54 protein-coding genes are annotated in these 57,671 nt (G+C 54.9%); 36 read left to right on the forward strand and 18 right to left on the reverse strand.

Annotation, left to right across the window (positions count from 1 at the left end):
* Nucleotides 1-751: MFS transporter (locus JO226_RS11000; RefSeq protein ID WP_293568472.1), on the forward strand; the 751-nt coding region annotated here is incomplete at its 5' end.
* On the opposite strand, the gene rbsR is transcribed toward JO226_RS11000, so the two are convergent.
* From rbsR to kup, 7 genes are all read right to left on the reverse strand, one after another.
* On the reverse strand, nt 748-1,731 hold the full coding sequence (gene rbsR, locus JO226_RS11005; protein WP_293580935.1) for a ribose operon transcriptional repressor RbsR: 984 nt from the start codon (nt 1,729-1,731) through the stop codon (nt 748-750). The genes JO226_RS11000 and rbsR overlap by 4 nt on opposite strands.
* 12 nt (nt 1,732-1,743) lie before the next feature.
* Nucleotides 1,744-2,673: a ribokinase gene (gene rbsK, locus JO226_RS11010; protein WP_293568474.1), complete on the reverse strand. Its 930-nt coding sequence runs from the start codon at nt 2,671-2,673 to the stop codon at nt 1,744-1,746.
* Between the two features lie 106 nt (nt 2,674-2,779).
* On the reverse strand, nt 2,780-3,670 hold the full coding sequence (rbsB, locus tag JO226_RS11015; RefSeq protein ID WP_293568477.1) for a ribose ABC transporter substrate-binding protein RbsB: 891 nt from the start codon (nt 3,668-3,670) through the stop codon (nt 2,780-2,782).
* Nucleotides 3,671-3,697: 27 nt separating this feature from the next.
* Nucleotides 3,698-4,663: a ribose ABC transporter permease gene (rbsC, locus tag JO226_RS11020; protein WP_293568480.1), complete on the reverse strand. Its 966-nt coding sequence runs from the start codon at nt 4,661-4,663 to the stop codon at nt 3,698-3,700.
* A gap of 5 nt (nt 4,664-4,668) precedes the next feature.
* The gene (rbsA, locus tag JO226_RS11025) at nt 4,669-6,174 is read right to left on the reverse strand and encodes a ribose ABC transporter ATP-binding protein RbsA (RefSeq protein ID WP_293580937.1); all 1,506 of its coding nucleotides are present in this window, start codon (nt 6,172-6,174) and stop codon (nt 4,669-4,671) included.
* A 7-nt stretch (nt 6,175-6,181) separates the two neighbouring features.
* Nucleotides 6,182-6,601, reverse strand: a complete 420-nt coding sequence (gene rbsD / locus JO226_RS11030) for a D-ribose pyranase (protein WP_293568483.1) — start codon at nt 6,599-6,601, stop codon at nt 6,182-6,184.
* A gap of 183 nt (nt 6,602-6,784) precedes the next feature.
* A complete protein-coding gene (kup, locus tag JO226_RS11035) occupies nt 6,785-8,653 on the reverse strand; it encodes a low affinity potassium transporter Kup (protein ID WP_293568486.1) in 1,869 nt (622 codons plus the stop codon).
* A 228-nt stretch (nt 8,654-8,881) separates the two neighbouring features.
* Between kup and ravA the strand changes: the two genes are divergently transcribed.
* Both ravA and viaA read left to right on the forward strand, forming a co-directional pair.
* Entirely contained in the window at nt 8,882-10,378 is a 1,497-nt protein-coding gene (ravA, locus tag JO226_RS11040) for an ATPase RavA (protein ID WP_293568488.1), read from the forward strand.
* Entirely contained in the window at nt 10,378-11,829 is a 1,452-nt protein-coding gene (gene viaA / locus JO226_RS11045) for an ATPase RavA stimulator ViaA (RefSeq protein WP_293568490.1), read from the forward strand. Before ravA ends, viaA begins: the two co-directional genes overlap by 1 nt.
* Here viaA and asnA read toward each other — a convergent pair whose 3' ends face one another.
* On the reverse strand, nt 11,830-12,822 hold the full coding sequence (asnA, locus tag JO226_RS11050) for an aspartate--ammonia ligase (RefSeq protein WP_293568492.1): 993 nt from the start codon (nt 12,820-12,822) through the stop codon (nt 11,830-11,832).
* A gap of 149 nt (nt 12,823-12,971) precedes the next feature.
* Between asnA and asnC the strand changes: the two genes are divergently transcribed.
* From asnC to phoU, 22 genes are all read left to right on the forward strand, one after another.
* Complete coding sequence (asnC, locus tag JO226_RS11055; protein WP_013368348.1) at nt 12,972-13,430, forward strand: transcriptional regulator AsnC; 459 nt, start codon at nt 12,972-12,974, stop codon at nt 13,428-13,430.
* Nucleotides 13,431-13,521: 91 nt separating this feature from the next.
* Nucleotides 13,522-13,962: an FMN-binding protein MioC gene (gene mioC / locus JO226_RS11060; protein ID WP_293568507.1), complete on the forward strand. Its 441-nt coding sequence runs from the start codon at nt 13,522-13,524 to the stop codon at nt 13,960-13,962.
* A 382-nt stretch (nt 13,963-14,344) separates the two neighbouring features.
* Nucleotides 14,345-16,234: a tRNA uridine-5-carboxymethylaminomethyl(34) synthesis enzyme MnmG gene (gene mnmG / locus JO226_RS11065; protein WP_293568510.1), complete on the forward strand. Its 1,890-nt coding sequence runs from the start codon at nt 14,345-14,347 to the stop codon at nt 16,232-16,234.
* 76 nt (nt 16,235-16,310) lie between these two features.
* Entirely contained in the window at nt 16,311-16,934 is a 624-nt protein-coding gene (rsmG, locus tag JO226_RS11070; protein WP_293568512.1) for a 16S rRNA (guanine(527)-N(7))-methyltransferase RsmG, read from the forward strand.
* A 615-nt stretch (nt 16,935-17,549) separates the two neighbouring features.
* Nucleotides 17,550-17,930: a F0F1 ATP synthase subunit I gene (gene atpI / locus JO226_RS11075; protein WP_293580939.1), complete on the forward strand. Its 381-nt coding sequence runs from the start codon at nt 17,550-17,552 to the stop codon at nt 17,928-17,930.
* 8 nt (nt 17,931-17,938) lie between these two features.
* Nucleotides 17,939-18,754 carry a F0F1 ATP synthase subunit A gene (gene atpB / locus JO226_RS11080; RefSeq protein WP_293568514.1) on the forward strand — a complete coding sequence of 272 codons (816 nt, stop codon included), beginning with the start codon at nt 17,939-17,941 and terminating at the stop codon, nt 18,752-18,754.
* A 49-nt stretch (nt 18,755-18,803) separates the two neighbouring features.
* On the forward strand, nt 18,804-19,043 hold the full coding sequence (atpE, locus tag JO226_RS11085) for a F0F1 ATP synthase subunit C (RefSeq protein WP_000429386.1): 240 nt from the start codon (nt 18,804-18,806) through the stop codon (nt 19,041-19,043).
* Nucleotides 19,044-19,099: 56 nt separating this feature from the next.
* On the forward strand, nt 19,100-19,570 hold the full coding sequence (gene atpF / locus JO226_RS11090) for a F0F1 ATP synthase subunit B (protein ID WP_013368354.1): 471 nt from the start codon (nt 19,100-19,102) through the stop codon (nt 19,568-19,570).
* A 14-nt stretch (nt 19,571-19,584) separates the two neighbouring features.
* Nucleotides 19,585-20,118, forward strand: a complete 534-nt coding sequence (gene atpH, locus JO226_RS11095; protein WP_293579759.1) for a F0F1 ATP synthase subunit delta — start codon at nt 19,585-19,587, stop codon at nt 20,116-20,118.
* 12 nt (nt 20,119-20,130) lie between these two features.
* On the forward strand, nt 20,131-21,672 hold the full coding sequence (gene atpA, locus JO226_RS11100) for a F0F1 ATP synthase subunit alpha (protein ID WP_293579761.1): 1,542 nt from the start codon (nt 20,131-20,133) through the stop codon (nt 21,670-21,672).
* A gap of 50 nt (nt 21,673-21,722) precedes the next feature.
* Nucleotides 21,723-22,586, forward strand: a complete 864-nt coding sequence (gene atpG / locus JO226_RS11105) for a F0F1 ATP synthase subunit gamma (RefSeq protein ID WP_293579763.1) — start codon at nt 21,723-21,725, stop codon at nt 22,584-22,586.
* A gap of 26 nt (nt 22,587-22,612) precedes the next feature.
* Nucleotides 22,613-23,995, forward strand: coding sequence for a F0F1 ATP synthase subunit beta (atpD, locus tag JO226_RS11110; protein WP_293579765.1), 1,383 nt, complete (start codon nt 22,613-22,615; stop codon nt 23,993-23,995).
* Between the two features lie 20 nt (nt 23,996-24,015).
* Complete coding sequence (locus JO226_RS11115) at nt 24,016-24,435, forward strand: F0F1 ATP synthase subunit epsilon (protein WP_293579767.1); 420 nt, start codon at nt 24,016-24,018, stop codon at nt 24,433-24,435.
* Between the two features lie 300 nt (nt 24,436-24,735).
* Nucleotides 24,736-26,106: a bifunctional UDP-N-acetylglucosamine diphosphorylase/glucosamine-1-phosphate N-acetyltransferase GlmU gene (gene glmU / locus JO226_RS11120; protein WP_293579769.1), complete on the forward strand. Its 1,371-nt coding sequence runs from the start codon at nt 24,736-24,738 to the stop codon at nt 26,104-26,106.
* A 177-nt stretch (nt 26,107-26,283) separates the two neighbouring features.
* The gene (glmS, locus tag JO226_RS11125; protein WP_293579771.1) at nt 26,284-28,113 is read left to right on the forward strand and encodes a glutamine--fructose-6-phosphate transaminase (isomerizing); all 1,830 of its coding nucleotides are present in this window, start codon (nt 26,284-26,286) and stop codon (nt 28,111-28,113) included.
* Nucleotides 28,114-28,255: 142 nt separating this feature from the next.
* A complete protein-coding gene (locus tag JO226_RS11130) occupies nt 28,256-29,158 on the forward strand; it encodes a GyrI-like domain-containing protein (protein WP_293579773.1) in 903 nt (300 codons plus the stop codon).
* 48 nt (nt 29,159-29,206) lie between these two features.
* Nucleotides 29,207-30,964 (forward strand): amidohydrolase, encoded by a 1,758-nt coding sequence (locus JO226_RS11135; RefSeq protein WP_293579774.1) that lies wholly within the window; start codon nt 29,207-29,209, stop codon nt 30,962-30,964.
* A 332-nt stretch (nt 30,965-31,296) separates the two neighbouring features.
* On the forward strand, nt 31,297-32,337 hold the full coding sequence (pstS, locus tag JO226_RS11140; RefSeq protein ID WP_293579775.1) for a phosphate ABC transporter substrate-binding protein PstS: 1,041 nt from the start codon (nt 31,297-31,299) through the stop codon (nt 32,335-32,337).
* 82 nt (nt 32,338-32,419) lie between these two features.
* Nucleotides 32,420-33,379 (forward strand): phosphate ABC transporter permease PstC, encoded by a 960-nt coding sequence (gene pstC / locus JO226_RS11145; RefSeq protein WP_293579776.1) that lies wholly within the window; start codon nt 32,420-32,422, stop codon nt 33,377-33,379.
* The gene (gene pstA, locus JO226_RS11150; RefSeq protein ID WP_293579777.1) at nt 33,379-34,269 is read left to right on the forward strand and encodes a phosphate ABC transporter permease PstA; all 891 of its coding nucleotides are present in this window, start codon (nt 33,379-33,381) and stop codon (nt 34,267-34,269) included. Before pstC ends, pstA begins: the two co-directional genes overlap by 1 nt.
* 46 nt (nt 34,270-34,315) lie before the next feature.
* Complete coding sequence (gene pstB / locus JO226_RS11155) at nt 34,316-35,089, forward strand: phosphate ABC transporter ATP-binding protein PstB (RefSeq protein ID WP_293579778.1); 774 nt, start codon at nt 34,316-34,318, stop codon at nt 35,087-35,089.
* Nucleotides 35,090-35,115: 26 nt separating this feature from the next.
* Nucleotides 35,116-35,841: a phosphate signaling complex protein PhoU gene (gene phoU / locus JO226_RS11160; RefSeq protein WP_293579779.1), complete on the forward strand. Its 726-nt coding sequence runs from the start codon at nt 35,116-35,118 to the stop codon at nt 35,839-35,841.
* An 88-nt stretch (nt 35,842-35,929) separates the two neighbouring features.
* Here the strand turns inward: phoU and yieH are convergent, their stop codons facing one another.
* Nucleotides 35,930-36,595, reverse strand: coding sequence for a 6-phosphogluconate phosphatase (gene yieH, locus JO226_RS11165; RefSeq protein ID WP_293579780.1), 666 nt, complete (start codon nt 36,593-36,595; stop codon nt 35,930-35,932).
* Between the two features lie 169 nt (nt 36,596-36,764).
* Here yieH and JO226_RS11170 point away from each other — a divergent pair, with 169 nt between their 5' ends.
* Complete coding sequence (locus tag JO226_RS11170) at nt 36,765-38,102, forward strand: NCS2 family permease (protein ID WP_293580941.1); 1,338 nt, start codon at nt 36,765-36,767, stop codon at nt 38,100-38,102.
* Nucleotides 38,103-38,144: 42 nt separating this feature from the next.
* Here JO226_RS11170 and JO226_RS11175 read toward each other — a convergent pair whose 3' ends face one another.
* The 4 genes from JO226_RS11175 to JO226_RS11190 form a co-directional block, all read right to left on the reverse strand.
* The gene (locus JO226_RS11175; RefSeq protein WP_293579781.1) at nt 38,145-38,711 is read right to left on the reverse strand and encodes an NADPH-dependent FMN reductase; all 567 of its coding nucleotides are present in this window, start codon (nt 38,709-38,711) and stop codon (nt 38,145-38,147) included.
* Entirely contained in the window at nt 38,696-39,490 is a 795-nt protein-coding gene (locus tag JO226_RS11180; RefSeq protein ID WP_293579782.1) for a hypothetical protein, read from the reverse strand. The genes JO226_RS11175 and JO226_RS11180 overlap by 16 nt, the downstream gene beginning before the upstream one ends.
* A gap of 161 nt (nt 39,491-39,651) precedes the next feature.
* Nucleotides 39,652-40,632, reverse strand: a complete 981-nt coding sequence (gene yidZ, locus JO226_RS11185) for an HTH-type transcriptional regulator YidZ (RefSeq protein WP_293579783.1) — start codon at nt 40,630-40,632, stop codon at nt 39,652-39,654.
* Nucleotides 40,601-41,785 carry an MFS transporter gene (locus JO226_RS11190; RefSeq protein WP_293579784.1) on the reverse strand — a complete coding sequence of 395 codons (1,185 nt, stop codon included), beginning with the start codon at nt 41,783-41,785 and terminating at the stop codon, nt 40,601-40,603. Before JO226_RS11190 ends, yidZ begins: the two co-directional genes overlap by 32 nt.
* Before the next feature lie 208 nt (nt 41,786-41,993).
* Here JO226_RS11190 and JO226_RS11195 point away from each other — a divergent pair, with 208 nt between their 5' ends.
* The 5 genes from JO226_RS11195 to JO226_RS11215 are packed head-to-tail and all read left to right on the forward strand — an operon-like array spanning nt 41,994 to nt 46,003.
* Nucleotides 41,994-42,905 carry a metal ABC transporter substrate-binding protein gene (locus JO226_RS11195; protein WP_293579785.1) on the forward strand — a complete coding sequence of 304 codons (912 nt, stop codon included), beginning with the start codon at nt 41,994-41,996 and terminating at the stop codon, nt 42,903-42,905.
* A 3-nt stretch (nt 42,906-42,908) separates the two neighbouring features.
* Nucleotides 42,909-43,736, forward strand: coding sequence for an iron/manganese ABC transporter ATP-binding protein SitB (gene sitB, locus JO226_RS11200; protein WP_293579786.1), 828 nt, complete (start codon nt 42,909-42,911; stop codon nt 43,734-43,736).
* A complete protein-coding gene (sitC, locus tag JO226_RS11205) occupies nt 43,733-44,590 on the forward strand; it encodes an iron/manganese ABC transporter permease subunit SitC (protein ID WP_293579787.1) in 858 nt (285 codons plus the stop codon). The genes sitB and sitC overlap by 4 nt, the downstream gene beginning before the upstream one ends.
* Nucleotides 44,587-45,423 (forward strand): metal ABC transporter permease, encoded by an 837-nt coding sequence (locus tag JO226_RS11210; RefSeq protein ID WP_293579788.1) that lies wholly within the window; start codon nt 44,587-44,589, stop codon nt 45,421-45,423. Before sitC ends, JO226_RS11210 begins: the two co-directional genes overlap by 4 nt.
* A gap of 31 nt (nt 45,424-45,454) precedes the next feature.
* A complete protein-coding gene (locus JO226_RS11215; RefSeq protein ID WP_293579789.1) occupies nt 45,455-46,003 on the forward strand; it encodes a dihydrofolate reductase family protein in 549 nt (182 codons plus the stop codon).
* 42 nt (nt 46,004-46,045) lie between these two features.
* On the opposite strand, the gene mnmE is transcribed toward JO226_RS11215, so the two are convergent.
* The 5 genes from mnmE to rpmH form a co-directional block, all read right to left on the reverse strand.
* Nucleotides 46,046-47,410, reverse strand: coding sequence for a tRNA uridine-5-carboxymethylaminomethyl(34) synthesis GTPase MnmE (gene mnmE, locus JO226_RS11220; protein ID WP_293579790.1), 1,365 nt, complete (start codon nt 47,408-47,410; stop codon nt 46,046-46,048).
* Nucleotides 47,411-47,483: 73 nt separating this feature from the next.
* Nucleotides 47,484-49,127 carry a membrane protein insertase YidC gene (gene yidC, locus JO226_RS11225; protein WP_293579791.1) on the reverse strand — a complete coding sequence of 548 codons (1,644 nt, stop codon included), beginning with the start codon at nt 49,125-49,127 and terminating at the stop codon, nt 47,484-47,486.
* Nucleotides 49,128-49,129: 2 nt separating this feature from the next.
* Nucleotides 49,130-49,387, reverse strand: coding sequence for a membrane protein insertion efficiency factor YidD (gene yidD / locus JO226_RS11230; protein WP_013368384.1), 258 nt, complete (start codon nt 49,385-49,387; stop codon nt 49,130-49,132).
* Nucleotides 49,351-49,710, reverse strand: a complete 360-nt coding sequence (rnpA, locus tag JO226_RS11235) for a ribonuclease P protein component (RefSeq protein WP_071841443.1) — start codon at nt 49,708-49,710, stop codon at nt 49,351-49,353. Before rnpA ends, yidD begins: the two co-directional genes overlap by 37 nt.
* Nucleotides 49,711-49,727: 17 nt before the next feature.
* Nucleotides 49,728-49,868 carry a 50S ribosomal protein L34 gene (gene rpmH / locus JO226_RS11240; protein ID WP_000831330.1) on the reverse strand — a complete coding sequence of 47 codons (141 nt, stop codon included), beginning with the start codon at nt 49,866-49,868 and terminating at the stop codon, nt 49,728-49,730.
* Nucleotides 49,869-50,523: 655 nt separating this feature from the next.
* Between rpmH and dnaA the strand changes: the two genes are divergently transcribed.
* From dnaA to yidA, 5 genes are all read left to right on the forward strand, one after another.
* On the forward strand, nt 50,524-51,921 hold the full coding sequence (gene dnaA, locus JO226_RS11245) for a chromosomal replication initiator protein DnaA (protein WP_293580926.1): 1,398 nt from the start codon (nt 50,524-50,526) through the stop codon (nt 51,919-51,921).
* A 4-nt stretch (nt 51,922-51,925) separates the two neighbouring features.
* Nucleotides 51,926-53,026, forward strand: coding sequence for a DNA polymerase III subunit beta (gene dnaN, locus JO226_RS11250; RefSeq protein ID WP_293580928.1), 1,101 nt, complete (start codon nt 51,926-51,928; stop codon nt 53,024-53,026).
* The gene (gene recF / locus JO226_RS11255; protein ID WP_293580930.1) at nt 53,026-54,099 is read left to right on the forward strand and encodes a DNA replication/repair protein RecF; all 1,074 of its coding nucleotides are present in this window, start codon (nt 53,026-53,028) and stop codon (nt 54,097-54,099) included. Before dnaN ends, recF begins: the two co-directional genes overlap by 1 nt.
* Nucleotides 54,100-54,127: 28 nt before the next feature.
* A complete protein-coding gene (gyrB, locus tag JO226_RS11260) occupies nt 54,128-56,542 on the forward strand; it encodes a DNA topoisomerase (ATP-hydrolyzing) subunit B (RefSeq protein WP_293580932.1) in 2,415 nt (804 codons plus the stop codon).
* A gap of 206 nt (nt 56,543-56,748) precedes the next feature.
* Nucleotides 56,749-57,561: a sugar-phosphatase gene (gene yidA, locus JO226_RS11265; protein WP_293580933.1), complete on the forward strand. Its 813-nt coding sequence runs from the start codon at nt 56,749-56,751 to the stop codon at nt 57,559-57,561.
* Nucleotides 57,562-57,671 lie beyond the last annotated feature (110 nt).

Here is a 57,671-nt window from a genome sequence, read left to right on the forward strand (position 1 = left end):
GCTGTTCGGAGAAAAAATAGTATCGACCTGGCTTGCGCTGGCTATCGTCGCCCTCAGCCTGCTGCTGCTGACAGCCTACATTTTTCACGCTCGCTGTCATCCTACCCCGTTGATTGCGCTACCGATGTTCAGAACGCGCACCTTTTCAGTCGGCATTGCCGGTAACCTGGCCACCCGCCTGGGAACCGGCTGCGTTCCATTTCTGATGCCGCTGATGCTGCAGGTCGGTTTTGGTTATCCGGCGATTATCGCCGGCTGCATGATGGCGCCGACGGCAGTCGGTTCGATTATCGCCAAATCAACGGTGACGCAGGTCCTTAACTGGCTAGGCTACCGGAAAACACTGGTTGGGATCACCGTATTTATCGGGCTGATGATCGCGCAGTTCTCGTTGCAGACGCCGTCGATGCCGGTCTGGATGTTGATTTTGCCGCTGTTTGTGCTGGGAATGGCGATGTCGACGCAGTTCACCTCGATGAACACCATTACCCTTGCCGACTTAACGGACGAAAACGCCAGCAGCGGCAACAGCGTGCTGGCGGTAACGCAGCAGCTATCCATCAGCCTTGGGGTTGCGATCAGCGCGGCGGTGCTGCGCTTCTATGAAGGTATCGACGGTACAAATACCGTGGAGCAGTTCCACTACACCTTTATTACGATGGGGGTAATTACTATTGTGTCGGCGGTCATGTTTATACTGCTGAAGCAAAAAGATGGCCGCAACCTGATTAAGGAGCGGCACAAACGCTAGACTGAGCCTCTCACCACCAGCTCGGGCGTAAGCTGTACACGCTGCTGTTTCTGCCCGGGTTGCGCCATGCGATGGATAAGCACATCGATAGCCAGTTCCCCCAGCTCATCCTTCGGCTGATGAATAGTCGTTAGCGGCGGCGTCATATAGCGGGCGAGTTCAATATCATCATAACCAATCACCGCCATATCCTGCGGGATCCGCAAACCGGCCTGATACAGCGCCTGATAGACGCCCACGGCCATGGCGTCGTTGCCGACAAAGACCGCATGAGGCGGTTCATGAAGCGCAAGCAGCGTCTGCATGGCGGTAAACCCGCCGCCGAATTCAAAATCGCTGGTGATAATATAGCCTTGCGCGATCGGCAGGGCGCAGCGCTGCATCGCCACCTGGTAGCCTTCCAGTCGCAGACGGGCCGGGGTTTTATCCAGCGGACCGGCGATGCAGGCAATGCGGGTATAGCCTTTGTCGATTAAATACTGAGTCGCCATATCGCCGCCCAGCAGCGAATTGTCCTGAATCAGATCGCTGTCGCCGTCGAACGGCGCCCAGTCCATCATCACCGTCGGAATCGACGGGTAGCGCTGCATAATTTCCTGCGACGGCTGATGGGTTTCGGTGCACAGCAACAGTAAGCCATCGACGCGTTTTTGCATCAACGTCTCAAGGTTACGGTTCATTCGCTGTTCATCGCCTTCGGTATTGCATAACACCAGGCTGTAGCCGCGTTCAAAGCAGCTGCGTTCAACGCCGCGCACCAGTTCGGAATAAAACGGGTTGGTACTGGCGGTAATCAGCATACCGATAGTGCGAGTCTGATTGAGCTTGAGGCTGCGCGCCAGCGCAGACGGCGCGTAGTTGAGGCTCTTGATCGCCGCTTCCACTTTGCCAGTGATAGCCTCACTAACAAAGCGGTCTTTATTAATAACGTGAGAAACGGTTGAAGTGGAAACGCCCGCCGCGCGGGCTACATCCTTCATGGTAGCCAAGCATTACCTCTGCTGACGTAGGAATTCATCAATCTCTTCGCGCCATGGAACGGAGGGTTGGGCCCCTTTGCGGGTCACGGCGATCGCCGCCGCCGCATGAGCGAAACGCAGCGCTTCTGGCAACGGCTTTTCTTCCAGTAATGCGGTCATCAGCGCACCGTTGAAGGTATCACCCGCGGCGATAGTGTCGACAGCTTTTACGCGAAAGCCAGGAACGCGCTGGCCCTTACCCTGCTGGCTCGCCCACACGCCGCGGCTGCCGAGCGTAATAATCACGCTGTCAATGCCCTTGGCATGTAGCGCCTGCGCCGCTTTCGCCGCGTCGTCATCGTTCGTTACCCGAATGCCTGTCAGCTTCTCTGCTTCGGTTTCGTTAGGGGTGATGATGTCCACCAGCGCCAGCAGCTCATCCGGGAGTGCACGGGCCGGAGCCGGGTTAAGCACGACGGTCGTTTTGTTCTGGTGGGCGATTTTCGCCGCCGCCAGTACGCTTTCCAGCGGAGATTCCAGCTGCATTAACAGCGCATCGGCGCTGGCGATACGCGCATGCTCAGCGGCCACTTGCTCTGGTGAGAGCGCCGCGTTCGCGCCGGCATGAATGCCGATAACATTCTCCCCTTCCGCGTTGACGAAAATCAGCGCCACGCCGGTCGATTCGCCTTTCACCGCTCGCACAGGCGCAACATCAATGTTGTCGCACGCGAGTTGCTTGCGGATGCGTTCGCCGATGTCGTCTTCACCGGTACAGGCGATGAACGAAATCTTCGCGCCACTGCGTCCGGCCGCAACGGCCTGGTTCGCACCTTTACCGCCGAACGCGACCTGATAATGGTGTCCGGTGACGGTTTCGCCAGGTGTCGGGAAAGCATCAAGGTTGAGAATGTGATCGGCATTGATACTGCCAAGGACGACGAGATTGCCTGTGTTTTTCATGTTAAGTCTGTCCGTAAAGTGCGCCACCGGTGTTAGCGCCGGTGGCGCGTGCCCTGCTTTTCTTTTTTACGTTGTCCCTCAGACCTTATCAGATCTGAATCACGGGTTACTGCTTGATGACCAGTTTCAGGTCAACCGGATACTTGGCCTGAACCTTCTCGCCTTTCAGTACCTTATCGGCAGTCTCAACGCCTTTCGCGCCAATCTGCTCCGGCAACTGGGCAACGGTCGCTGCCAGTTTGCCATCATTTACCGCTTTTTCACCATCCGGCGTACCGTCAAATCCGACAACCATCACATCAGATTTACCTGCAGTCTGCAGCGCGCGCAGCGCACCCAGCGCCATTTCATCGTTCTGGGCGAATACGGCCTGCACGTCCGGATGCGCGGTCAGCAGGTTCTGCATGACGTTCAGACCTTTAGTACGGTCAAAATCTGCCGGCTGGCTGGCCAGTACGTTAAATTTGTGCGCCGCAACGGCCTGCTGGAAGCCTTCGCCACGCTCACGTGCCGCAGACGTCCCGGCAATACCCTGCAGTTCGATAACTTTGGCGCCTTCACCCGCTTTTTTCGCGATGTAGTCGCCCGCAATTTTGCCGCCCAGCACGTTATCAGACGCAATATGGCTTACCACTTCGCCTTTAGACGCAACGCGATCAAGGGTGATAACCGGGATCTTCGCCTGGTTAGCCATCTTAACGGCGTTACCTACCGCGTCGGAATCGGTCGGGTTGATCAGCAGGATTTTGGTGCCGCGAACGGTTAAGTCCTGAACGTTTGCCAGCTCTTTCGCCGGGTTGTTCTGGGAATCCAGAACCACCAGGTTATAACCCAGTTTGTCCGCTTCTTTCTGCGCGCCCTCCTTCAGAGAAACGAAGAACGGGTTATTCAGGGTGGAGATGACCAGCGCAATGGTGTCTTTCGCCATCGCGTTTGCGCTTACGGTTGCGCTCAACGCAACAGCAGAAACCAGGGTAGCCAGTTTTTTCATGTTCATATCAGAGATGTCCTGTAGTGTCGTCAGTTACTGCTTTTTGTTGTCTACCAGCACCGCCAGCAAAATCACCACCGCTTTGACGATCATCTGGTAATAGGAGGAAACACCTAACAAATTCAAACCATTATTCAGGAAACCAAGAATCAGTGCGCCGATCAACGTCCCAACAATGCGACCTTTGCCGCCCGCCAGGCTGGTACCGCCAAGCACCACCGCGGCGATAGCGTCCAGCTCGTAACCGGTACCCGCCGTTGGCTGTGCAGAGGAAAGACGCGCCACCTCAATGATGCCCGCCAGAGAGGCCAGCAAACCACACAGCGAATAAACGATAATTTTAACTTTGTTGACGCTAATGCCGGACAGGCGCGTCGCCGCTTCGTTACCGCCCAGCGCATAAATATAGCGGCCGAGACGAGTATGGTGCAGCATGTACCAGGCCGCCAGGAAGACAATCGCCATGATCCACACCGGCGTCGGGATACCCAGCGGGCGGCCGATACCGAACCAGCCAAACAGATCGGCATTGTCGGTAAACCCTGTATTCACCGGGCTGCCATTGGTGTACACCATGGTGACGCCGCGCAGCAGCAGCATCATCACCAGCGTGGCGATAAATGCCTGAACGCGCCCCTTAGCGACAATCACGCCGGTCATGGCGCCGATTGCCGCACCTAATGCGAGAGCGGCGGCAACAGCGACCAGCGCATTCACTTCAATACCGACAATCGACGCGGCGACCGCGCCGGTCAGCGCCAGCAGAGAACCGACGGACAGATCGATCCCCGAAGTCAAAATGACCAACGTCATCCCCACCGCCATAATGGCGTTAACGGAGGTTTGCTGCAGGATGTTGAACAGGTTGTTGACGGTAAAAAAGTTCGGACTCATGGTCGAAACAATCGCAATCAGCACCAGCAGGGCAATCAGCGATTTTTGCTCCATCAGCCACGCTTTAGTGAAATAACGGCGACCAGTAGCAGCCTGGGTAGTCATCTTTTTTACTCCTGATTCACACGATTAAGCTTACCCACAGCGGCAGCCATCAAAACTTCCTGAGTGGCCTGCTCGCGTGTGAATTCACCGCTGAGATGCCCTTCATGCATCACGATGATGCGGTCGCTCATGCCCAGCACTTCCGGCATCTCGGACGAGACGAGGATGATGCTCAGGCCATCAGCCTTAAACTGGTTAATCAGCTGATAGATCTCTTTTTTCGCCCCGACATCGACGCCGCGGGTCGGCTCATCGAGGATCAGCACTTTGGGTCGGGTCATCAGACCACGGGCAATCGCCACTTTCTGCTGATTCCCCCCGGAAAGCAGGCCAATCGCCTGTTCCATTGAGGGCGTTTTGACGTTAAACAGACGGATGAAATCACTCACTGCCTGCTGTTCATCCTTATGTTTCAGGCTCCCGCCGCTGCGGCTGAAGTAGCGCAGAGCGGTCAGGGACATGTTCTCTTTTACCGACATGCCCAGCACCAGGCCGTCACGTTTACGGTCTTCAGAAATATAGACAATACCGTTCGCAAGCCCATCTTGCGGGGATTTGGTGACCACTTCATGGCCATCCAGCGTGACGTACCCGCTGGTACGCGGCAGCGCGCCGTAAAGCACCTTCATCAACTCCGTGCGCCCCGCGCCCATCAGGCCGGATACGCCAAGAATTTCGCCTTTGCGCAGGGTAAAGCTGACGTTTTCAACCCCCGGGCCGCACAGGTTATCCACCTTCAGACGAAGGTCGCCCGCTGCTTTATCCAGATGCGGGTACTGATCTTCAAGCTTACGACCGACCATCATTTCAATCAGCGAATCTTCGGTAAGCGATGCCACTTCACGCTCGGCGATAAACTGCCCGTCGCGAAAGACGGTCACGTCGTCGCAAATCTCGAAGATCTCTTTCATGCGGTGGGAAATATAGACAATGCCGCGCCCCTGCGATTTTAGTTCGCGGATAACGCGGAACAGCGATTCGGTTTCGGTATCGGTGAGCGCGTCCGTCGGCTCATCCATAATGATAACCTTCGACTCGAAGCTCAGCACTTTGGCGATTTCCACCATCTGCTGGTCGCCGATCGACAGTTCACCCACCAGCCTGTCGCTCTTAAAGCGCAGGTTAAGCTTCGCCAGCAGCTTGTCGGCTTCGGCGTACATGGTTTTCCAGTCGATCTTGCCAAAACGGTTAACAAACTCACGGCCGAGGAAGATGTTTTCCGCAATCGTCAGTTGCGGGATCAGGTTCAGCTCCTGGTGGATAATGCCGATCCCGGCTTCCTGCGACGACTTCGGACCGTTGAAGGTGGTTTCTTTTCCCAGCCACGAGAGCGAACCGGCATCTCGCGTGTAGATGCCGGTCAGCACTTTCATCATAGTGGATTTACCGGCGCCGTTTTCACCCACCAGCGCCATTACACGCCCCGGATAAACATTCAGCGACGCGCCGGAAAGGGCTTTTACGCCCGGGAAAGCTTTGTCGATACCTTTAAGCTGCAATAATGCGTCCATGATGGCCTCAGAACGTGACGCCAGCACAGAGAATAATATTCGCATACGGGGAGCACTCCCCGCTGCGAATTACCGCCTGACTGTCCGCGGTTTGTTTTTTGAATTGCTCATGGGGGGTGTAACGAATTTCTATGGTGTTTCCCTGGTGTTGTTGCAGTTGCTCAATAAACTTGAGCAACGTTTCGTGAAGCTGCGGATTATGTTGTTTGATTTCCGCTGCGAGAATGGCCGCCTCAACCTGCATTTCTGCGGTAACCACTTCCAGCACCTGCATAAACGAAGGCACTCCCTGGGTTAATGCCATATCAATACGTTGCGTGCTGTGAGGGATAGGTAAACCTGCATCACACACCACCAGCGTATCGGTATGCCCAAGGCGGGAAATGACCGAGGAAATTTCAGAATTAAGCACCGCACCTTTCTTCATCTTTCTGCTCCACTAGCGAAACGTTTCGCTGAAATAAGTGTAGCCGCAAAAGTGTTCAGGAAACCATCAGGACGTAACAGAATTGTGATCACTGTCGAAACGTTTCGCTCAGTGAAATGCCGGGATACAAAAGAAGAGGAGGCTGCCGGGTAACACGACGTTTACCCGGCATAGGTTGAAAACTTAAATCTCGACCTGCGTTCCCAGCTCAATCACGCGGTTAGGCGGGATCTCAAACTGGTCAGGCGCACGCAGGGCGTTACGCTGCAAAATCAGATACAGCTTGCCGCGCAGACGCAGATACCACGGCCTGTCGCCAATGATTAACGACTCGTGGGACATAAAGAACGATGTCTCCATCATCCGGCAGCTCAGACCTTCCAGCCCACAGCGATGGAAAACTTCTTCCACGTTCGGCGTCTCACGCCATCCGTAGCTTGCTACCACGCGCCAGAACGACGGTGACAGTTGCTCAATCTGCACACGGCGGACGTTATGCACATAAGGAGCATCTTCCGTACGCAGCGTCAGCAGAATCACGCGTTCATGCAGCACCTTGTTGTGTTTCAGGTTATGCAGCATGGCAAAGGGAATCACGTTCAGGGCGCGAGACATATACACCGCGGTTCCCGGCACACGCACCGGCGGCGATTTCTCCAGCGATGCGATCATCGCTTCCAGAGAGTTGCCATGTTCGTGCATACGGCGCAGTAGGCGGAAGCGTTCGCTTTTCCAGGTGGTCATGATAAGGAACATGACCAGACCCAGGCTCAACGGCAGCCAGCCGCCGGAGAACAGCTTATCGAGGTTTGCCGAGAACAGCGGCACATCAATGAACAGGAAGGCAAAAAGGATGCATCCCACAAGGTATTTGTTCCAGTGCCAGTTTCTGAACGCCACCGTGGTGGAGAGAATCGACGTCAGCACCATCGTTCCCGTCACCGCAATACCGTATGCCGCCGCCAGGTTACTTGAGTGTTCAAAGCTCACGATAACGATAACGACCGCCACATACAGCATCCAGTTAACGAACGGAATGTAGATCTGCCCGGACTCCATCTCGGAGGTATGAATGATGCGCATCGGCGACAGATAGCCCAGACGCACCGCCTGACGGGTCAGGGAGAACACGCCGGAGATAACCGCCTGCGAGGCGATAACCGTCGCCAGGGTTGCGATGATAAGCATCGGGATCAGCGCCCATTCCGGCGCCAGCAGGAAGAACGGGTTCTTAATCGCTTCCGGATTCTTCAGCAGCAGCGCGCCCTGGCCAAAATAGTTAAGCGCCAGCGACGGCAGCACCACCGTGAACCAGGCGACGCGAATCGGTAGCTTGCCGAAATGGCCCATATCCGCATACAGCGCTTCCACGCCGGTGATAGAAAGCACCACCGCGCCTAACGCAACAAAGGAGACGGTTTTGTACTCGAGGAAAAAGTGTACCGCCCAGTAAGGATTCAGCGCCTGCAGCACTTCCGGATTCGCGATGATGCTTCGTGCGCCCAGCACCGCCAGCAACAGGAACCAGATAAGCATGATCGGGGCAAACAGTTTACCCACAATGCCGGTGCCGTGTTTCTGGATGGCGAACAGCAGCGTAAGTACGACGATGGATATCGGCACTATCCAACTGTCGAGCTGCGGCGCGATAATTTCGAGCCCCTCTATTGCCGACATCACCGAGATTGCCGGGGTGATAACCACCTCGCCATAGAAAAAACTGCCGCCGATAAGTCCGAGGATCACCAGTACTGAGGTCATTCGCGCCGACGTGTTGCGACCTGCCAGCGACATCAGTGTCAGGATGCCGCCTTCCCCGGCGTTGTCCGCGCGCATCACGAAAGTAATATATTTGATGGAAACGGTAAAAATCAGTAGCCAGAAAATCAGTGACAGAAAACCAAACACGGCGTCACGTTCAACACCAAAGCCGAACTGGCCAGACAAACATTCACGAAGCGTATAAAGTGGGCTGGTCCCGATATCGCCGTAAACCACGCCAATTGCCGCGAGGGTTATCGCGGGCAACGATTGCTTATTATCAGTGCTCATAGACTAGTCTTTCGTTTATAAAACATTATAAAACAAATGTGTGCTTAGTCCCTTGGCCCACAAAAAACGCACAGTATGCACGATTAACTGCGAAATCGTACCCCTAACTCAACGCAAATTAACCTGGCTCAAAAAAAATTCAGGCATTCCCCGCTCTATTACCCGTCCTGTACTAGCGGCTATAATCGCTTGATAGCTGGATAAAAAGCGGAGGGATACCACTCTATTATGACGCAATCACATTTATTAGCAGAAAGAATTTCCCGGCTCAGCGGCGCACTGGAAAAAGGCGTCTTTGAGCGTAGCCACGCCATCCGGCTCTGTCTACTGGCGGCACTCAGCGGTGAAAGCGTTTTTCTCCTCGGGCCGCCAGGCATCGCGAAAAGCCTTATCGCCCGCCGCTTAAAATTCGCCTTCCGGCACGCCCGCGCTTTTGAATATCTGATGACCCGCTTTTCCACCCCTGAAGAAGTTTTCGGTCCCCTCTCCATCCAGGCGTTAAAAGATGAAGGACGCTATGAGCGTCTGACCCAGGGGTATTTACCCGAGGCCGAAATCGTTTTTCTCGATGAGATCTGGAAAGCGGGACCGGCTATTCTCAACACCCTGCTCACCGCCATCAACGAACGCCACTTCCGCAACGGCGCCCGCGAAGCGAAAATCCCGATGCGCCTGCTGGTGGCGGCCTCCAATGAATTACCGGAAGCCGATAGCAGCCTTGAGGCGCTCTATGACCGTATGCTGATCCGCCTGTGGCTGGACAAAGTCCAGGATAAGGGAAATTTCCGTTCAATGCTGGTAAGCCAGCAGGATGAAACCAGCAACCCGGTGCCGGAAAACCTCCAGGTGACTGACGAAGAGTTTCACGAGTGGCAGACGCAAATCGGTGCTGTGAAGCTCACCGACAGCATCTTTGAGCTTATCTATCAGTTGCGCCAGCAGCTGGATACGCTGCCTAACGCCCCCTATGTGTCAGACCGTCGCTGGAAAAAAGCGATCCGTCTGCTGCAAGCCAGCGCCTTCTTCAGCGGTCGCGACGCCATTGCGCCTGTGGATTTAATCCTGCTGAAAGACTGTCTGTGGCACGATGCTCAGAGCATGAATCTGATGCAGCAGCAGATGGACATATTGATGACCGGGCACGCCTGGCAGCAGCAGGCCATGCTCACCCGCCTGGGCGCTATTACCCAGCGCCGATTACAGCTCCAGCAGCAGCAAAGCGATAAAACGGCGTTAAAAGTGACTAAACTCGGCGGAATGTTCAGCCGCAAACCGCACTATGAACTCCCGGCGGAGCTGCAGGATGCCACGCTGACCCTGCTTTTACAGCAGCCGCTCAAGCTGCACGATATGAACGTTGTGCATATCACCCTTGAACGCCAACCGCTGGTAAACTGGCTGGAAAAAGGCGGCGAGATCCGCGGTAAACTTAACGGTATTGGTTTTGCGCAGGTGTTAAATATGGACGTTGACGCCAGCCAACACCTGGTCGTCAGGGACGTGAGCCTGCAGGGTACCCGCCTGGCGCTGCCGGGAAGCACATCGGCTGACAGCATGCCTGCCGAGATAAAACAGCAACTGGACGCGCTCGAAGAAGAGTGGTACCAACAGCACAACCGCTTTAGCGAACAGCAAAAGTGCCTGTTTATTCAGGGCGACTGGTTAGGTCGTATTGAGGCAAGCCTGCAGGATGTAGGCGCACAGATAAAACAGGCGCGACACTAATGCTCACTCTGGACACGCTCAATGTAATGCTGGCAGTCAGCGAGGAGGGATTGATCGAAGAGATGATCCTTGCCCTGCTGGCCTCCCCGCAGTTGGCCGTGTTCTTTGAAAAATTTCCCCGGCTGAAAAACGCCATCTCAGAAGATATTCCCCGCTGGCGGGAGGGGCTCCGGCGACGGCTCAAAGAGATTCCGGTGCCTCAGGAACTGAGCGAGGAAGTCGCCTGCTTCCAGCGTGCTCAGTCGCTGTCGACCACACAGTTTATCGTACAACTGCCGCAAATTCTGGCGCTGCTGCATCAGGTTCACTCGCCATTTGCCGCCCAGGCGCAACAACTGGTGGACGATAACGCCACCTTTACCGCCGCCATGCATACGCTGTTTTTGCAACGCTGGCGGCTAAGTCTCGTGGTGCAGGCCACCACGCTTAACCAACAGTTGCTCGAAGAGGAGCGCGAACAGCTGCTCAGCGAAGTGCAGGAGCGGATGACGCTCAGCGGCCAGTTGGAGCCGATTCTGGTCGAAAACGAGAACGCCGCCGGGCGGTTGTGGGATATGAGCGCGGGCCAGCTCAGACGAGGCGACTGGCAACTTATCGTCAAATACGGTGATTTTCTCAGCCAGCAGCCCGAACTGATGAAACTGGCAGAGCAGCTTGGTCGCTCCAGAGAGGCAAAATCGGTCCCGAAGAAAGATTCGCCGATGGAAACCTTCCGCACGCTGGTGCGGGAACCGGCCACGGTACCGGAACAGGTGGATGGCCTGCAGCAAAGCGACGATATCCTGCGCCTGCTGCCGCCAGAGCTGGCGACCCTTGGTATTACCGAACTGGAATATGAGTTTTACCGCCGGCTGGTGGAAAAACAGCTGCTCACCTACCGGCTACACGGCGATGCCTGGCGGGAGAAAATCAGCGAGCGCCCGGTGGTGCACCAGGATGTGGATGAACAGCCGCGCGGGCCGTTTATCGTCTGTGTGGATACCTCTGGCTCCATGGGCGGTTTTAACGAGCAATGCGCTAAAGCCTTCTGTCTGGCGCTGATGCGGGTTGCGCTGGCCGACAACCGGCGCTGCTTTATTATGCTCTTCTCAAGCGAGGTGGTGCGTTACGAGCTGACGGGACCGCACGGCATTGAACAGGCGATCCGCTTCTTAAGCCAGCGCTTTCGCGGCGGCACAGATATCGCCAGCTGTTTTCGCGCCATTATCGAAAGGCTGCAAAACCCGGAGTGGTACGACGCTGATGCGGTGGTCATTTCCGATTTTATCGCCCAGCGGCTACCGGATGACGTCGTCAATAAGGTGGGAGAACTTCAGCGCCATCATCAGCACCGCTTTCATGCCGTCGCGATGTCAGCGCACGGCAAACCCGGCATCATGCGCATTTTCGATCATATCTGGCGCTTTGATACCGGATTACGCAGCCGTCTTATCCGGCGCTGGCAGCGCTAATTACAGCAGCGAACCGACGCTTTCGCGTACCTGTTGCGGCCAGACGCCGCACTGAACCTGGCCGATATGCGACAGTTGCAGCAACAACATCGTCAAACGAGACTGCCCGATCCCCCCGCCGATGGTCTGCGGCATTTCCCCTCTGAGCAGCGCCTGGTGCCATTCAAGCTGCAGACGGTCTTCGTCCCCCGTGAGCGCTAACTGGCGTTTTAACGCATCGGCATCCACGCGGATCCCCATTGAAGAAAGCTCGAAGGCGTCTTCCAGAACCGGGTTCCACACCAGAATATCGCCGTTGAGCCCGGCAAACTCACGCTCGCCGACGCTGCTCCAGTCGTCATAATCCGGCGCACGCACGTCATGGCGCTGGCCGTCAGACAGTTTGCCGCCGATCCCAACCAGAAACACAGCGCCCAGCTCTTTGGCGATCGCGCGCTCGCGGCCTTTGGCATCGAGACTCGGGAAGCGGCTCAGCAGCGCCTGGCTGTGGACAAAGTGGATAGTCTCCGGCAGGAACGGCGTCAGGCCGAATTCTTGACTGACTGCCGCTTCGGTCGCTTTGATCCCGGCATAAATCGCCTCGACGGTGGCTTTCAGCGTACCGGTGTGGCGTTCGCCGTCACCCATCACGCGTTCCCAGTCCCACTGGTCGACATACACGGAATGGATAGCGGAAAGTCGGTCTTCATCGGGGCGAAGGGCCTTCATGTGCGTGTACAGCCCTTCGCCCGCGCTGAAGTCGTGTTGTCCCAGGGTTTGACGCTTCCACTTCGCCAGTGAGTGAACCACTTCGAACTGGGCGTCAGGCAGTGTTTTCACTTTAACCTGCACCGCTTTTTCGCAACCAGAAAGGTTATCCTGCGTCCCGTCGCCTACGCGGCTTAAGATCGGCGCCTGGACTTCAATCAGACCGAGCTTCTCTTCAAGCTGGCGGGAAAAATGGGATTTAACGAAACTGATCTGGCGTTGTTTTGCGATATAAGCGGTTTTCATATTTATACTCCTGCGTCCTGTTCCATTGATTAAGCAACAAAACCGGCAACTAATTCAATAATCAAACAACAAAAAGCCCACTTCACTTTTAATTCATCAATACGAAGCGCTAAAATAGAGCGAATCATTAATCTTCATAAGAAAAAGCGATGGAAAATTATCAGATCGACAATCTGGACCGCGGCATTCTTGAGGCGTTGATGGCTAACGCCCGTACCGCCTATGCCGAACTGGCGAAGCAGTTTGGCGTCAGTCCCGGCACGATTCACGTCCGGGTAGAAAAAATGAAGCAGGCTGGCATTATCACCGGCGCGCGTATCGACGTGAGCCCGAAGCAGCTGGGTTACGATGTCTGCTGTTTTATCGGCATTATCCTGAAAAGCGCTAAAGACTATCCCTCCGCGCTGGCGAAGCTGGAAAGTCTCGATGAGGTGACCGAGGCCTACTACACCACCGGCCACTACAGTATCTTTATTAAGGTGATGTGCCGCTCTATCGATGCGCTACAGCAGGTACTTATCAACAAGATCCAAACAATCGATGAAATTCAGTCCACCGAGACGTTGATCTCCCTGCAGAACCCGATCATGCGCACTATCCGCCCGTGATCGGGCTTTTTAATCCCACAGCTTTCCACAGGTAGATCCCAGCTCACACACAGCGTACAATACGCCACTCAGAGTGGTTGAGTGGACGATCATGGCAGAGATAACCCTTATCAGCGGCAGCACCCTTGGCGGCGCCGAATACGTAGCAGAGCATCTGGCGGAAAAGCTGGAAGATGCGGGTTTTACGACGCAGACGCTGCACGGCCCCCTGCTTGACGATCTTAATAAAGAAGGGATCTGGCTGGTTATCAGCTCCACCCACGGTGCGGGAGATATCCCGGACAACCTGTTGCCGTTCTACGATGCTATAAAGGAAGAAAAACCGGATCTGTCCGCTGTACGCTTTGGCGCAGTGGGTATTGGCAGCCGGGAATATGACACCTTTTGCGGTGCCATCGAGAAAATCGACGACGCGCTGAAGGCCTGCGGAGCAAAACAGCTTGGCGAAACGCTCAAAATCAACGTCCTTGAGCACGACATTCCGGAAGATCCGGCGGAAATTTGGGTCGGATCCTGGAAAAATTTGCTCTGAGAAGTGTAAAGATCGTGCGATCTTCTGTGGATAAGTCTGGTTAAAAGCTTGGATCAACCGGTAGTTATCCCAATAATAAGGTTTGGCTAGTTTTTGAGTTGTGCATAACCCTTCATTCTGATCCCAGCTTATACGGACCAGGATCACCGATCATTCACAGATTGTGATCCTCCCTAAGCATTTGATCTTAAAAACAGGATCCCACTTATCCACAACAAAGGGCGATCCTAATAAGAGATCACAATAGAACAGATCTCTATATAAAAAGATCTTCTTTTTAATACCCAGGATCCCGGGTGCTTTCTCCGGCGCGCAAAGTTGAGTAGAATCCACGGCCCGGGCTTCAATCCATTTTCATACCGCGTTATGCGAGGCAGACCACATGTTTTATCAGGATCCTTTTGACGTCATCATCATTGGCGGGGGTCATGCAGGTACTGAGGCCGCGATGGCCGCAGCACGTATGGGGCAACAGACCCTGCTTTTGACACACAATATCGACACTCTGGGGCAGATGAGCTGCAACCCGGCGATCGGCGGTATTGGGAAAGGACACCTGGTGAAAGAAGTGGATGCGCTTGGCGGCCTGATGGCAACCGCGATTGACCAGGCAGGCATTCAGTTTAGGATACTAAACGCGAGTAAAGGCCCGGCAGTTCGTGCCACTCGCGCACAGGCCGATCGCGTGCTCTACCGCCAGGCTGTGCGTACCGCGCTGGAAAACCAGCCGAACCTGATGATTTTCCAGCAGGCGGTTGAGGATCTGATCGTCGAAAACGATCGTGTTGTCGGCGCAGTGACCCAAATGGGCCTTAAGTTCCGTGCAAAAGCCGTCGTCCTGACGGTGGGTACTTTCCTTGACGGCAAAATTCATATTGGGCTGGATAACTACAGCGGTGGCCGTGCAGGCGATCCGCCGTCCATCTCTCTGTCCCGCCGTTTGCGTGAGCTGCCGCTGCGTGTCAGCCGCCTTAAAACCGGTACGCCGCCGCGCATTGACGCCCGGACTATTGATTTCAGCGTGCTGGCCCAGCAGCATGGCGACACCCCGCTGCCGGTGTTTTCGTTTATGGGCAATGCCGCGCAGCACCCGCGTCAGGTTCCGTGCTACATCACGCACACCAATGAAAAAACGCATGATGTGATCCGCAATAACCTCGATCGCAGCCCGATGTATGCCGGGGTGATCGAAGGGATCGGCCCGCGCTACTGCCCGTCTATCGAAGACAAAGTGATGCGCTTTGCCGATCGTAATCAGCACCAGATCTTCCTTGAACCGGAAGGACTGACCTCTAACGAGATTTATCCAAACGGTATCTCCACCAGCCTGCCCTTTGACGTGCAAATGCAAATTGTTCGTTCCATGCAGGGAATGGAAAACGCGAGAATCGTTCGTCCAGGCTATGCTATCGAATACGATTTCTTCGATCCGCGCGACCTGAAGCCAACGCTGGAAAGCAAATTTATCCACGGCCTGTTCTTTGCCGGACAGATCAACGGCACCACCGGCTATGAAGAAGCGGCCGCTCAGGGGCTGTTGGCCGGTCTGAACGCCGCGCGCTTCTCTGCCGAAAAAGAGGGATGGGCACCATCACGTTCCCAGGCCTATCTCGGCGTGCTGGTGGACGACCTGTGTACGCTCGGCACCAAAGAGCCTTACCGCATGTTCACCTCGCGTGCGGAATACCGCCTGATGCTGCGCGAAGACAACGCCGATCTACGTCTGACGGAAATGGGTCGCGAGCTTGGCCTGGTTGACGATGTTCGCTGGGCGCGCTTCAACGAGAAGCTGGAATGCATCGAACGCGAACGTCAGCGTCTGAAATCGACCTGGGTGACGCCATCTGCTGAGACGGCGGCGGAAGTGAATACTCACCTGACCGCGCCCCTGTCCCGTGAAGCCAGCGGCGAGGATCTGCTGCGTCGTCCGGAGATGACCTACGAACAGTTGGTGCAGCTTTCACCGTTCGCGCCGGGCCTTGAAGACGAGCAGGCGGCAGAGCAGGTTGAGATTCAGGTCAAATACGAAGGCTATATCGCGCGTCAGCAGGATGAGATCGAAAAACAGCAGCGCAATGAAAACACGTTGCTGCCAGCGACCCTGGATTACCGCCAGGTGACGGGCTTATCCAACGAAGTGATCGCCAAACTGAACGATCACAAACCGTCATCCATCGGACAGGCGTCGCGAATCTCCGGGATCACGCCAGCGGCGATTTCAATTTTGCTGGTCTGGCTGAAAAAACAGGGTATGCTGCGCCGCAGCGCGTAACGGCAGACCCTCAGTACCATTCTGGCGGGTAGCGCTTTGTTTACCCGCCCTACAACATTTCGAACAGGTATTCACCGTGCTCAACACACTTTCTCGTCTGCTGGATAAAGCAGGCATTTCGCTCACCGATCACCAGAAAAATCAGCTGGTGGCCTATGTCGATATGCTGAACAAATGGAACAAGGCGTACAACCTCACCTCCGTACGCGACCCTAACGAGATGTTAATCCGCCATATTCTCGACAGTATCGTGGTAGCGCCGCACCTGCAGGGTGAACGTTTTATCGATGTGGGTACGGGACCAGGGTTGCCGGGGATTCCGTTGTCTATCGTTCGCCCTGAGGCGCACTTTACGCTGCTGGATAGCCTGGGCAAGCGCGTACGCTTCCTGCGTCAGGTGCAGCACGAGCTTAAGCTGGATAACGTGATGCCGGTACAAAGCCGCGTAGAAGACTTTCCGGCGCAGCCGCCGTTTGACGGCGTGATTAGCCGGGCGTTCGCCTCGCTCAATGACATGGTGAGCTGGTGTCACCACCTTCCTGGGGAAAACGGCCGATTTTATGCGCTGAAGGGGCAACTGCCGGATGACGAGATAGCGATGCTGCCCGCCGGATATACGGTTGAAGAGATAGTAAAACTTCGGGTTCCGCAGTTGGAAGGCGAGCGTCATCTGGTGATGATTAAGCCAACCAAAATTTAATTTTTATCAAAAAATGTGAAGTTTAGCACCACTGAGAAGTGTTAAAATTCGGCGACAAAAGCAGCGATACGTCCGGTTACATTTAACCCAACGATTACTGCTTTTTTGCTTTTCATTAACGACCCGCTTTTTGTCAACACGCGGAATAGTCAACTGTGAAAATATCAGCGTGCTAAAAGTTGGTCTGGTGAATAGCATACTGTTGTTAAAATTTTATTATGATTGTCAATGAATGGTTTTTGTCTTGTATCGGGCTGTTTTAAAAATAGTTCAGGAAATTTGTTATAAATTTCAGAATGATGAAAACCAGGAATTATTTATCTGCGTCATTACGATAAACACGAAAATGTTTTTTTTGTGATCGGATGCACGCTTTAAAGTTGGTGTTTTCGCGTTGTTTGCAGTTTTGACTGATCGTTCACACTTTCATTAAAAGTGTGAGAACCGTGGTCCCGAAAAATATTTAAACATTTATTCACCTTTTCGCTACTTATTGTTTGAATTCACGAGGCGTCACCGTATAATTTGTCCGCTTTTTGATGCTTGACTCTGAGCCTTAAAGAACGTTTTATACGACACGCGGCATACCTCGAAGGGAGCAGGAGTAAAAACGTGATGTCTGTGTCGCTCTTGAGTAGAAACGTTGCTCGTAAGCTTCTGTTCATTCAGTTTCTGGCAGTAACAGCAAGTGGACTGCTGTTTTGTCTCAAAGACCCCTTCTGGGGCATTTCCGCAGTGTGCGGAGGTTTGGCGGTCATAGTGCCAAATATGTTGTTTATGATTTTTGCCTGGCGTCATCAGGCGCATACACCTGCCAAAGGCCGCGTGGCCTGGTCCTTCGCGTTCGGCGAAGTGTTTAAGGTGTTGCTGACCTTTGCCCTCCTGGTGATGGCGCTGGCGGTTGTCAAAGCGGTGTTTGTGCCGCTGATTGTGACGTGGGTTTTGGTGCTGGTGGTACAAATTCTGGCGCCAGCGGTAATCAACAACAAAGGGTAAAAGGCATCATGGCTTCAGAAAATATGACGCCGCAGGATTACATAGGTCACCACCTGAACAACCTTCAGCTGGACCTGCGTACATTCTCGCTGGTGGATCCGCATAACGCCCCGGCCACCTTCTGGACGCTCAACATTGACTCCATGTTCTTTTCGGTCGCACTGGGGCTGTTGTTCCTGGTGATGTTCCGCAGCGTGGCGAAGAAAGCGACCAGCGGCGTGCCAGGGAAATTCCAGACCTTTATCGAAATGATCATCGGCTTCGTCCATGGCAGCGTTAAAGACATGTACCACGGCAAGAGCAAGGTTATTGCTCCGCTGGCCCTCACCGTGTTCGTTTGGGTTTTCCTGATGAACCTGATGGACCTGCTGCCAATCGACTTGCTGCCATACATCGGTGAACACATTTTCGGCCTGCCTGCACTGCGCGTGGTACCGTCAGCTGACGTGAACATCACCCTGTCTATGGCGCTGGGCGTATTTATCCTGATTCTTTTCTACAGTATCAAAATGAAAGGCGTAAGCGGCTTTGTGAAAGAGCTGACCTTGCAGCCATTCAACCACTGGGCGTTCATTCCGGTTAACTTAATCCTGGAAGGCGTCAGCCTGCTGTCCAAACCGATTTCTCTCGGTCTGCGACTGTTCGGCAACATGTATGCGGGTGAGCTGATTTTCATTCTGATCGCGGGTCTTCTGCCGTGGTGGTCACAGTGGCTTCTGAATGTGCCTTGGGCCATTTTCCACATCCTGATCATTACGCTGCAAGCCTTTATCTTCATGGTTCTGACGATTGTCTATCTGTCGATGGCATCTGAAGAGCATTGATTCTTTACCAACACTACTACGTTTTAACTGAAACAAACTGGAGACTGTCATGGAAAACCTGAATATGGATCTGCTGTACATGGCTGCCGCTGTGATGATGGGTCTTGCGGCAATCGGTGCTGCGATCGGTATCGGCATCCTCGGGGGTAAATTCCTGGAAGGCGCAGCGCGTCAGCCGGATCTGATTCCTCTGCTGCGTACTCAGTTCTTTATCGTTATGGGTCTGGTGGATGCTATCCCGATGATCGCTGTAGGTCTGGGTCTGTACGTGATGTTTGCTGTCGCGTAGTAAGTTGCACGGAATAAACCTAAGCCACAGTTGTTAATTTTAAGAGGTATTGTGCTGTGAACATGAACGCAACAATCCTCGGCCAGGCCATCGCGTTTGTTATCTTTGTTTGGTTCTGCATGAAGTACGTATGGCCGCCGTTAATGGCAGCCATTGAAAAGCGTCAAAAAGAGATTTCTGACGGCCTTGCTTCTGCTGAACGCGCTAAGAAAGATTTGGACCTTGCACAGGCCAACGCGACCGACCAGCTGAAAAAAGCGAAAGCGGAAGCCCAGGTAATCATTGAGCAGGCGAACAAGCGCCGTTCTCAGATCCTGGACGAAGCGAAAGCGGAAGCAGAACAGGAACGTAGCAAAATCGTTGCGCAAGCACAGGCAGAAATTGATGCCGAGCGTAAACGTGCTCGCGAAGAGCTGCGTAAGCAGGTCGCGATTCTGGCTGTTGCTGGTGCCGAGAAGATCATCGAACGTTCCGTGGATGAAGCTGCTAACAGCGACATCGTGGATAAACTTGTCGCTGAACTGTAAGGAGGGAGGGGCTGATGTCTGAATTTGTTACGGTAGCTCGCCCCTACGCCAAAGCAGCTTTTGACTTTGCCGTCGAACACCAGAACGTCGACCGCTGGCAGAATATGCTGGCGTTTGCCGCCGAGGTGACGAAGAACGACCAAATGGCTGAGCTTCTTTCTGGCGCGCTGGCGCCAGAAACGCTTGCTGAGTCGTTTATCGCCGTATGCGGTGAGCAACTGGATACCAACGGCCAGAACCTGATTCGGGTAATGGCGGAAAATGGTCGTCTGAGAGTGCTCCCGGATGTTCTTGAGCAGTTTGCGCACTTACGTGCCCTTAGCGAGGCTACCGCAGAAGTTGAAGTGACTTCTGCGACCCAACTGAGTGAAGAACAGCTTTCGAAAATCACCGTCGCGATGGAAAAACGTCTGTCACGCAAAGTGAAGCTGAATTGCAAAATCGATAAGTCTGTAATGGCAGGCGTTATCATCCGAGCGGGTGATATGGTCATTGATGGCAGCGTACGCGGCCGTCTTGAGCGCCTTGCAGACGTCTTGCAGTCTTAAGGGGACTGGAGCATGCAACTGAATTCCACCGAAATCAGCGAACTGATCAAGCAGCGCATTGCTCAGTTCAACGTTGTGAGCGAAGCGCACAACGAAGGTACAATTGTTTCTGTAAGTGACGGTGTTATCCGTATCCACGGCCTGGCCGATTGTATGCAGGGTGAAATGATCTCCCTGCCGGGTAACCGTTACGCTATCGCACTGAACCTGGAGCGCGACTCCGTAGGTGCGGTGGTCATGGGCCCATACGCTGACCTCGCCGAAGGCATGAAGGTGAAGTGTACTGGCCGTATTCTTGAAGTTCCGGTTGGCCGCGGCCTGCTGGGTCGCGTGGTGAACACCTTGGGTGCGCCAATCGACGGTAAAGGTCCGGTTGAGCACGATGGCTTCTCCCCAATCGAAGTTATCGCGCCGGGCGTAATCGAACGTCAGTCCGTCGATCAGCCGGTTCAGACCGGTTATAAATCCGTTGATGCCATGATCCCAATCGGTCGTGGTCAGCGTGAACTGATCATCGGTGACCGTCAGACCGGTAAAACCGCGCTGGCTATCGACGCCATCATCAACCAGCGTGACTCCGGCATCAAGTGCGTGTATGTCGCTATCGGTCAGAAAGCGTCTACCATCGCGAACGTGGTTCGTAAGCTGGAAGAGCACGGCGCGCTGGCTAACACCATCGTTGTGGTGGCTACCGCTTCTGAATCCGCTGCACTGCAGTACCTCGCGGCATACGCGGGTTGCTCAATGGGCGAATACTTCCGCGACCGCGGCGAAGATGCGCTGATCGTTTACGATGACCTGTCCAAACAGGCTGTTGCATACCGTCAGATCTCCCTGCTGCTCCGTCGTCCGCCAGGACGTGAAGCATTCCCGGGCGACGTATTCTACCTCCACTCTCGTCTGTTGGAGCGTGCTGCGCGTGTTAACGCCGAATACGTCGAAGCCTTCACCAAAGGTGAAGTGAAAGGGAAAACTGGTTCTCTGACCGCGCTGCCGATTATCGAAACGCAGGCAGGTGACGTTTCCGCGTTCGTTCCGACCAACGTAATCTCCATTACCGATGGTCAGATCTTCCTGGAAACCAGCCTGTTCAACTCCGGTATTCGTCCGGCGGTTAACCCGGGTATCTCCGTATCCCGTGTTGGTGGTGCAGCTCAGACCAAGATCATGAAGAAACTGTCCGGTGGTATCCGTACCGCGCTGGCGCAGTATCGTGAACTGGCGGCATTCTCCCAGTTTGCATCCGACCTTGATGATGCAACCCGTAAACAGCTCGATCACGGTCAGAAAGTGACCGAATTGCTGAAGCAGAAACAGTATGCGCCGATGTCCGTTGCGCATCAGTCTCTGGTTCTGTTCGCAGCTGAACGTGGTTACCTGGCGGATGTTGAACTGGCGAAAATCGGTAGCTTCGAAGCCGCTCTGATGGCTTATGTTGACCGTGACCATGCTCCGCTGATGCAAGAGATCAACCAGTCCGGTGGCTATAACGACGAAATCGAAGGCAAGCTGAAAGGCGTCCTCGATTCCTTCAAAGCAACCCAGTCCTGGTAACGTCTGGCGGCCTGCCTTAGGGTGGGCCGCAAGGCATTGAGGAGAAGCTCATGGCCGGCGCAAAAGAGATACGTAGTAAGATCGCAAGCGTCCAGAACACGCAGAAGATCACTAAAGCGATGGAGATGGTCGCCGCTTCCAAAATGCGTAAATCGCAGGAGCGCATGGCGGCCAGCCGTCCTTATGCAGAGACCATGCGCAAAGTGATTGGTCACCTTGCCAGCGGTAATCTGGAATATAAGCACCCTTACCTGGAAGAACGCGACGTAAAACGCGTGGGCTACTTGGTAGTGTCGACTGACCGTGGTCTGTGCGGTGGCTTGAACACCAACCTGTTCAAAAAGCTGTTGGCGGATATGAAAGCGTGGTCCGATAAAGGCGTTCAGTGCGAACTCGCAATGATCGGCTCTAAAGGCGTCTCTTTCTTTAATACCGTTGGCGGCAACGTGGTTGCTCAGGTAACCGGTATGGGGGACAACCCTTCCCTGTCCGAACTGATCGGCCCGGTAAAAGTGATGTTGCAGGCCTACGATGAAGGCCGTCTGGACAAGCTTTACGTTGTCAGCAACAAATTTATTAACACCATGACTCAGGTTCCGACCATCACTCAAATGCTGCCGCTGCCGGCATCAGAAGATGAAACGTTGAAGCATAAATCCTGGGACTACCTGTATGAGCCAGATCCGAAAGCGCTGCTGGATACCCTGCTGCGTCGTTACGTCGAATCTCAGGTTTATCAGGGCGTGGTAGAAAACCTGGCCAGCGAGCAGGCCGCACGTATGGTGGCGATGAAAGCCGCAACCGACAATGGCGGCAGCCTGATTAAAGAGCTGCAGTTGGTATACAACAAAGCTCGTCAGGCCAGCATTACTCAGGAACTCACCGAAATCGTCGGTGGTGCATCCGCGGTATAACCAGGTTAATTCGTAGAGGATTCAAGATGGCTACTGGAAAAATTGTCCAGGTAATCGGCGCCGTAGTGGACGTCGAATTCCCTCAGGATGCCGTACCGCGCGTGTACGATGCTCTTGAGGTTCAGAATGGTACAGAGCGCCTGGTGCTGGAAGTTCAGCAGCAGCTCGGTGGTGGTATCGTACGTACCATCGCAATGGGTTCCTCCGACGGTCTGCGTCGCGGTCTGGAAGTGAAAGACCTCGAGCACCCGATCGAAGTCCCGGTAGGTAAAGCGACGCTGGGTCGTATCATGAACGTACTGGGTGAGCCGGTCGACATGAAAGGCGAAATCGGCGAAGAAGAGCGTTGGGCGATTCACCGTCCGGCGCCGTCCTATGAAGAGCTTTCCAACTCTCAGGAACTGCTGGAAACCGGCATCAAAGTTATGGACCTGATTTGTCCGTTCGCGAAGGGCGGTAAAGTCGGTCTGTTTGGTGGTGCGGGCGTAGGTAAAACCGTAAACATGATGGAGCTTATTCGTAACATCGCGATCGAGCACTCCGGTTACTCTGTGTTTGCGGGCGTTGGTGAGCGTACTCGTGAGGGTAACGACTTCTACCACGAAATGACCGACTCCAACGTTATCGATAAAGTATCCCTGGTGTATGGCCAGATGAACGAGCCGCCGGGAAACCGTCTGCGCGTTGCGCTGACCGGCCTGACCATGGCTGAGAAATTCCGTGACGAAGGTCGTGACGTTCTGCTGTTCGTCGACAACATCTACCGTTACACCCTGGCCGGTACTGAAGTATCCGCACTGCTGGGCCGTATGCCTTCAGCGGTAGGTTACCAGCCGACCCTGGCGGAAGAGATGGGCGTTCTGCAGGAACGTATTACCTCCACCAAAACCGGTTCTATCACCTCCGTTCAGGCGGTATACGTACCTGCGGATGACTTGACTGACCCGTCACCAGCTACCACCTTTGCTCACCTGGATGCAACCGTGGTACTGAGCCGTCAGATAGCGTCCCTGGGTATCTACCCGGCCGTTGACCCGCTGGATTCCACCAGCCGTCAGCTGGATCCGCTGGTTGTTGGTCAGGAACACTACGACACCGCGCGTGGCGTTCAGTCCATCCTGCAGCGTTATCAGGAACTGAAAGATATCATCGCCATCCTGGGTATGGATGAACTGTCTGAAGAAGATAAACTGGTGGTAGCTCGCGCGCGTAAGATCCAGCGCTTCCTGTCCCAGCCGTTCTTCGTAGCAGAAGTCTTTACCGGTTCTCCGGGTAAATTCGTCTCGCTGAAAGACACCATCCGTGGCTTTAAGGGCATCATGGACGGCGAATACGATCACCTGCCGGAGCAGGCGTTCTACATGGTTGGTTCCATCGACGAAGCTGTGGAAAAAGCCAAAAAACTTTAACGCCTTAATCGGAGGGTGATATGGCAATGACTTACCACCTGGATGTCGTCAGCGCAGAGCAACAAATGTTCTCTGGTCTGGTCGAGAAAATCCAGGTAACGGGTTGCGAAGGTGAACTGGGTATTTACCCGGGTCACGCCCCGCTGCTCACCGCCATTAAGCCTGGTATGATCCGCATCGTTAAACAGTTCGGTCATGAAGAGTTTATCTATCTGTCTGGCGGCATTCTTGAAGTGCAGCCTGGTACCGTGACCGTTCTGGCTGATACCGCGATTCGTGGTCAGGATCTCGACGAAGCGCGAGCCCTGGAATCGAAGCGTAAAGCGGAAGAGCACATTAAGAGCTCTCACGGCGACGTGGATTACGCTCAGGCGTCTGCGGAACTGGCCAAAGCGATCGCGAAACTGCGCGTTATCGAGTTGACCAAAAAAGCGATGTAACACCGGCTTGAAAGCACAAAAGCCAGTCTGGTTTCCAGACTGGCTTTTTTTATGCCTTGCGCGCAGGCTTTATTCAATCGACAAAAAAACAGCGAAAGCAAAAGCATAGCCGCTAAACTTCAGATTACTGGCATTTATTACGGGACAAATCGGGTTACGATGGCCGAAAATAGCCGGATGAAATCGTTTTATGCCCGGGCGCTGAGCATTTTTCCTACATTCCATTTCATGATGCAAAATATGTAGAATTTTCAACGCGAAAGGTTTTTACTTCCCACTCAAACTACCGTCAGGATACGTATGTCAAACAGTGCGATGAGCGTGGTTATCCTTGCCGCAGGCAAAGGTACCCGCATGTATTCCGATCTTCCGAAAGTGCTGCACACGTTGGCAGGAAAGCCGATGGTTCAGCATGTCATTGATGCTGCGAAACATTTAGGCGCGGTTCAGGTGCATCTGGTGTATGGCCACGGCGGCGAACTACTTAAGCAAACGCTGTGTGAAGATAAGCTCAACTGGGTGCTACAGGCTGAACAGTTGGGGACCGGCCATGCGATGCAGCAGGCGGCGCCGTTCTTCGCCGACGACGAAGAGATAATGATGCTGTACGGCGACGTACCGCTTATCTCCGTTGAAACCCTCAGGCGCCTGCGCGAGGCAAAACCGCAGGGCGGCATCGGGCTGCTGACGGTGAAGCTGGACAACCCGACAGGTTATGGTCGCATTACGCGTGAAAACGGCAGTGTCAGCGGTATCGTCGAGCAGAAAGACGCGACCCAGGAACAGCGTCAGATTAAAGAGATCAACACCGGTATTTTGATTGCCGGCGGCGCGGATTTAAAACGCTGGCTATTGAAGCTCAACAACAACAATGCCCAGGGCGAGTATTACATCACCGACATTATCGCCATGGCCTATCAGGAAGGCCGCGAAATTGCCGCCGTTCACCCCGATCGTCTGAGTGAAGTGGAAGGCGTCAACAACCGCCTGCAACTCTCTCGTCTTGAGCGCGTCTACCAGAGCGAGCAGGCGGAAAAGCTGTTGCTGGCGGGTGTAATGCTGCGCGATCCCTCACGTTTTGATCTCCGCGGCACACTCTCGCACGGGCGTGATGTGGAAATTGATACTAACGTTATTCTTGAAGGTCGCGTCACCCTCGGCAATCGCGTCAAAATCGGCGCTGGCTGCGTGATTAAAAACAGCGTCATTGGCGATGATTGCGAAATCAGTCCGTATTCGGTCGTTGAGGATGCACAGCTTGACGTCGCGTGCACGATTGGCCCATTTGCCCGTCTGCGCCCTGGCGCGCAGCTGCTGGAAGGGGCGCACGTCGGCAACTTCGTCGAGATGAAAAAAGCGCGTCTGGGTAAAGGTTCTAAAGCAGGCCACCTGAGCTACCTGGGCGATGCGGAAATTGGCGACAACGTGAATATCGGCGCCGGTACGATTACCTGTAACTACGATGGCGCGAACAAATTCAAAACCATCATTGGTGATGACGTGTTTGTCGGTTCCGATACTCAACTGGTGGCGCCGGTCAGCGTCGGTAAAGGCGCGACCATTGCGGCGGGTACGACCGTAACGCGCGATATCGCCGACAATGAACTGGTATTAAGCCGCGTGCCGCAGACCCACAAGCAGGGCTGGCAGCGCCCGGTGAAGAAAAAGTAAACGGTTTTCTCTCTTCCTTTGCGGGAAGAGGTCAGGGTGAGGGGATAATATAATCCCCCGCCCAATGGCACTACCCATAAAAATAACCCCACTCTCTACAAGGCTCGGGGCGCCCGGAAAAGGGCAAACAGGTCAGCGACAACGCATGGCATAACGCCATATTCAGGAAATTTAACTATGTGTGGAATTGTTGGCGCAGTCGCGCAGCGTGATATTGCTGAGATCCTTCTCGAAGGTCTTCGTCGTCTGGAATACCGTGGCTATGACTCTGCCGGGTTGACCGTTGTTGATAGCGAAGGGCAAATGACACGCCTGCGTCGTCTCGGAAAAGTGCAGATGCTGGCTCAGGCGGCGGAAGAACATCCGCTGCATGGCGGCACCGGTATTGCGCATACCCGTTGGGCGACGCATGGAGAACCTTCCGAAGGCAACGCGCATCCTCATGTGTCAGAACACATCGTTGTGGTTCACAACGGTATTATCGAAAACCACGAGCCGCTGCGCGAAACGTTGAAGTCTCGCGGCTACGCTTTTGTGTCGGAAACCGATACCGAAGTGATCGCGCACCTGGTGCACTGGGAGCTGGAGCAGGGCGGTACGCTGCGTGAGGCGGTACTGCGCGCGATCCCGCAGCTGCGCGGCGCCTACGGCACGGTTATCATGGATACCCGCGATCCGAGCACCCTGCTGGCGGCCCGTTCCGGCAGCCCGCTGGTCATTGGTCTGGGCATGGGTGAGAACTTTATCGCCTCCGATCAGCTGGCTCTGCTGCCGGTAACCCGTCGCTTTATCTTCCTCGAAGAGGGCGATATCGCAGAGGTGACCCGTCGTTCGGTCACCCTCTTCGACAAATCCGGCGCACAGGTACAACGCCAGGATATCGAGTCCAATCTGCAATACGACGCGGGTGATAAAGGTATCTACCGCCACTACATGCAAAAAGAGATTTACGAGCAGCCGAACGCGATTAAAAACACCCTGACCGGGCGTATCCGCCACGGCCAGGTAGATCTCAGCGAGCTGGGTGCGAATGCCAATGAAATGCTCGCGAAGGTTGAGCATATCCAGATTGTCGCCTGCGGTACGTCCTACAACTCCGGTATGGTTTCCCGTTACTGGTTTGAAGCGCTGGCCGGTGTGCCGTGCGATGTCGAGATCGCCTCCGAGTTCCGTTATCGCAAGTCCGCGGTACGTCGTAACAGCCTGATGATCACCCTTTCCCAGTCTGGTGAAACGGCGGATACGCTGGCGGCGCTGCGCCTGTCCAAAGAGCTGGGCTACCTCGGTTCGCTGGCGATTTGCAACGTGCCGGGCTCTTCGCTGGTGCGCGAATCCGATCTCGCGCTGATGACCAAAGCGGGAACCGAAATCGGCGTGGCTTCCACCAAAGCGTTCACTACCCAACTGACGGTTCTGCTGATGCTGGTGGCGAAGCTGTCGCAGCTGAAAGGGCTGGATGCCGCTATTGAGCAGGATATCGTTCAGGGCTTGCAGGCGCTGCCGAGCCGCATCGAACAGATGCTGTCGCAGGATAAACGCATTGAGCAGCTTGCTGAAGATTTCTCCGACAAGCATCACGCGCTGTTCCTTGGCCGCGGCGATCAGTATCCGATTGCCCTGGAAGGCGCGCTGAAGCTCAAAGAGATTTCCTACATTCATGCGGAAGCGTATGCCGCAGGCGAGCTGAAGCACGGCCCGCTGGCGCTGATCGACGCCGATATGCCGGTTATCGTGGTGGCGCCGAATAACGAGCTGTTGGAAAAACTGAAATCCAATATCGAAGAAGTTCGCGCCCGCGGTGGTCATCTGTATGTTTTTGCCGATCGCGATGCTGGCTTCTCCAGCAGCGACAACATGCACATCATTGAGATGCCGCATGTGGAAGAGGCGATTGCGCCTATCTTCTACACCGTTCCGCTGCAACTGCTCGCCTATCACGTGGCGCTGATCAAAGGCACAGATGTTGACCAGCCGCGTAACCTGGCGAAATCGGTGACGGTTGAATAAAATGCGTCCCTCACCAAAATAAATTTGGTGGTAACGCAAAAAATCCGGTGATGCCGCTTGAAAGGCATACCGGATTTTTTTTATGGTCGAACACCAACCACAAATAAGACGTCGCTGCTGCTGAAATGAGGGAATAACTCTGATGCCTCAGGATTACAGAAAGCAGATTTTTAAGGCGATGGACTACATCAGCCAGCGTCTTTATCTTAACCCTACGCTTGAAGAAATCGCCAGCGAGGTGGCGATTTCCAGTTTTCACTTTCACCGTATTTTCCGGGCGCAGGTGGGGGAAACTATCGCGGAGTTCACCCGTCGGCTGCGGATGGAAAGAGCTGCAATAGGCTTGATGGAATCTCCGCAAGGCGACATTACCCGGCTTGCGCTGCGCATAGGCTTTTCCAGCTCACAGAATTTTGCCAAAGCGTTTCGTCACCACTTTTCCTTATCCCCGGGTGAATTTCGCCGCCGTCATCTCGCGACAATGAAAAGCAAGGCAGGAAACGTCGCGCCACCGAAAACTGCCTATTCTCAACTCGATGCGATGCAGGCGGCAATGAACGACGTTACGTTTTTATCCGCCAACATTGTGTCATTGCCTGCCAGGCGAGTGGCATATATGCGCAGGCTCGGGCCATACGGGAAAGAAACATGTCAATTAACGCATCAGGATTTGCTGGCCTTGTTTCCAGCAAGAACCCCCTTACAGCCAGCCGGGATGCTGTGCATCTATTGGGATGCGCCTGAAATTACGTTAGCGTCAAAATGCCGCACCGATGTTGGTTTTGAGCTCTCCCCTGGAGAGAAGCCTGACAGAGGCGTTGCGGTGCAGACGCTTTCAGCAGGAACCTACGCCGTGTGTAAATTTGCGGCCTGCTGTGAACGGATAGAGGATACCTGGGATATTGCGTTGGCCTGGGTCAAAACCCGGGGGTATATTCATGGCGACAGGCCTTGCTATGAAAAATATTATAATGAAACCGATACTATCCGTGATTACTATGTTTATGATATTTGCATCCCTTTAAAAAACACACCAGAAGAATAACGTCTTACAACAATTATTATCGTGTTTATTCGCAACGCAACGGAGTTAATGATGAAACGTTTGACGATTTTTCTGGCAAGTACGCTGGCTATTTCCTCTTTTACTGTTTGTGCTCAGCAGAACAATAACAGAGTTCTTATCTATGGTGGTGAAATATATAGCGCAGACCCTGACGATCCGCACCCGGAAGCCATCGGTATCGAAGGTAAGAATATTATTGCGGTGGGGCGCTATCAGGATGTGCTGCATCAGATGGGACAGGACGCAAAACGGGTAGACCTGCAAGGGAAGTACCTGATGCCGGGCATGATCGACACGCATGCTCATGTCGCTGATGCTGGGTTTCAGACCCTAACGCTCGAGTTTCCTGAAGGAATGAAAAATGCTGGCGAAATAACGTCTTTTGTCGAGAAAAATAAAAATAACCCACAGCGTGATATTCAGGGAATACAGTACTACAGTAATGTTTCTTTGGATTACTGGAATAATATAAATCTGTTAGATACCGTTTTTAACGCGCCAGCGTATAAAAATATTCCGGTTGTCCTGGCTGGATATGATGCTCATACCGGTTGGGTTAACCAGGCCATGCTGCGCAAAGCGGGAATAACCCCCGAGATGTTACGTACAGCAGACAGCCGTATTAAAGCGGGTACAGGATTAACGCCAGATGGCAAAATAAATGGCTTTGTGACGGAAGGGGCATGGGATCGGGTATTGAGCTCAATTCCTCCGGTGGACGATGCAAAAATAGCGCAATCCATTACGGCGGGCGCGAATGTGATGAATCGCTTTGGCGTGACGGCCTGGATGGAGCCGCTGAGCAACATTCGTCCGCTGGCGCCTATGTTTGATGCCAACCCGGGCCGCTCGGATGAGGGGTTACTTCCCGCCTATACGTCGCTGGCGAAGGCCGGGAAATTAACCGCGCACGTTACCGGGCTGGCGTTGGTCAATATTAATGCTTCGCCTTCGGCGATTGATGATGTTGTGGCGCTGCGCGAGAGATTTTCGTCAACCGCAGACTTCGGGCTGGCAGGGATTAAAATTTTCCAGGATGGGGTTATCGAATACCCCTCCCAGACGGCAAAACTGAGCCAGCCTTATCTTAATCGCCCTGGTTATAGCGGCGATAACTCGCTGGATAAGGTGAAGTATTGCCAGCTGATTGCCAAAGCTGATGCTGAACGTCTGATCGTGCATTTCCATGCGATTGGCGATCGTGCCGTACAGGAGTCTCTTGATGCGGTCGCCTGCGCCCGTAAGGAAAATGGCGACAGCCATATACTGCACAGTATCACCCACCTTGAAGTGGTAAGCCCGCAAAGCTTTCCCCGTTTTCAGCAGCTGAACGTCGCGGCTTCCATGCAGCTCTTGTGGGCGGGTAAAGATGGCGCCTCGACGATGCTGGTGGACGGAAAAGTACCTGCGCCGTTATTACAGCATCTCTACCCTGCAGGCGAACTGTATCGCCACCATGCGCTGATAGCTGGCGCCAGCGACTGGCCTGTCTCCAGCCCTAATCCGCTGCTGGCGATTTATACCGCCGTTACGCGTATCGGCGAGCAGGGCGAGTTGCCTCCGGATAGCGAGAAAATCAGCAGGGCGGCGATGTTGCAGGCGTACACCCTGAACGCCGCGAAAGTCATTGGCCGTGATAACGCGATAGGCTCCATTGCGGTTGGAAAAAGCGCGGACCTGGTTCTGTTCGATCGCAACCTGGAGAAGGTAAGCATCGAAAAACTCAGAGATGCCAATGTTATCTGGACGATGTTTGAAGGCCAGACCGTATACCACGGACGCTAAGCTCATCGAAAAGGCTGCCAAACGGCAGCTATTCTCTTCTCTTCTGCCTGTTTTTTCATCACCCGGTAAAAGAATACGCTTCGCCGGGTTGATGACAAACTGTCATCTTTGACTACGCTTTTAGGTGTCACAAAAATAAAACTTCACTGACAATTGGCTGTCATAAATATTTATAACTTATTGATATTAAATGTATTTATTTGTTCAGTTTATCTAAAATTTCGATTGTCATAAAACTGTCATAATTCGTACATTTAACTGTCACCTGTTTGTCCTATTTTGCTCACCGTAGCCACTTAAACAACGATTTACGAATTCTTGCAGGAGACATTATGAAAGTTATGCGTACCACTGTCGCAACTGTTGTCGCCGCGACCTTATCGATGAGCGCTTTCTCTGCATTTGCAGCAGCGAGCCTGACTGGCGCTGGTGCAACGTTCCCTGCGCCGGTGTATGCCAAATGGGCGGATACCTACCAGAAAGAAACCGGCAACAAGGTTAACTATCAGGGTATCGGCTCCTCCGGTGGCGTTAAACAAATCACAGCAAATACCGTTGACTTCGGCGCGTCTGACGCCCCGCTGAGCGACGATAAGCTCTCTCAGGAAGGCCTGTTCCAGTTCCCGACCGTAATCGGCGGTGTCGTGCTGGCGGTTAACCTGCCTGGCTTCAAATCCGGCGAGCTGGTGCTCGACGGCAAAACCCTGGGCGATATCTACCTGGGCAACATCAAAAAGTGGGACGACGAAGCGATTGTTAAACTGAACCCGGGCAAGAAACTGCCTTCTCAGAACATCGCCGTGGTTCGTCGCGCTGACGGTTCTGGCACCTCTTTCGTCTTCACCAGCTACCTGGCTAAAGTGAACGAAGAGTGGAAATCCAAAATCGGCGCTGGTTCTACCGTTAACTGGCCGACGGGTCTGGGCGGTAAAGGCAACGACGGTATCGCTGCTTTCGTACAGCGTCTGCCGGGCTCCATCGGCTACGTTGAATATGCTTACGCGAAGCAGAACAACCTGACCTACACCAAGCTGAAGTCTGCTGATGGCGCTGACGTCAGCCCGACCGAACAGAGCTTCTCCAACGCGGCGAAAGGCGCTGACTGGAGCAAATCTTTCGCTCAGGACCTGACCAACCAGAAAGGCGCGGACGTGTGGCCAATCACCTCCACCACCTTCATTCTGGTGCACAAAGAGCAGAAGAAACCTGAGCAGGGCGCTGAAGTGCTGAAATTCTTTGACTGGGCCTATAAAAACGGCAGCAAAGAAGCGAATGCGCTGGATTACGCTTCTCTGCCGGAAAGCGTGGTTGAGCAGGTACGTGCTGCATGGAAGACCAACGTAAAAGACAGCAGCGGTAAAGCGCTGTACTAATTGGAAAAAATAACGAAAATGGCGGGTGGTGATGGTGCTTACCCGCCCATATTCGTAAAACGTCTTAACTGAAGAGTAATTTATGGCTGCAACCAAGCCTGCATTTAATCCCCCGAGCAAAAAGGGTGACCTCCTCTTCGGCGCGCTGGTAAAACTGGCTGCGCTGATTGTGCTATTTATGCTCGGCGGCATTATCGTCTCCCTGATTTTCTCCTCCTGGCCTAGCATCCAGAAATTCGGTTTCTCCTTCCTGTGGACGAAAGAGTGGGATGCGCCGAATGACATCTACGGTGCGCTGGTGCCTATCTACGGCACGCTGGTCACCTCCTTGATTGCGCTGCTGATCGCCGTTCCGGTGAGTTTCGGCATCGCGCTGTTTTTGACGGAGCTGGCGCCAAACTGGCTGAAACGCCCGCTGGGTATCGCGATTGAGTTGCTGGCGGCCATTCCGAGTATTGTTTACGGCATGTGGGGCCTGTTTATTTTTGCTCCGCTGTTTGCCACCTGGTTTCAGGAGCCGGTCGGGAACGTGCTGTCTGCCATTCCCATTGTCGGCTCCCTGTTCTCTGGCCCGGCTTTTGGTATCGGTCTGCTGGCCGCTGGCGTGATCCTCGCCATTATGATCATTCCGTACATCGCCGCTGTTATGCGCGACGTATTTGAACAAACCCCGGTGATGATGAAAGAGTCGGCCTACGGCATCGGCTGCACCACCTGGGAAGTTATCTGGCGCATCGTGCTGCCGTTTACCAAAAACGGCGTGATTGGCGGCGTAATGCTCGGCCTTGGCCGCGCGCTGGGTGAAACCATGGCGGTCACCTTTATCATCGGCAACACCTACCAACTCGACAGCGCCTCGCTGTTTATGCCAGGTAACAGCATTACCTCTGCGCTGGCCAACGAGTTTGCGGAAGCTGAATCCGGCCTCCACGTCGCTGCGCTGATGGAGCTGGGTTTAATTCTGTTCGTGATCACCTTTATCGTCCTGGCGATTTCTAAACTGATGATCCTGCGCCTCGCGAAAAACGAGGGGGCACGTTAATGGCGACTCTTGAAATGCAAACGACGGCTGAACTGGCGGAGTCCCGCCGCAAAATGCAGGCCCGCCGCCGCACCAAAAACCGTATCGCGCTGACGCTTTCAATGGCGACGATGGCGTTCGGGTTGTTCTGGCTGGTGTGGATCCTGTTTTCTACCGTTGTACGCGGCATCGACGGCATGTCGCTGGCGCTGTTTACCGAAATGACGCCGCCGCCGAACACTGCGGGCGGTGGTCTGGCGAATGCCCTGGCCGGTAGCGGCCTGTTAATCCTGTGGGCGACGGTTTTCGGTACGCCGCTGGGGATTCTGGCGGGCGTCTACCTGGCTGAATATGGCCGTAAATCCTGGCTGGCGGAAATCATCCGTTTTATCAACGATATTCTGCTTTCGGCGCCGTCTATCGTTGTCGGTCTGTTCGTTTATACCATCGTGGTCATGCAGATGGAGCACTTCTCCGGCTGGGCGGGCGTTATTGCGCTGGCGCTGCTGCAGGTGCCTATCGTTATTCGTACCACCGAGAACATGCTGAAGCTGGTGCCGGACAGCCTGCGTGAAGCGGCCTACGCGCTGGGTACGCCGAAGTGGAAGATGATCTCCGCGATTACGCTGAAAGCGTCGATATCCGGCATCATGACCGGGGTGTTGCTGGCCGTCGCGCGTATTGCGGGCGAAACCGCGCCGCTGCTGTTTACCGCGCTGTCGAACCAGTTCTGGAGTACCGACATGATGCAGCCGATTGCCAACCTGCCGGTGACCATTTTCAAATTTGCAATGAGCCCGTTTGCTGAGTGGCAGCAGCTGGCATGGGCAGGGGTGTTGATTATTACCCTCTGCGTCCTGTTGCTGAACATTCTGGCTCGCGTGATTTTCGCGAAACGTAAACACGGTTAATTTTTACGGCGCGGCGAAAGCGGCGTCGAATGAGGAAGAGATTGAGATGAGTATGGCGAATACCGGCCCAGGTAAAATTACGGTTCGTGATTTGAACTTCTACTATGGCAAATTCCATGCCCTGAAGAACATCAACCTGGATATCGCGAAAAACCAGGTGACGGCGTTTATCGGCCCGTCTGGTTGCGGTAAATCCACCCTGCTGCGTACGTTCAACAAAATGTTCGAACTGTACCCGGAGCAGCGCGCTGAAGGTGAAATCCTGCTGGATGGCGACAACATCCTTACCAATACCCAGGATATCGCGCTGCTGCGCGCGAAAGTCGGCATGGTCTTCCAGAAGCCGACGCCGTTCCCGATGTCCATCTATGACAACATCGCCTTTGGCGTGCGCCTGTTTGAGAAACTCTCCCGCGCCGATATGGACGAGCGCGTGCAGTGGGCCTTGACCAAAGCCGCATTATGGAACGAAACCAAAGATAAACTGCACCAGAGCGGGTATTCTCTCTCAGGTGGTCAGCAGCAGCGTCTGTGCATCGCACGCGGTATTGCGATTCGCCCGGAAGTCCTGCTGCTTGATGAGCCGTGTTCAGCGCTTGACCCTATCTCAACCGGTCGTATTGAGGAGCTGATCACCGAGCTTAAAGAGGATTACACCGTCGTTATCGTTACGCACAACATGCAGCAGGCTGCCCGTTGCTCCGACCATACGGCGTTTATGTATCTTGGCGAGCTGATTGAGTTCAGCAACACGGACGATCTGTTTACTAAGCCCGCGAAGAAACAGACTGAAGACTATATTACTGGCCGCTACGGTTGATTTGCTTTAGTGCATGTGGAGAAACCATGGACAACCTTAACCTTAATAAACATATTTCCGGCCAGTTCAACGCAGAACTGGAGCATATTCGTACCCAGGTGATGACCATGGGCGGGCTGGTGGAGCAGCAACTGTCTGATGCGATCACTGCCATGCATAACCAGGATAGTGAACTGGCGAAACGCGTCATCGATGGCGACAAACAGGTCAACATGATGGAAGTGGCGATTGATGAGGCCTGTGTGCGCATCATCGCCAAACGTCAGCCGACGGCGAGCGACCTGCGTCTGGTGATGGCTATCATTAAAACCATCGCCGAGCTTGAGCGTATCGGCGACGTGGCGGATAAAATCTGCCGTACGGCGCTGGAGAAGTTCTCTCAGCAGCACCAGCCTCTGCTGGTGAGCCTGGAGTCGCTGGGTCGTCATACCGTCCAGATGCTGCACGACGTGCTCGACGCGTTTGCGCGTATGGATCTTGATGAAGCGGTACGTATTTACCGTGAAGACAAGAAAGTGGATCAGGAGTATGAAGGCATTGTGCGTCAGCTGATGACCTACATGATGGAAGACTCCCGTACGATCCCGAGCGTGCTGACCGCGTTGTTCTGCGCCCGTTCAATCGAGCGTATCGGTGACCGTTGCCAGAATATTTGCGAGTACATCTTCTACTTCGTCAAAGGCCAGGACTTCCGTCACGTGGGCGGCGATGAACTGGAAAAACTGCTGGCGGAAAAAGAGCCGAAAGCGTGATGTTTGTGGCGGGTGGCGCTGATGCTTACCCGCCCTACAATACCAGCCCGTTTTTTTCCCTCGCTCCTCTGGGGAGAAAACCGGAAACTCATCGTGTGATCTTCCACCCTCGCGTTTTCCACAGTTCCGGCAGTTGCGCCAAATCGGTAAACGTCGTCACCTTCGGGTGGTTGAGAGGTTTGTTGTGCGGATCGGCGCAGAAGTAGAACACCTCCATGCCTGCCGCAATACCTGATTGCGCGCCTGCGGTCGAATCATCCACCAGAATGCAGTTTTCAACGTTCACGTTCATCGTTTTCGCCGCATGGAACATCAGCGCCGGGTCGGGCTTCCAGCGCTGAATGTCGTAGCCGCTGAACAGCTTCTCGGGAAAATGGTGCAACATGCCGGTTTTCCCCAGCGAATGCTCCATTTTACTCACCGGCCCGTTCGACACCACGCACATCGGCACCGCCATGGCATTGAGCAGCGCATTCGCGCCAGCAATCACCTCAAGCTCAGTATCAAACAGGCGCGCCACTTCAGCGCGGTATACCGGCTCAAGGCGGGCTGTTTGCAGGTCAACGCCGTATTCCGCGTTGATGGTATCAATGATTTCGTAGAGTTTTACCCCTTTGAAACGTTTAAAAATTTCGTCGAGCTCAAGCGTAATGCCGAACTCCTGGAACATGTGCACATAGGCACGCGAACAGATAACCTCGCTGTCGACGAGCGTCCCGTCGCAGTCGAAAAATACCGCCTCAATACTGGACATGCCGTTTCCTGTCTTAACAAGTTTAACGTTTACTCACTGCAATTCGCCTGACGCAATCGTTGCCGTATAAGAAAATTCAATGAAAAAAAATGTGTCTCAGGCACCCCTATTGTCGCATTTTGGTATAGGATAGCGACGAATTTTCCCCTCCTTTGTTTGGAACCAGATGATGAGCCAACAACACACAACCCAGGCTTCGGGTCAGGGACTGCTTGAGCGCGTGTTTAAACTGCGCGACCACGGCACTTCGGCTCGCACCGAAGTGATCGCCGGTTTTACGACGTTCCTGACGATGGTTTATATCGTCTTCGTTAACCCGCAGATTCTGGGCGCGGCTGGCATGGATACCAGCGCGGTCTTTGTGACAACCTGTCTTATCGCCGCATTTGGCAGCATTTTGATGGGGCTTTTTGCTAATCTGCCGGTTGCGCTGGCGCCAGCAATGGGTCTTAACGCCTTCTTTGCGTTTGTCGTGGTCGGCGCGATGGGGCTGCCGTGGCAGATTGGTATGGGCGCGATTTTCTGGGGCGCTATCGGCCTGCTGCTGCTGACGATTTTCCGCGTCCGCTACTGGATGATCGCCAATATTCCGGTGAGCCTGCGCGTGGGGATTACCAGCGGCATCGGCCTGTTTATCGGCATGATGGGGCTGAAGAACGCCGGGGTCATTGTGGCGAACAAAGAGACTCTGGTGGCCATCGGCAACCTGACGTCTCACAGCGTGCTGCTGGGCGTGCTGGGCTTCTTTATCATCGCGATTCTGGCCTCCCGCAACATTCATGCGGCGGTGCTGGTTTCTATCGTGGTCACCACGCTGCTGGGCTGGATGCTGGGCGATGTCCATTACACCGGAATTGTGTCCACGCCGCCGGATGTCACTTCTGTCATTGGTCATGTCGATCTCGCCGGTTCCCTGAACATCGGTCTCTCGGGCGTGATTTTCTCCTTTATGCTGGTTAACCTTTTTGACTCCTCCGGTACGTTGATCGGCGTTACCGATAAAGCGGGTCTGACCGATGAGAAAGGCAAATTTCCGCGCATGAAGCAGGCGCTGTTTGTCGACAGTATCTCCTCCGTTGCCGGTTCCTTTATCGGGACGTCTTCCGTTACCGCGTATATCGAGTCGTCCTCTGGGGTGTCTGTGGGCGGGCGTACCGGCCTGACTGCGGTGGTCGTTGGCCTGCTGTTCTTGCTGGTTATCTTCCTCTCCCCGCTGGCGGGTATGGTACCGCCGTATGCGGCGGCTGGCGCGCTGATTTACGTCGGCGTACTGATGACCTCAAGCCTTGCTCGCGTGAAATGGGAAGATCTGACGGAAGCCGTTCCCGCGTTTATCACTGCGGTGATGATGCCGTTCAGCTTCTCGATCACCGAGGGGATTGCGCTGGGCTTTATCTCTTACTGCGTGATGAAAATCGGTACCGGTCGTTTCCGCGACCTCAGCCCTTGCGTCATCGTCGTCGCGCTGTTGTTTGTGCTGAAGATTGTGTTTATCGACGCGCATTAATGCATGTGTCTCCCTCGCCGTCTGGCGAGGGAGACAGGAAGGCTATACTTTCACCCGCTGAATATACTCACCAAACGCGGTCAACTGACTGGTCAGATGATCCCGCGTGCTCTGGTCAATCACTTCACCCGATTGCGGGTCCACCTTATTCTGAATCACGCCGCCCATAAACTCAGGTTTGTTCATCACCATGGCATCCAGGAACACGAGGATCTGGCGCAGGTGATACTGGCAGCGCGCGCCGCCGATAGCGCCCATTGAGCTGGTCTGAATCAGCACCGGCTTGCCGGACAGCGGCTGGTTCGGCAGACGCGACAGCCAGTCGATGGCGTTCTTCAGGCCGCCCGGCACCGAATAGTTATACTCCGGCGTGACAATCACGACGCCGTCGGCGTCACGAATCTGCGCTGCCAAAGCCTCAACGCTTTGCGGAAACCCTTCCTCTTGCTGGATATCCGCATCGTACAGCGGAATATCGGCAATCGACGGCAATGGCGATATGCGCATTCCGGCGGGGGCTATTTTCGGCAGGGTACGGGCGACCATACCGTTAAATGAACCTTTGCGCAGGCTTCCCAGTAACGTAACAACGTTCAATGCTTCAGACATGATGACTCCTTTTCATCGCAGGACACGGCCTGGTTGAGTATAAGGGCTTTTTCTGCGGGCAGGCTGGTAAAACGCATCAGACAACCGGCGGGGGCATTGGCGCGGGCATTCATATCCGGCAGGCTTCGCCAGCCGCGCTGGGCGTCAAACTCCCAGACTTTTAGCCTCTCTATCGAGGGACTGGCGGCAATCGACCACACCAGCACGTCTTCGGCATCGCAAATCGCTTCGATCTGCTGAACGCGAGTGGTGCGCAGGCGTCCCGAACCCGGCAACAGCTGCAGCTGTTGCGCGCAATTGTTATGTACATCGCCGGTGAGCTTCAGGATACTCTGGCGCAGCGTCGCTAGCTGGATGCGCGCTTCGTTAGGGTCGCTCTGGTTGTTTATCCACAGCGTTTCGTTATTGCTGAACGGGTAGTTATCGAGCGCTCTCGGGCTCTGGAAGTTGCGCATCGCGCGCTGTAGCTCCATATCGAGGCCGCACTCGCCTTCGGTACAAAGCGCAACGCCGACGATATTCCCGGCGTAAGCAATGGAAAAACGCGGCTGGTCGCGGTCGCGAAACACCGGTTTGCCATCCGGTCGGATAAGGATATCCGGCAGTTGGCGGACGCCGTACAGCATGCTCATCAGCTCAGCGAGCAGCGCCCGCGAGGCGAGGAAACGTGTGCGGCGGTGCTGCGGCATTCGACGTGCGTCGTTATGGCAGGATGCGGGCAGACGTACTGAGATGAGCTGCCCGTCGTTAAAGATCCCTCTTGCAAAGTGCGTTGCCATTATTTCTCTCCGTGATTAATGGTCAGACGTGTAAAACGATAACGTCATTATCGCGTAAACTAATGAGGTTTTAATGCGGAAAAGCGGCGCTGAAAAGCCCCGGAGCAGAACATTTACATTTCCTTTGACGCAATAGCCTGCTCGTTCACGAATTTACCGGCTCATTCCCAACGGACCTGGGCTTTAAAGGTTTCGCCGTACAGTTGCTTAATCATCGACGTCAGCCAGATGATTTTCGGGTTATGGCCGTTACGCTTGTGCCACAGCAGGGTGAACGGGACGGCAATCTTTTGCAGCTCGCTCTCCTCGAGCGGGATGGGGCGCGTCACCAGCTTCAGGCCGTGCTGCTGATTGTAGTGCTGACAGTAGAAGGGCGCCGTTGCCAGCAACGTGTGATCCGGCTGGGCGGCCATAAACATAGATTGCTCAAACCCCGGCAGGCTCAGGGCGATATTCCGCTTACACCCCAGCTCGTTCAACACCCGGTCCAGCGCCCAGGTGTCGCTATTCTCCCAACAGATGCTGATATGCGGGTAACGCAGAAATGTTTGCAGATTCCAGTCGTCCTGCAACGCCGGATGATCCTCGCGCAGATACACGCGCGGTAAATCGGTAAACAACACCTCAAAATCGACAAACCACGGCAACAGGCTGAGGGATTCGCGCGATCGAGGGTGGCTTTCGCGCCCGGTAAACCCGAGATCCACTTCGCCGCGAATAATTGCGTCCAGCGAATCGTAATCCCAGTTGCGCACACGCAGCGTCGCTTGGGAATAGCGCTGATAGATCTGCTGCGACAGCGCGTTCAGCGCAATCATCATCAGCGGCGACTCGGCCGCCAGCTCAAAGGTCAATCCGCGCGGCGTTTCGTAATGGGGTTTATCGAGCAGCTGGTGGCTCATCTGCATCCAGTCCGCCAGGTCCTGCTCCATGCTGACCGCCAGCGGCGTTGGATGTAACCCCTGCGGGGTTTTAACAAACAGCGGGTCGTTAAACCACCCCCGCAGCTTCGCCAGCGATTTGCTGACAGCGGAGGGCGTGACGTTCATGCGGCTGGCCGCCCTGCTGACGCTGCGCTCCTGCAACAACAGCTGAAGACAAATCAGCAGGTTAAGATCGAGACTGGCGATGGATTTTTTCATGGTCAGGGGTAGTTGCCGTCGTGTCTACGAACAGAATCAACAGAATACAGACCATGCTACAGCTAATCAGTATCCCGATCAGCATATTCAATGCGCTCACGCCAAGAACCGCCGTCAGCCAAATATACAGTGAGGAACCGCAAACCTGCGCAATGCCCAATACGGAACTGGCGACGCCTGCGCGTTTGGCAAAGGGACCCAGCGCCTGACTCATCTTCACGCCAAACCCCAGCGAAAAACCACAACAGATAAGCGTTAAGCCAAACAGCGTCATCTTGTGCGTGGCGGCGGAGGCGAGGACGACGGCGGCAAGAAGAAATAACCCCTGTGCGCTTAACATCAGGGTGCGCTGGCGAAACAGACTAAGCGCAAATGGGGTAGAGAATGAGACCGTCATACTGACCATCGCGGTCAACGCCATGATGGTTGAATACTCGCTGCGACTATAGTGCATGATATCCATGAGCAACACTGGCGAAACGTTCACGAAGGTCAGGATCGCTGTGACACACAGCGTGGTCATCATCACCCGACTGATAAAAAAGCGGTTGAATAGCGTTTCCGCCAGCGGTAGAGAGGGGCGTATTTCATTTGCACGCGAGCCTGGGTGTGTTTCTTTGAGGACCAGCGTTGACAGCAAACAGACCATAATGCCCATCGCACACATGACCCAGAACAGGCTTTGCCAGGGGAGTTTCAGCATGATCAGGTTACCTAGCACGGGCGCCAGTACCGGTACGATGCAGGTGATCCCATTCAGCAGCGAGAGCACTTTTGCCCGCCGCTGGTCGCTCAGCGTATCGCGCATAATGGCGAACGCCACCACATAGCAACTGCCTGCGCCAATGCCCTGAATAAAGCGCCCGGTCAGGAATAACATGCTGGTGCTGGCATTCGCGCACAATACCGACGCCAACGCAAAGATGATGGCGCCGCAGATAGCGACAGGCTGTCTTCCGGCTTTATCGGCGATACGTCCGGCAAACAGCATCGCTGCCGCCATACCCGTCAGATATACGGAAAAAGCGATGTGCAACTGTGCTTCGCTTGCCCCGAGATCCTGCGCAATGCTGGGCAGCCCCACCAGATACATATCAATGCCTGTCGGGTAGAGCAAAACAAGGGCGAAACTGCAGAGAAGAAAACGTGCCATAAGGTCCTCGCGTAATCGGTGGCGCAAAGGATAAAAGAGAACGCTATCGCGAACGAGTTGCCATTTGGACAACAGCGTTTTCCATTCAGGCACAGGCATGCCACAAAGCACTAGGTGATAATCATTTTCATTTAGATATAGCTTATGCTATAAAAAATAGCATTGGCTATAAGTGTTCTGAATTTAATCACCTCATGGAGACATTGCGATGCACCCTACGACTGCTGTTCGGGCTCTGATCCTCGGGGCCATTCTGAGTTCCGTCTGGTCGCTTCCTGCATGGGCACAGGAAAAATTTAAGGTGGTTACCACCTTTACGGTGATTGCCGATATGGCAAAAAACGTGGCGGGTGATGCGGCAGATGTCAGCTCCATCACCAAACCGGGTGCGGAAATCCATGAGTATCAGCCTACCCCAGGCGACATTAAACGCGCGCAGGGCGCCCAGCTTATTCTTGTCAACGGCATGAACCTGGAACTGTGGTTCCAGCGCTTTTATCAACATCTGCGCGGTGTACCGGAGGTGGTGGTCACCGCCGGGATAACGCCGATGGGGATTACCGAAGGGCCGTACAACGGTAAACCGAACCCGCATGCGTGGATGTCGGCGGATAACGCGCTTATCTATGTGAACAATATTCGCGATGCGCTGGTGAAATATGATCCCGCTAACGCCGAAACCTATCAGCGTAACGCCGAGGCTTATAAAGCCAAAATCACCCGGACGATGGCGCCGCTGCGCCAGCAGGTGGCCGCCATCCCGGAAAACCAGCGCTGGCTGGTCTCCAGTGAAGGCGCATTCTCTTATCTGGCGCGCGATCTTGGGCTAAAAGAGCTGTACCTGTGGCCCATCAACGCCGATCAGCAGGGAACGCCGCAGCAGGTGCGTAAGGTTGTCGATGAGGTGCGCAAAAACCACATTCCGGCGGTCTTTAGCGAAAGCACCATTTCAGACAAGCCCGCGCGCCAGGTGGCCCGTGAAACCGGCGCCCGCTATGGCGGCGTACTGTATGTCGACTCGTTAAGCGCGCAGGGCGGTCCGGTGCCTACCTACCTTGATTTGCTGAACGTCACCACCAGTACCCTGGTGCAGGGGCTTAAAGACGGTATGAAGGAGTAAACCATGACGCACGTGACCAGTATTGCCGTTTCCGATGTCACCGTTACTTACCGTAACGGGCATACAGCGCTGCACGACGCGACCTTTCAGGTTCCTGGCGGCTCAATCGCCGCGCTGGTGGGAGTTAACGGTTCAGGGAAATCAACCCTGTTTAAAGCCATAATGGGCTTTGTACGCCTGGCGACCGGGAGCATCTCGGTGTTAGGTATACCGACGCGTCAGGCGCTGCGACGTAACCTGGTCGCCTATGTGCCGCAGGCGGAAGAGGTGGACTGGTCGTTCCCGGTGCTGGTGGAGGATGTGGTGATGATGGGTCGCTACGGGCATATGGGCATGCTGCGTATTCCCAAAGAGAACGATCGCCGCATCGTCGCCGAGGCGCTGGAGCGGGTCGATATGACCTCATTTCGTCACCGGCAGATTGGCGAGCTGTCCGGCGGGCAGAAAAAGCGCGTCTTTCTGGCGCGCGCCATCGCTCAACAGGGTGAGGTCATCCTGCTTGATGAGCCGTTTACCGGCGTCGATGTCAAAACCGAAGCTAAAATCATCAGCCTGCTGCGCGAATTACGCGACGAAGGTAAAACCATGCTGGTGTCGACGCATAACCTCGGTTCCGTGACCGAGTTTTGCGATTACACCGTGATGGTTAAAGGTACCGTGCTGGCCAGCGGTCCGACGGAAACCACCTTTACCACTGAAAATCTCGAACGTGCGTTCAGCGGTGTGTTGCGTCATGTGGCGCTGAACGGTTCAGAGGACAACATTATTACGGATGACGAGCGACCTTTTGTCTCCCGCCGCTTGTCCGCCAGTGAACGGGGGGCATCATGAACCTGCTTCTGGAGCCGTTTGGCTATGAATACATGCTTAACGCAATGTGGGTGTCCGCGATGGTGGGAGGGCTGTGCGCTTTCCTCTCCTGCTACCTGATGCTCAAAGGCTGGTCGCTGATTGGCGATGCGCTGTCGCACTCGATTGTGCCGGGTGTCGCGGGGGCGTATATGCTCGGGCTGCCCTTTTCGCTTGGCGCGTTTTTATCGGGCGGACTGGCGGCCGGGAGTATGCTGTTTCTGAACCAGCGTACCCGGCTTAAAGAGAATGCCATTATCGGGCTTATTTTTTCGTCGTTTTTCGGCCTTGGGCTGTTTATGGTGTCGCTGAGCCCAACGGCGGTAAACATACAAACCATCGTCATGGGGAATATCCTGGCGATTTTGCCCGAAGATATTATGCAATTGACGATCATTGGCGTGGTATCGATCATCGTGCTGTTTTTCAAATGGAAAGATTTGATGGTGACGTTCTTTGATGAGAACCACGCGCGCGCCATTGGTCTGCACCCGGAACGACTGAAGATTCTGTTCTTTACGCTGCTGGCCGTGTCCACGGTCGCGGCGCTGCAAACGGTAGGCGCTTTCCTGGTGGTCTGTCTTGTCGTCACGCCTGGCGCCACGGCGTGGTTGCTGACCGATCGCTTCCCTCGTCTTCTGCTGATTGCGGTGGCCATTGGCAGTATCACCAGCTTCCTTGGCGCCTGGATGAGCTATTTCCTGGACGGCGCGACCGGCGCCATTATCGTTGTGGCGCAGACCATTCTGTTTCTGCTGGCGTTTATCTTTGCCCCCACGCACGGTCTGCTGGCCAGCCGCCGCCGTGTGCGTCAGATACCGGAGGTACAGTCATGATGGCAATACTGCTTGAACCGCTGGAGTTCGCCTTTATGCAAAACGCGCTGCTGATTGCCCTGGTGGTCGCGATTCCCTGCGCGCTGCTGTCGGTCTTTTTGGTGCTGAAGGGCTGGGCGTTGATGGGGGATGCAATGAGTCACGCGGTGTTTCCCGGCGTGGTGCTGGCCTGGGTGATGGGGCTGCCGCTGGCGGTAGGCGCGTTCGTGGCCGGGCTTTTTTGCGCAGTAGCGACCGGATTCCTGAAAGATAACAGCCGGATTAAGCAAGATACCGTCATGGGCATCGTTTTTTCCGGCATGTTCGCTTCCGGACTCATTCTGTATCTTGCGGTAAAGCCGGAAGTTCACCTCGATCACATACTGTTTGGCGATATGCTGGGCATCAATACCGCCGACAGGGTGCAAACGGGGATTATTGCTGCGGTGATTGTGCTGGTTATTGGCGTAAAATGGCGAGATTTTCTGCTATTCTGCTTTGATCCTCAGCAGGCGCAGGTCAGCGGGCTGCGTACCCGTTGGCTGCACTATGGCCTGCTGTGCATGGTCTCGCTGACGATCGTCGCGACGCTGAAGGCGGTGGGGATTATTTTATCTGTTTCGTTGCTTGTCGCGCCCGGCGCCATTGCGGTATTGCTGACGAATCGCTTTCATATCGCACTGTTAGTGGCGGTTGCGGTGTCGGCGCTGGTGTCGGTTTGCGGCGTATGGCTGTCGTTTTATCTCGACAGCGCCCCCGCGCCAACCATCGTGGTGCTGTTCGCGCTGGTCTTTATCGTGGCCTTTGTGGTATCCAGTCTGAAGGCGCGACGGCTTGAGCAGCAGGTCTGTTAGCGATTCACCCTTGAAAAGAAGGAGTAAGCCGATGGTCACCACCCACGTTTTCATTGCTGTCAGCCTGGATGGTTTTATTGCGCGTGAAGATGGCGATATCAGCTGGCTGTTGCAGAGAGATGACCCTACCGAGGATCATGGCTATGATGATTTTATCCTCGATAAAGATGTCATTGTTATGGGCCGGGGAAGCTATGAGAAAGTGATGACCTTCGACGCATGGCCTTACTCTCTGCCTGTGCTGGTGTTATCGAAACAGCTCACCGGAACGCCAGTACCTGACGCCTTAAAGGATAAGGTTCAATTTATCCATTCTTCACCCGCAGAGACGATTGCCCGTCTGGCTGAACAGAACATACAGCGAGTCTATCTTGATGGCGGTCAGGTGGTGCAGTCATTTCTTCGTGAGGGGCTTATCACCGACATGGTCATTACGACCGTTCCCGTGCTGATCGGAACAGGGAAGCCTTTGTTCGGGGCATTGCCCGGAGATATTGATTTAACGCTGCTCTCCAGCCGTAGCTTCCCTTCTGGTCTCGTTCAGTCCACTTATCGCGTGCAGACAAAAAACCCGCATTAACAGCCCGTTAATGCGGATTAGTGAACGTTCACGGACTCAACGTTACTTACCAATACAGAAGCTCGAGAATATCCGTCCCAGCAGATCGTCGGAGGTAAATTCACCGGTAATCTCGCTTAACGCCTGTTGCGCCAGACGCAGCTCTTCCGCCAGCAGTTCGCCTGCCCACGCGCCAATCAGCTGCGCTTTACCCTGCTGCAGGTGGTTGGCCGCGGCTTCCAGCGCCTGGAGGTGGCGACGACGGGCGAGGAATCCGCCTTCCATATTGGTGTCAAAACCCATGCTCTGCTTGAGGTGGTTACGCAACAGGTTCACGCCTTCGCCCTGACGCGCGGAGAGTCGAATCAGCGAGTGACCATTCACCTCGCTTAACCCCACCGACTCGCCGGTCATATCCGCTTTATTACGGACCACGGTGATCGGCAAATTCGCCGGTAAACGGGCGATAAAATCGGGCCAGATCTGCGCCGGGTCGATGGCGTCGGTGGTGGTGCCATCGACCATAAACAGGACGCGGTCGGCCTGCTCGATTTCCTGCCAGGCGCGCTCAATGCCGATACGCTCGACTTCGTCGCTGGCGTCGCGCAGACCCGCGGTATCGATGATGTGCAGCGGCATCCCGTCGATGTGGATGTGTTCGCGCAGCACATCGCGGGTGGTGCCGGCGATGTCGGTCACAATCGCTGCTTCACGGCCCGCGAGAGCGTTCAACAGGCTCGATTTCCCGGCGTTAGGTCGCCCGGCAATCACCACTTTCATCCCTTCACGCAGCAGGCTGCCCTGGCGCGCTTCGGCGCGCACGGCGTCGAGATCGGCCATCACGCCGTTCAGCTGTGCCTCGATTTTGCCGTCAGAGAGGAAATCAATCTCTTCGTCCGGGAAGTCGATCGCCGCCTCGACGTAGATGCGCAGGTGAGTGAGCGCTTCCACAAGGTGGTTAACGCGGGCAGAGAACACCCCCTGCAGCGAGTTCAGCGCGGAACGCGCCGCCTGTTCGGAGCTGGCGTCGATCAGGTCAGCAATCGCCTCGGCTTGCGCCAGATCGAGCTTATCGTTAAGAAACGCCCGCTCGGAGAACTCGCCGGGTTTTGCAATGCGCAGGCCGGGCAGCGTCAGAATGCGTTTTAACAGCAGGTCGAGGATCACCGGGCCGCCGTGCCCTTGCAGTTCCAGCACATCTTCGCCGGTAAAGGAGTTCGGGCCGGGGAACCACAGGGCAATGCCCTGATCCAGCGCGGTGCCGTCGGCATCTTTAAACGGCAGATAATCGGCGTAGCGCGGTTTTGGCAGTTTGCCCAGCACCGCTTCGGCAACCTCGCGCGCCTTCAGGCCGGAGATACGCAGAATGCCTACACCACCGCGTCCCGGTGGGGTTGCCTGGGCGACGATAGTGTCGTTATGGCTCATGGTTTGTCTCGTCTAATACAAATAAAAAAGGCGGTCAATTGACCGCCCTTATTTTAGCTTCAGCGTAACCGAATCAGGACTTTTTCTTTTCGCGGCTATGCAGGCCACGTTTTTCCAGACCACGGTAGATCAACTGCTGCTGGATGATGGTCACCAGGTTGCTGACGATATAGTACAGCACCAGACCTGACGGGAACCACAGGAAGAACACGGTGAAGATGACCGGCATAAAGGTCATGATCTTCTGCTGCATCGGGTCGGTCACGGTAGTCGGCGACATCTTCTGGATGAAGAACATCGTCACGCCCATCAGGATCGGCAGGATGTAGTACGGGTCCTGTGCGGACAGGTCGTGGATCCACAGCGCGAACGGCGCGTGGCGCAGCTCAACGGAGCCCATCAGCATGTAGTACAGCGCAAGGAAGATAGGCATCTGGATAATCAGCGGGAAGCAACCACCCAGCGGGTTCACTTTCTCTGCTTTATACAGGGCCATCATTTCCTGGCTCTGACGCTGTTTATCATCGCCCAGACGCTCGCGCATGGCCTGAATTTTCGGCTGCAGCATACGCATCTTCGCCATGGAGGTGTACTGCGCTTTAGTCAGCGGGTACATGATGCCACGAACGATAAAGGTGATGACGATGATGGAGAAGCCCCAGTTGCCGAGGAAGCTGTGGATAAACTTCAGCAGCTTGAACAGCGGCTGAGAGATGAACCACAGCCAGCCGTAGTCAACGGTCAGATCCAGGTGCGGCGCAACGGCGGCCATTTTGTCCTGAATTTCCGGGCCGACCCACAGGGTGCTGCCAACAGTGCCGGTCTGGCCTGGCTGAATCAGCGTCGGCTGAGATTTGTAGCCGATAGCCGCAACGCCATTGCCGAGATTCGCGGTGTAGAAGTTGTTGGCGCCGTCGTTACGCGGAACCCATGCGGTAGCGAAATACTGCTGCAGCATCGCGACCCAACCGTCTTTGGAGTTGACGTTCAGGTTCTCGTTATCGGCGATAGTATCGAATTTGTATTTTTCGTACTTCGCGTCAGACGTGGAGTATGCCGCGCCGCGGAACGTGTGCAGCGCAAAGTTGTTGCTGCCCGTATCGCGATGCGTCGGTAAATTGATGGATTGCTTCAACTGACCGAAGGTGGTGATTTCCAGTGGCTTATCGCTGCTGTTTTTCACGCTGTAGTCAACGTTAACGGCATATTCGCCACGCTTCAGCACAAAGGTCTTGGTGAAGGTGTTGCCGGCTTTGTCGGTATAGGTCAGCGGGATGCTGATTTCGTTCTGACCGTCCGCCAGGACAAAGGCATCTTTATCAACGTTGTACAGTGGGCGCGGACCGTTAGCCGGGTTATCCGGGCCGTCACGGCCGGTCAGGCCGCTTTGTGCCTGGTAGATAAACTGCGGCGTGGTTTCCAGTAACTGGAACGGTTCGTTAGAACCCAGCTCTTTCGGGTAAGCCAACAGCTCAGCCTGCTCAACATCACCGCCACGGGTGTTGATGGTCAGATCGAGCACGTCGGTTTTCACCGTAATCAGTTTCCCCTGGCCACTGGCCGGTACGCCCTGGTCGGCGGCGCTACCCGCTGCGGTGGTCGTAGTCTGCGTGGTCTGCTGCTGGGGCTGAGGATTTTTATCCTGCTCCCATGCCTGCCAGATCATGAAAGACACGAACAACAAAGCGATGATAAGAAGATTGCGTTGCGAATCCATCGTTAGTGTTCTCTGGTATTAGAAGGTCCTGGTGGGACGGGGTCGTCGCCACCCGGGTGTAAAGGGTGGCATTTTAATACGCGTTTCACCGTCAACCAACTGCCTTTTATCACACCAAACCTGCGCAATGCCTCAATTCCGTATTGAGAACAGGTTGGCGTGAAACGGCAATGCGGCCCGAGAAGCGGACTAATCAGGCGTTGATAGACCCTGATTAGGGCTATCAGGACCCGCGAGCCAGGCGACAGTGACGGCGCCATAATTTTTCCAACGCTTCCGTGAGAGCACGGTTATCGAGGTCAGCAACCCCCTTTTTCGCCACCACCACGAAGTCCATAGGCGGAAGTTCGTGTTGACGTAAACGGAAACTCTCACGCGTCAGACGTTTAATCCGATTGCGTTCATGGGCACGTTTAACGTTTTTCTTGGCGACGGTAAGACCGATGCGGGGATGCCCCAGCGAATTCAGGCGGCCGAGGATGGTGATTTGCGGCGTGCCAGCCCGTTGCGGCTGCTGGAAGACGAATGTGAAATGAGTGGGAGTTAACAAACGTAACTCCCTGGGAAAAGCGAGCTTAACCACTCAGGGGTTAGCTTTTATTACTTGGAAACGGTCAGACGAGCGCGGCCTTTAGCACGACGACGTGCCAGAACCTGACGACCATTTTTAGTAGCCATACGAGCACGGAAGCCGTGAGAACGGTTGCGCTTCAGTACAGACGGTTGAAAAGTGCGTTTCATGGCGGTTTCTACCTAAACTTGAATAAATTCACTGACTTTTGCGTATACCCAAACGAGATTCGTATGACGGACGCCGAAGCCAAGGGTGATTAAAGAGGCCGGATTGTAATAATTGTACACTCCAGAGTCAATTCTCTTTCCTTATTTCCCGCGGGAATTTACGCCTTTTTGCGCAAAGTTCACACAGCATACGACGCCACAATGTGGGCATAACGCACCGGGTGGGGGATTATACGTCCTGTCACCTAAAGCGCAAGGATCGTACGGGATCTTTATTAGATCGATTATGCAAAAAATTGTCGATGCTCATTAATTTTTCCAATATGCAGGAGAAATCGTCCCTCACTTTTCCCAGGATCGATTACACTTAGCCGGTCTCGATCTTTCCTGTGGATAAATCGGGAAGAATCTGTGAGAAACAGAAGATCTCTGGCTCAGTTTAGGCTATGATCCGCGGTCCCGATAGCGATCCCGGATCCTGAACGGGCATATGCACGACGTTCCTCAGGCAACATGACGCCTGATCGATCGCGTGAAAAACCGCAGATAGCGGTTCGCACGTCAACCCATGCGCATTGGGTCTAATCGACGTGTGCCAACAATCATTAACTTCAGTTTTAGCCTTTTAATCGATTTTGTTCGAGTGGAGTCCGCCGTGTCACTTTCGCTTTGGCAGCAGTGTCTTGCCCGATTGCAGGATGAGTTACCAGCCACAGAATTCAGCATGTGGATACGCCCTTTGCAGGCGGAACTGAGCGATAACACGCTGGCCCTGTACGCGCCAAACCGTTTTGTGCTTGATTGGGTAAGGGATAAATACCTTAATAACATCAACGGACTGCTCAATGATTTCTGTGGGACGGACGTTCCACAGCTGCGCTTTGAAGTCGGCACAAAACCGGTGACCCAGGCGGTAAGAGAGCCTGCGCACGTCGCCGCGCCTGCCCAGGCGACGCAGCAGCAGATGCCGCGCGTCGCGCCGGTAGCTCGCCCGGGCTGGGACAACGTTCCCGCGCCTGCGGAGCCGTCATACCGCTCCAACGTTAACGTCAAACACACCTTCGATAACTTCGTTGAGGGTAAATCGAACCAGCTGGCGCGCGCGGCGGCACGTCAGGTGGCGGATAACCCCGGCGGCGCCTATAACCCGCTGTTCCTTTATGGCGGCACGGGTCTGGGTAAAACGCACCTGCTGCACGCGGTCGGCAACGGCATTATCGCCCGCAAACCCAACGCCAAAGTAGTGTACATGCACTCTGAGCGTTTTGTGCAGGACATGGTAAAAGCGCTGCAAAACAACGCCATTGAAGAGTTCAAGCGTTACTACCGTTCCGTTGACGCGCTGCTTATCGATGACATTCAGTTTTTTGCCAACAAAGAACGATCCCAGGAAGAGTTTTTCCACACCTTTAATGCCCTGCTGGAAGGCAACCAGCAGATAATCCTGACGTCGGATCGCTATCCGAAAGAGATTAATGGTGTGGAAGATCGTCTGAAATCCCGCTTTGGCTGGGGATTGACCGTGGCGATCGAGCCGCCGGAACTGGAAACCCGCGTCGCGATCCTGATGAAAAAAGCCGACGAAAACGACATCCGCCTGCCGGGCGAAGTGGCGTTTTTCATCGCCAAACGCCTGCGCTCCAACGTGCGTGAGCTGGAGGGCGCGCTGAACCGCGTCATCGCTAACGCTAACTTCACCGGCCGCGCCATTACCATCGATTTCGTGCGTGAAGCGCTCAGGGATTTGCTGGCGCTGCAGGAAAAACTGGTCACCATCGATAACATTCAAAAGACGGTGGCGGAGTACTACAAGATCAAAGTGGCGGATCTGCTCTCCAAGCGCCGTTCCCGTTCTGTCGCGCGTCCGCGGCAGATGGCGATGGCGCTGGCCAAAGAACTCACCAACCACAGCCTGCCGGAAATTGGCGATGCGTTTGGTGGCCGCGACCACACGACCGTGCTGCACGCCTGCCGCAAGATTGAGCAGCTGCGTGAAGAAAGCCACGATATCAAAGAAGATTTTTCCAATTTAATCAGAACATTGTCGTCGTGATCCTATGAAATTTACCGTTGAACGTGAACATTTATTAAAACCGCTGCAGCAGGTGAGTGGTCCGTTAGGCGGCCGTCCGACGCTGCCTATCCTTGGCAACCTGCTGCTGCAGGTGGCTGATGGCGCGCTGTCGCTGACCGGTACCGATCTTGAAATGGAAATGGTCGCCCGCGTCGCGCTGATGCAGCCGCATGATGCGGGGGCGACGACCGTCCCGGCGCGCAAATTCTTCGACATCTGCCGCGGTCTGCCGGAAGGTGCGGAAATTGCCGTTCAGCTGGAAGGCGACCGCATGCTGGTGCGCTCCGGCCGCAGCCGGTTTTCGCTCTCCACGCTGCCAGCGACGGATTTCCCGAACCTCGATGACTGGCAGAGCGAGGTGGAATTCACCTTGCCGCAGGCGACAATGAAACGCTTGATTGAGGCCACACAGTTTTCGATGGCGCATCAGGACGTTCGCTACTACTTAAACGGCATGCTGTTTGAAACCGAAGGCGAAGAGCTGCGTACCGTCGCGACCGACGGTCACCGTCTGGCGGTCTGCGCTATGCCGATTGGCGAGACGCTGCCGAACCATTCGGTGATCGTGCCGCGTAAAGGCGTAATTGAGCTGATGCGCATGCTCGACGGCGGCGATACGCCGCTGCGCGTGCAGATCGGCAGCAACAACATTCGTGCGCACGTCGGCGATTTTATCTTTACATCGAAGCTGGTTGACGGCCGTTTCCCGGATTATCGCCGCGTATTGCCGAAAAACCCGGATAAGCACCTGGATGCCGGTTGCGACCTGCTCAAGCAGGCGTTTGCCCGCGCGGCGATTCTCTCTAACGAGAAATTCCGCGGCGTGCGTCTGTATGTTAGCGAGAATCAGCTCAAGATCACCGCCAACAACCCGGAGCAGGAAGAGGCCGAAGAGATTCTGGACGTCACCTACGCCGGAACAGAGATGGAAATCGGCTTTAACGTCAGCTACGTGCTGGATGTGCTGAATGCGCTCAAGTGCGAAAATGTCCGCATTCTGCTCACCGACTCCGTGTCGAGCGTACAAATTGAAGATGCCGCATCACAGTCGGCTGCCTATGTCGTCATGCCAATGAGACTGTAATGTCGCTCTCCCGTCTGTTGATCCGCGACTTTCGCAACATCGAAAGCGCGGATCTCGTGTTATCCCCCGGCTTTAACTTCCTGGTTGGCGCCAACGGCAGCGGCAAAACCAGCGTGCTGGAAGCCATCTATACGCTCGGACATGGCCGGGCGTTTCGCAGTTTGCAAATCGGTCGCGTCATTCGCCATGAGCAGGAGTCGTTTGTTCTGCACGGTCGCTTGCAGGGCGAAGAGCGGGAAACCGCGATCGGCCTGACCAAAGACAAGCTTGGCGATAGCAAGGTGCGTATTGACGGCACCGACGGGCATAAAGTCGCCGAACTGGCGCTGTTGATGCCGATGCAGCTCATCACGCCGGAGGGGTTTACGTTGCTCAACGGCGGCCCCAAATACAGAAGAGCCTTCCTCGACTGGGGATGCTTTCACAACGAAGCGGGTTTCTTTAACGCCTGGAGCAACCTCAAACGGCTGCTCAAGCAGCGCAACGCCGCGCTGCGCCAGGTCACCCGCTATGCCCAGCTGCGTCCGTGGGATAGGGAGCTTATCCCGCTGGCGGAGCAAATCAGCGCCTGGCGTGCCGAATACAGCGCAGGTATTGCCGACGATATGGCGGACACCTGCCAGCAGTTTTTACCCGAATTTTCTCTGACCTTCTCCTTCCAGCGCGGCTGGGAGAAAGAAACGGACTATGCTGAGGTGCTGGAGCGAAACTTCGAGCGCGACCGCATGCTGACCTACACCGCGCACGGTCCGCACAAGGCGGATTTCCGCATTCGCGCCGACGGCGCGCCGGTGGAGGACACCTTATCGCGCGGACAGCTGAAGCTGCTGATGTGCGCCCTGCGCCTGGCGCAGGGAGAGTTTCTCACCCGCGAAAGCGGGCGGCGCTGCCTGTACCTGATTGATGATTTTGCCTCGGAGCTTGACGATGCGCGGCGCGGGCTGCTTGCCAGCCGCTTAAAAGCCACGCAGTCGCAGGTTTTCGTCAGCGCCATTAGCGCTGAACACGTTATAGACATGTCGGACGAAAATTCGAAGATGTTTACCGTGGAAAAGGGTAAAATAACGGATTAACCCAAGTTTAAATGAGCGAGAAACGTTGATGTCGAATTCTTATGACTCCTCCAGTATCAAAGTCCTGAAAGGGCTGGATGCGGTGCGTAAGCGCCCGGGTATGTATATCGGCGATACGGATGACGGCACCGGTCTGCACCACATGGTATTCGAGGTGGTAGATAACGCTATCGACGAGGCGCTCGCGGGTCACTGTAAAGACATCGTGGTCACGATCCATGCGGACAACTCCGTCTCCGTCACCGATGATGGTCGTGGCATCCCAACCGGTATTCACCCGGAAGAGGGCGTGTCTGCGGCGGAAGTTATCATGACCGTTCTGCACGCAGGCGGTAAGTTCGATGATAACTCCTATAAAGTTTCCGGCGGTCTGCACGGCGTAGGCGTATCCGTAGTTAACGCCCTGTCGCAGAAGCTGGAGCTGGTTATTCAGCGTGAAGGCAAAGTACACCGCCAGCTTTATACCCACGGCGTGCCGCAGGCGCCGCTGGCAGTCACCGGCGACACCGAAAAAACCGGCACCATGGTGCGTTTCTGGCCAAGCCACGAAACCTTCACCAATGTCACCGAATTTGAATATGAGATCCTGGCCAAGCGCCTGCGCGAGCTGTCGTTCCTGAACTCCGGCGTGTCTATTCGCCTGAAAGACAAGCGCGACAACAAAGAAGACCACTTCCACTACGAAGGCGGCATCAAGGCGTTCGTTGAGTATCTCAACAAGAACAAAACGCCGATCCACCCGAATATCTTCTATTTTTCCACCGAAAAAGACGGTATCGGCGTTGAAGTTGCGCTGCAGTGGAACGACGGTTTCCAGGAAAACATCTACTGCTTTACCAACAACATTCCGCAGCGTGACGGCGGTACCCACCTCGCGGGCTTCCGCGCGGCGATGACCCGTACCCTGAACGCCTACATGGATAAAGAAGGCTACAGCAAAAAAGCCAAAGTCAGCGCGACGGGCGACGATGCCCGCGAAGGCCTGATTGCGGTGGTTTCCGTGAAAGTGCCGGACCCGAAATTCTCCTCCCAGACCAAAGACAAGCTGGTCTCTTCTGAGGTGAAATCGGCGGTGGAACAGCAGATGAACGAACTGCTGGCGGAGTACCTGCTGGAAAACCCGAACGACGCGAAAATCGTCGTCGGCAAGATTATCGATGCGGCGCGCGCCCGTGAAGCCGCGCGTAAAGCGCGTGAAATGACCCGCCGTAAAGGCGCGCTGGACCTCGCTGGCCTGCCGGGCAAGCTGGCGGACTGCCAGGAGCGCGACCCGGCGCTGTCCGAACTGTACCTCGTGGAAGGGGACTCCGCGGGCGGTTCTGCAAAGCAGGGCCGTAACCGCAAGAACCAGGCGATTCTGCCGCTGAAGGGTAAAATCCTCAACGTAGAAAAAGCCCGCTTCGACAAGATGCTTTCCTCGCAGGAAGTGGCGACGCTGATTACCGCGCTCGGTTGCGGCATCGGTCGCGACGAGTACAACCCGGACAAACTGCGTTATCACAGCATCATCATCATGACCGATGCGGACGTCGACGGCTCGCACATCCGTACGCTGCTGTTGACCTTCTTCTACCGTCAGATGCCGGAAATCGTTGAGCGCGGTCATGTGTATATCGCGCAACCGCCGCTGTACAAAGTGAAAAAAGGCAAGCAGGAACAGTACATTAAAGACGATGAAGCGATGGATCAGTACCAAATCTCCATCGCCCTTGATGGCGCGACCCTGCACTGCAACGCGAATGCGCCAGCGCTGGCAGGCGAACCGCTGGAGCGTCTGGTGTCCGAGTTCAACGCGACGCAGAAAATGATCGGTCGTATGGAGCGTCGCTACCCGCGCGCGCTGCTGAACGCGCTGATTTACCAGCCGACGCTGACGGAAAGCGATCTGGGCAGCGAGCAGGCGGCGACCCGCTGGGTTAACCAGCTGGTGAGCGAGCTGAATGAAAACGAACAGCACGGCAGCCAGTGGAAATTCGATATTCGTGAAAATACCGAACAGCAGCAGTTTGAGCCGGTTATTCGCGTCCGTACCCACGGCGTGGATACCGACTATGCGCTCGATCATGAGTTCGTCACTGGCGGCGAGTACCGTCGTATCTGCACGCTCGGCGAGAAGCTGCGCGGCCTGATTGAAGACGATGCCTTTATCGAGCGCGGCGAACGCCGTCAGCCTGTCGCCAGCTTCGAGCAGGCGCTGGACTGGCTGGTGAAAGAGTCCCGTCGTGGCCTCTCGATTCAGCGCTATAAAGGTCTGGGCGAGATGAACCCGGATCAGCTGTGGGAAACCACCATGGATCCGGAAAGCCGCCGCATGCTGCGCGTAACCGTAAAAGATGCGATTGCTGCCGACCAGCTGTTCACTACGCTGATGGGCGACGCTGTTGAGCCGCGTCGTGCGTTTATCGAAGAGAACGCCCTGAAAGCGGCGAATATCGATATCTAAGCCGTTTATCCCCTGGTGGCGCTATGCTTACCGGGGCGACAACAGGTTTCATTGGCCCGGTAAGCGTAGCGCTGCCGGGCTTTTCTTTTGCGGCAAAAGAGGAATCCTTACCTCACATCCCATCCTCCTTTTTCCCCGACGCTTTTGCTGTTTTTTGAGCTAAATCGCGTTAGCATGAGTGTTAACTCATTTACCTCGGGGATCTCATGGCTATCAAACTCATCGCAATCGACATGGACGGAACGTTGCTGCTGCCGGACCATACTATTTCTCCTGCCGTTAAAAATGCGATTGCCGCCGCACGCGAACGCGGCGTCAACGTGGTGCTGACCACCGGACGACCATATGCGGGCGTGCACAGCTATCTGAAAGAGCTGCACATGAATAAACCGGGTGATTACTGCATCACCTATAACGGTGCGCTGGTGCAGAAAGCCGCTGACGGCAGCACGGTGGCGCAAACCGCGCTGAGCTATGACGACTACCGGTATCTGGAAAAACTGTCCCGCGAAGTGGGTTCTCACTTCCATGCGCTGGATCGCAACACGCTGTACACCGCCAACCGCGATATCAGCTACTACACCGTGCATGAGTCCTTTGTCGCCACTATCCCGCTGGTGTTCTGTGAAGCGGAGAAGATGGATCCGGAAACCCAGTTCCTGAAAGTGATGATGATTGATGAGCCGGAAATCCTGGACAAGGCCATTGCCCGTATTCCGGCAGAGGTGAAGGAGAAGTACACCGTGCTGAAGAGCGCGCCGTACTTCCTGGAAATCCTCGATAAGCGCGTGAACAAGGGGACTGGCGTGAAGGCGCTGGCCGAGGCGCTCGGCATCAAATCGGAAGAAGTAATGGCGATTGGCGATCAGGAAAACGACATCGCGATGCTTGAATATGCCGGTGTCGGCGTGGCGATGGACAACGCCATTCCCTCGGTTAAAGAGATGGCTAACGTTGTCACCAAATCGAATCTTGAAGATGGCGTCGCCAGAGCGATTGAGAAATTTGCCCTCGTCTGAAGCGCTAAAGATCTGCTAAAAGTGTAATGGGAGCTTGCCAGATTATGTTTCCTGTCAGTGATTTGCTGGATTTACAAACGCGTTCTGAATCAGTTGAACTTGAATTTAAG

Source organism: Pluralibacter sp. (assembly GCF_019237635.1).
In the GTDB taxonomy this organism is placed as follows: domain Bacteria; phylum Pseudomonadota; class Gammaproteobacteria; order Enterobacterales; family Enterobacteriaceae; genus Enterobacter_B.

Excerpts from the sequence above, each read along its gene's own strand:
- rbsR (WP_293580935.1), bottom strand. The coding sequence starts at position 1,731 with ATGAAGGATGTAGCCCGCGCGGCGGGCGTTTCCACTTCAACCGTTTCT.
- rbsK (WP_293568474.1), bottom strand. The coding sequence starts at position 2,673 with ATGAAAAACACAGGCAATCTCGTCGTCCTTGGCAGTATCAATGCCGAT.
- rbsB (WP_293568477.1), bottom strand. The coding sequence starts at position 3,670 with ATGAACATGAAAAAACTGGCTACCCTGGTTTCTGCTGTTGCGTTGAGC.
- rbsC (WP_293568480.1), bottom strand. The coding sequence starts at position 4,663 with ATGACTACCCAGGCTGCTACTGGTCGCCGTTATTTCACTAAAGCGTGG.
- rbsA (WP_293580937.1), bottom strand. The coding sequence starts at position 6,174 with ATGGACGCATTATTGCAGCTTAAAGGTATCGACAAAGCTTTCCCGGGC.
- rbsD (WP_293568483.1), bottom strand. The coding sequence starts at position 6,601 with ATGAAGAAAGGTGCGGTGCTTAATTCTGAAATTTCCTCGGTCATTTCC.
- kup (WP_293568486.1), bottom strand. The coding sequence starts at position 8,653 with ATGAGCACTGATAATAAGCAATCGTTGCCCGCGATAACCCTCGCGGCA.
- ravA (WP_293568488.1), top strand. The coding sequence starts at position 8,882 with ATGACGCAATCACATTTATTAGCAGAAAGAATTTCCCGGCTCAGCGGC.
- viaA (WP_293568490.1), top strand. The coding sequence starts at position 10,378 with ATGCTCACTCTGGACACGCTCAATGTAATGCTGGCAGTCAGCGAGGAG.
- asnA (WP_293568492.1), bottom strand. The coding sequence starts at position 12,822 with ATGAAAACCGCTTATATCGCAAAACAACGCCAGATCAGTTTCGTTAAA.
- asnC (WP_013368348.1), top strand. The coding sequence starts at position 12,972 with ATGGAAAATTATCAGATCGACAATCTGGACCGCGGCATTCTTGAGGCG.
- mioC (WP_293568507.1), top strand. The coding sequence starts at position 13,522 with ATGGCAGAGATAACCCTTATCAGCGGCAGCACCCTTGGCGGCGCCGAA.
- mnmG (WP_293568510.1), top strand. The coding sequence starts at position 14,345 with ATGTTTTATCAGGATCCTTTTGACGTCATCATCATTGGCGGGGGTCAT.
- atpI (WP_293580939.1), top strand. The coding sequence starts at position 17,550 with ATGTCTGTGTCGCTCTTGAGTAGAAACGTTGCTCGTAAGCTTCTGTTC.
- atpB (WP_293568514.1), top strand. The coding sequence starts at position 17,939 with ATGGCTTCAGAAAATATGACGCCGCAGGATTACATAGGTCACCACCTG.
- atpE (WP_000429386.1), top strand. The coding sequence starts at position 18,804 with ATGGAAAACCTGAATATGGATCTGCTGTACATGGCTGCCGCTGTGATG.
- atpH (WP_293579759.1), top strand. The coding sequence starts at position 19,585 with ATGTCTGAATTTGTTACGGTAGCTCGCCCCTACGCCAAAGCAGCTTTT.
- atpA (WP_293579761.1), top strand. The coding sequence starts at position 20,131 with ATGCAACTGAATTCCACCGAAATCAGCGAACTGATCAAGCAGCGCATT.
- atpG (WP_293579763.1), top strand. The coding sequence starts at position 21,723 with ATGGCCGGCGCAAAAGAGATACGTAGTAAGATCGCAAGCGTCCAGAAC.
- atpD (WP_293579765.1), top strand. The coding sequence starts at position 22,613 with ATGGCTACTGGAAAAATTGTCCAGGTAATCGGCGCCGTAGTGGACGTC.
- JO226_RS11115 (WP_293579767.1), top strand. The coding sequence starts at position 24,016 with ATGGCAATGACTTACCACCTGGATGTCGTCAGCGCAGAGCAACAAATG.
- glmU (WP_293579769.1), top strand. The coding sequence starts at position 24,736 with ATGTCAAACAGTGCGATGAGCGTGGTTATCCTTGCCGCAGGCAAAGGT.
- glmS (WP_293579771.1), top strand. The coding sequence starts at position 26,284 with ATGTGTGGAATTGTTGGCGCAGTCGCGCAGCGTGATATTGCTGAGATC.
- JO226_RS11130 (WP_293579773.1), top strand. The coding sequence starts at position 28,256 with ATGCCTCAGGATTACAGAAAGCAGATTTTTAAGGCGATGGACTACATC.
- JO226_RS11135 (WP_293579774.1), top strand. The coding sequence starts at position 29,207 with ATGATGAAACGTTTGACGATTTTTCTGGCAAGTACGCTGGCTATTTCC.
- pstS (WP_293579775.1), top strand. The coding sequence starts at position 31,297 with ATGAAAGTTATGCGTACCACTGTCGCAACTGTTGTCGCCGCGACCTTA.
- pstC (WP_293579776.1), top strand. The coding sequence starts at position 32,420 with ATGGCTGCAACCAAGCCTGCATTTAATCCCCCGAGCAAAAAGGGTGAC.
- pstA (WP_293579777.1), top strand. The coding sequence starts at position 33,379 with ATGGCGACTCTTGAAATGCAAACGACGGCTGAACTGGCGGAGTCCCGC.
- pstB (WP_293579778.1), top strand. The coding sequence starts at position 34,316 with ATGAGTATGGCGAATACCGGCCCAGGTAAAATTACGGTTCGTGATTTG.
- phoU (WP_293579779.1), top strand. The coding sequence starts at position 35,116 with ATGGACAACCTTAACCTTAATAAACATATTTCCGGCCAGTTCAACGCA.
- yieH (WP_293579780.1), bottom strand. The coding sequence starts at position 36,595 with ATGTCCAGTATTGAGGCGGTATTTTTCGACTGCGACGGGACGCTCGTC.
- JO226_RS11170 (WP_293580941.1), top strand. The coding sequence starts at position 36,765 with ATGAGCCAACAACACACAACCCAGGCTTCGGGTCAGGGACTGCTTGAG.
- JO226_RS11175 (WP_293579781.1), bottom strand. The coding sequence starts at position 38,711 with ATGTCTGAAGCATTGAACGTTGTTACGTTACTGGGAAGCCTGCGCAAA.
- JO226_RS11180 (WP_293579782.1), bottom strand. The coding sequence starts at position 39,490 with ATGGCAACGCACTTTGCAAGAGGGATCTTTAACGACGGGCAGCTCATC.
- yidZ (WP_293579783.1), bottom strand. The coding sequence starts at position 40,632 with ATGAAAAAATCCATCGCCAGTCTCGATCTTAACCTGCTGATTTGTCTT.
- JO226_RS11190 (WP_293579784.1), bottom strand. The coding sequence starts at position 41,785 with ATGGCACGTTTTCTTCTCTGCAGTTTCGCCCTTGTTTTGCTCTACCCG.
- JO226_RS11195 (WP_293579785.1), top strand. The coding sequence starts at position 41,994 with ATGCACCCTACGACTGCTGTTCGGGCTCTGATCCTCGGGGCCATTCTG.
- sitB (WP_293579786.1), top strand. The coding sequence starts at position 42,909 with ATGACGCACGTGACCAGTATTGCCGTTTCCGATGTCACCGTTACTTAC.
- sitC (WP_293579787.1), top strand. The coding sequence starts at position 43,733 with ATGAACCTGCTTCTGGAGCCGTTTGGCTATGAATACATGCTTAACGCA.
- JO226_RS11210 (WP_293579788.1), top strand. The coding sequence starts at position 44,587 with ATGATGGCAATACTGCTTGAACCGCTGGAGTTCGCCTTTATGCAAAAC.
- JO226_RS11215 (WP_293579789.1), top strand. The coding sequence starts at position 45,455 with ATGGTCACCACCCACGTTTTCATTGCTGTCAGCCTGGATGGTTTTATT.
- mnmE (WP_293579790.1), bottom strand. The coding sequence starts at position 47,410 with ATGAGCCATAACGACACTATCGTCGCCCAGGCAACCCCACCGGGACGC.
- yidC (WP_293579791.1), bottom strand. The coding sequence starts at position 49,127 with ATGGATTCGCAACGCAATCTTCTTATCATCGCTTTGTTGTTCGTGTCT.
- yidD (WP_013368384.1), bottom strand. The coding sequence starts at position 49,387 with ATGGCGCCGTCACTGTCGCCTGGCTCGCGGGTCCTGATAGCCCTAATC.
- rpmH (WP_000831330.1), bottom strand. The coding sequence starts at position 49,868 with ATGAAACGCACTTTTCAACCGTCTGTACTGAAGCGCAACCGTTCTCAC.
- dnaN (WP_293580928.1), top strand. The coding sequence starts at position 51,926 with ATGAAATTTACCGTTGAACGTGAACATTTATTAAAACCGCTGCAGCAG.
- recF (WP_293580930.1), top strand. The coding sequence starts at position 53,026 with ATGTCGCTCTCCCGTCTGTTGATCCGCGACTTTCGCAACATCGAAAGC.
- gyrB (WP_293580932.1), top strand. The coding sequence starts at position 54,128 with ATGTCGAATTCTTATGACTCCTCCAGTATCAAAGTCCTGAAAGGGCTG.
- yidA (WP_293580933.1), top strand. The coding sequence starts at position 56,749 with ATGGCTATCAAACTCATCGCAATCGACATGGACGGAACGTTGCTGCTG.